At 71.9% G+C, this 56981-nt stretch carries 54 protein-coding genes (2 of these 54 running past the window's edge); 25 read left to right on the top strand and 29 right to left on the bottom strand.

Annotation, left to right across the window (positions count from 1 at the left end):
* On the top strand, positions 1-72 hold the 3' end of the coding sequence (locus BU52_RS07565) for an NIPSNAP family protein (protein WP_037930178.1). The gene continues 669 nt to the left of window position 1, outside the view; 72 of the gene's 741 nt are visible here — the last part of the coding sequence; its start codon lies off the left edge, out of view; its stop codon occupies positions 70-72.
* A gap of 97 nt (positions 73-169) precedes the next feature.
* On the opposite strand, the gene BU52_RS07560 is transcribed toward BU52_RS07565, so the two are convergent.
* The 5 genes from BU52_RS07560 to BU52_RS07540 all read right to left on the bottom strand — a co-directional run bounded on the left by BU52_RS07560 (position 170) and on the right by BU52_RS07540 (position 4040).
* Positions 170-1321 (bottom strand): P1 family peptidase, encoded by a 1152-nt coding sequence (locus BU52_RS07560; protein WP_078903147.1) that lies wholly within the window; start codon positions 1319-1321, stop codon positions 170-172.
* A 157-nt stretch (positions 1322-1478) separates the two neighbouring features.
* Positions 1479-2057: a PspA-associated protein PspAB gene (gene pspAB, locus BU52_RS07555; RefSeq protein WP_037930175.1), complete on the bottom strand. Its 579-nt coding sequence runs from the start codon at positions 2055-2057 to the stop codon at positions 1479-1481.
* 15 nt (positions 2058-2072) lie between these two features.
* Positions 2073-2984, bottom strand: a complete 912-nt coding sequence (gene htpX, locus BU52_RS07550) for a zinc metalloprotease HtpX (protein WP_037930172.1) — start codon at positions 2982-2984, stop codon at positions 2073-2075.
* A 13-nt stretch (positions 2985-2997) separates the two neighbouring features.
* Positions 2998-3276, bottom strand: coding sequence for a PspA-associated protein PspAA (gene pspAA / locus BU52_RS07545; protein ID WP_037930168.1), 279 nt, complete (start codon positions 3274-3276; stop codon positions 2998-3000).
* On the bottom strand, positions 3273-4040 hold the full coding sequence (locus BU52_RS07540; protein ID WP_037930166.1) for a PspA/IM30 family protein: 768 nt from the start codon (positions 4038-4040) through the stop codon (positions 3273-3275). Before BU52_RS07540 ends, pspAA begins: the two co-directional genes overlap by 4 nt.
* A 347-nt stretch (positions 4041-4387) precedes the next feature.
* On the opposite strand from BU52_RS07540, the gene BU52_RS34640 reads away from it, so the two are divergent.
* The 10 genes from BU52_RS34640 to BU52_RS07490 all read left to right on the top strand — a co-directional run bounded on the left by BU52_RS34640 (position 4388) and on the right by BU52_RS07490 (position 14643).
* On the top strand, positions 4388-4648 hold the full coding sequence (locus tag BU52_RS34640; RefSeq protein ID WP_327148744.1) for a sensor histidine kinase: 261 nt from the start codon (positions 4388-4390) through the stop codon (positions 4646-4648).
* 68 nt (positions 4649-4716) lie between these two features.
* Positions 4717-5043 (top strand): rhodanese-like domain-containing protein, encoded by a 327-nt coding sequence (locus BU52_RS07530; RefSeq protein WP_037930163.1) that lies wholly within the window; start codon positions 4717-4719, stop codon positions 5041-5043.
* Positions 5044-5124: 81 nt separating this feature from the next.
* Positions 5125-6354 carry an NAD(P)/FAD-dependent oxidoreductase gene (locus BU52_RS07525; protein ID WP_037930160.1) on the top strand — a complete coding sequence of 410 codons (1230 nt, stop codon included), beginning with the start codon at positions 5125-5127 and terminating at the stop codon, positions 6352-6354.
* Between the two features lie 128 nt (positions 6355-6482).
* On the top strand, positions 6483-7868 hold the full coding sequence (locus BU52_RS07520) for an MBL fold metallo-hydrolase (protein ID WP_037930158.1): 1386 nt from the start codon (positions 6483-6485) through the stop codon (positions 7866-7868).
* A 67-nt stretch (positions 7869-7935) separates the two neighbouring features.
* Positions 7936-8541 (top strand): class I SAM-dependent methyltransferase, encoded by a 606-nt coding sequence (locus BU52_RS07515; protein WP_037930376.1) that lies wholly within the window; start codon positions 7936-7938, stop codon positions 8539-8541.
* Between the two features lie 150 nt (positions 8542-8691).
* On the top strand, positions 8692-8979 hold the full coding sequence (locus BU52_RS07510; protein ID WP_235216277.1) for a hypothetical protein: 288 nt from the start codon (positions 8692-8694) through the stop codon (positions 8977-8979).
* Positions 8980-9161: 182 nt separating this feature from the next.
* On the top strand, positions 9162-9614 hold the full coding sequence (locus BU52_RS07505; RefSeq protein ID WP_078903146.1) for an OsmC family protein: 453 nt from the start codon (positions 9162-9164) through the stop codon (positions 9612-9614).
* 261 nt (positions 9615-9875) lie between these two features.
* Positions 9876-11720 carry a thiamine pyrophosphate-requiring protein gene (locus BU52_RS07500; RefSeq protein ID WP_037930155.1) on the top strand — a complete coding sequence of 615 codons (1845 nt, stop codon included), beginning with the start codon at positions 9876-9878 and terminating at the stop codon, positions 11718-11720.
* Positions 11717-12853, top strand: coding sequence for an enolase C-terminal domain-like protein (locus BU52_RS07495; protein WP_407702031.1), 1137 nt, complete (start codon positions 11717-11719; stop codon positions 12851-12853). The genes BU52_RS07500 and BU52_RS07495 overlap by 4 nt, the downstream gene beginning before the upstream one ends.
* The gene (locus BU52_RS07490) at positions 12850-14643 is read left to right on the top strand and encodes a glycoside hydrolase family 15 protein (protein ID WP_037930152.1); all 1794 of its coding nucleotides are present in this window, start codon (positions 12850-12852) and stop codon (positions 14641-14643) included. The genes BU52_RS07495 and BU52_RS07490 overlap by 4 nt, the downstream gene beginning before the upstream one ends.
* A gap of 56 nt (positions 14644-14699) precedes the next feature.
* Here BU52_RS07490 and BU52_RS07485 read toward each other — a convergent pair whose 3' ends face one another.
* From BU52_RS07485 to BU52_RS07470, 4 genes are all read right to left on the bottom strand, one after another.
* Positions 14700-17750 (bottom strand): FAD-binding and (Fe-S)-binding domain-containing protein, encoded by a 3051-nt coding sequence (locus BU52_RS07485; protein WP_037930149.1) that lies wholly within the window; start codon positions 17748-17750, stop codon positions 14700-14702.
* Between the two features lie 167 nt (positions 17751-17917).
* Complete coding sequence (locus tag BU52_RS07480; protein WP_037930146.1) at positions 17918-18931, bottom strand: SDR family oxidoreductase; 1014 nt, start codon at positions 18929-18931, stop codon at positions 17918-17920.
* A gap of 238 nt (positions 18932-19169) precedes the next feature.
* Positions 19170-20075 carry a PaaX family transcriptional regulator C-terminal domain-containing protein gene (locus BU52_RS07475; RefSeq protein WP_037930143.1) on the bottom strand — a complete coding sequence of 302 codons (906 nt, stop codon included), beginning with the start codon at positions 20073-20075 and terminating at the stop codon, positions 19170-19172.
* A complete protein-coding gene (locus tag BU52_RS07470) occupies positions 20072-20731 on the bottom strand; it encodes a GNAT family N-acetyltransferase (protein WP_037930140.1) in 660 nt (219 codons plus the stop codon). Before BU52_RS07470 ends, BU52_RS07475 begins: the two co-directional genes overlap by 4 nt.
* Positions 20732-20890: 159 nt before the next feature.
* Here BU52_RS07470 and BU52_RS07465 point away from each other — a divergent pair, with 159 nt between their 5' ends.
* Positions 20891-21913: an alpha/beta hydrolase family protein gene (locus BU52_RS07465; protein WP_235216276.1), complete on the top strand. Its 1023-nt coding sequence runs from the start codon at positions 20891-20893 to the stop codon at positions 21911-21913.
* A 504-nt stretch (positions 21914-22417) separates the two neighbouring features.
* Here BU52_RS07465 and dps read toward each other — a convergent pair.
* Complete coding sequence (gene dps / locus BU52_RS07460) at positions 22418-22981, bottom strand: DNA starvation/stationary phase protection protein Dps (protein WP_037930136.1); 564 nt, start codon at positions 22979-22981, stop codon at positions 22418-22420.
* Between the two features lie 280 nt (positions 22982-23261).
* Positions 23262-26108, bottom strand: a complete 2847-nt coding sequence (locus BU52_RS07455; protein WP_078903144.1) for a helix-turn-helix transcriptional regulator — start codon at positions 26106-26108, stop codon at positions 23262-23264.
* A 39-nt stretch (positions 26109-26147) separates the two neighbouring features.
* On the opposite strand from BU52_RS07455, the gene BU52_RS07450 reads away from it, so the two are divergent.
* From BU52_RS07450 to BU52_RS07435, 4 genes are all read left to right on the top strand, one after another.
* Positions 26148-26402, top strand: coding sequence for a hypothetical protein (locus tag BU52_RS07450; protein ID WP_037930130.1), 255 nt, complete (start codon positions 26148-26150; stop codon positions 26400-26402).
* Positions 26399-27052, top strand: a complete 654-nt coding sequence (locus tag BU52_RS07445; protein ID WP_037930127.1) for a CatB-related O-acetyltransferase — start codon at positions 26399-26401, stop codon at positions 27050-27052. The genes BU52_RS07450 and BU52_RS07445 overlap by 4 nt, the downstream gene beginning before the upstream one ends.
* Complete coding sequence (locus tag BU52_RS07440; protein WP_037930123.1) at positions 27049-27933, top strand: Vgb family protein; 885 nt, start codon at positions 27049-27051, stop codon at positions 27931-27933. The genes BU52_RS07445 and BU52_RS07440 overlap by 4 nt, the downstream gene beginning before the upstream one ends.
* A 219-nt stretch (positions 27934-28152) precedes the next feature.
* On the top strand, positions 28153-28821 hold the full coding sequence (locus tag BU52_RS07435; RefSeq protein WP_037930120.1) for a DUF5701 family protein: 669 nt from the start codon (positions 28153-28155) through the stop codon (positions 28819-28821).
* Positions 28822-29158: 337 nt separating this feature from the next.
* Here the strand turns inward: BU52_RS07435 and BU52_RS07430 are convergent, their stop codons facing one another.
* Positions 29159-29848, bottom strand: a complete 690-nt coding sequence (locus BU52_RS07430; RefSeq protein WP_037930117.1) for a response regulator — start codon at positions 29846-29848, stop codon at positions 29159-29161.
* Positions 29845-31143, bottom strand: coding sequence for a sensor histidine kinase (locus BU52_RS07425; protein ID WP_037930115.1), 1299 nt, complete (start codon positions 31141-31143; stop codon positions 29845-29847). Before BU52_RS07425 ends, BU52_RS07430 begins: the two co-directional genes overlap by 4 nt.
* Before the next feature lie 208 nt (positions 31144-31351).
* Between BU52_RS07425 and BU52_RS07420 the strand changes: the two genes are divergently transcribed.
* Both BU52_RS07420 and BU52_RS07415 read left to right on the top strand, forming a co-directional pair.
* Positions 31352-32044, top strand: coding sequence for an ABC transporter ATP-binding protein (locus BU52_RS07420; RefSeq protein WP_037930112.1), 693 nt, complete (start codon positions 31352-31354; stop codon positions 32042-32044).
* Positions 32041-34491: an ABC transporter permease gene (locus BU52_RS07415; protein ID WP_037930109.1), complete on the top strand. Its 2451-nt coding sequence runs from the start codon at positions 32041-32043 to the stop codon at positions 34489-34491. The genes BU52_RS07420 and BU52_RS07415 overlap by 4 nt, the downstream gene beginning before the upstream one ends.
* A 568-nt stretch (positions 34492-35059) precedes the next feature.
* On the opposite strand, the gene BU52_RS07410 is transcribed toward BU52_RS07415, so the two are convergent.
* From BU52_RS07410 to BU52_RS07400, 3 genes are all read right to left on the bottom strand, one after another.
* Positions 35060-36388, bottom strand: a complete 1329-nt coding sequence (locus BU52_RS07410) for a class I SAM-dependent RNA methyltransferase (RefSeq protein ID WP_037930106.1) — start codon at positions 36386-36388, stop codon at positions 35060-35062.
* Positions 36389-36457: 69 nt separating this feature from the next.
* The gene (locus tag BU52_RS07405) at positions 36458-38503 is read right to left on the bottom strand and encodes an APC family permease (protein WP_037930103.1); all 2046 of its coding nucleotides are present in this window, start codon (positions 38501-38503) and stop codon (positions 36458-36460) included.
* A gap of 270 nt (positions 38504-38773) precedes the next feature.
* Positions 38774-39700, bottom strand: a complete 927-nt coding sequence (locus BU52_RS07400) for a PfkB family carbohydrate kinase (protein WP_037930100.1) — start codon at positions 39698-39700, stop codon at positions 38774-38776.
* A 238-nt stretch (positions 39701-39938) separates the two neighbouring features.
* Between BU52_RS07400 and BU52_RS07395 the strand changes: the two genes are divergently transcribed.
* Both BU52_RS07395 and BU52_RS07390 read left to right on the top strand, forming a co-directional pair.
* A complete protein-coding gene (locus BU52_RS07395) occupies positions 39939-40610 on the top strand; it encodes a potassium channel family protein (protein WP_037930097.1) in 672 nt (223 codons plus the stop codon).
* On the top strand, positions 40610-41278 hold the full coding sequence (locus BU52_RS07390) for a potassium channel family protein (RefSeq protein WP_037930094.1): 669 nt from the start codon (positions 40610-40612) through the stop codon (positions 41276-41278). Before BU52_RS07395 ends, BU52_RS07390 begins: the two co-directional genes overlap by 1 nt.
* Before the next feature lie 122 nt (positions 41279-41400).
* Here BU52_RS07390 and BU52_RS07385 read toward each other — a convergent pair whose 3' ends face one another.
* From BU52_RS07385 to BU52_RS07355, 7 genes are all read right to left on the bottom strand, one after another.
* Complete coding sequence (locus BU52_RS07385; RefSeq protein WP_037930091.1) at positions 41401-42108, bottom strand: DUF3159 domain-containing protein; 708 nt, start codon at positions 42106-42108, stop codon at positions 41401-41403.
* 3 nt (positions 42109-42111) lie between these two features.
* Positions 42112-42510 carry an OB-fold nucleic acid binding domain-containing protein gene (locus BU52_RS07380; protein ID WP_078903143.1) on the bottom strand — a complete coding sequence of 133 codons (399 nt, stop codon included), beginning with the start codon at positions 42508-42510 and terminating at the stop codon, positions 42112-42114.
* 99 nt (positions 42511-42609) lie between these two features.
* Positions 42610-43290, bottom strand: a complete 681-nt coding sequence (locus tag BU52_RS07375) for a response regulator (protein WP_037930085.1) — start codon at positions 43288-43290, stop codon at positions 42610-42612.
* A gap of 184 nt (positions 43291-43474) precedes the next feature.
* Positions 43475-44167 carry an ABC transporter ATP-binding protein gene (locus tag BU52_RS07370; RefSeq protein WP_037930082.1) on the bottom strand — a complete coding sequence of 231 codons (693 nt, stop codon included), beginning with the start codon at positions 44165-44167 and terminating at the stop codon, positions 43475-43477.
* 155 nt (positions 44168-44322) lie between these two features.
* On the bottom strand, positions 44323-45078 hold the full coding sequence (locus BU52_RS07365) for a DUF3710 domain-containing protein (RefSeq protein WP_037930079.1): 756 nt from the start codon (positions 45076-45078) through the stop codon (positions 44323-44325).
* A gap of 1 nt (position 45079) precedes the next feature.
* Positions 45080-45643, bottom strand: coding sequence for a dUTP diphosphatase (dut, locus tag BU52_RS07360; protein ID WP_037930076.1), 564 nt, complete (start codon positions 45641-45643; stop codon positions 45080-45082).
* A complete protein-coding gene (locus BU52_RS07355; RefSeq protein ID WP_037930073.1) occupies positions 45640-46224 on the bottom strand; it encodes a PaaI family thioesterase in 585 nt (194 codons plus the stop codon). The genes dut and BU52_RS07355 overlap by 4 nt, the downstream gene beginning before the upstream one ends.
* A gap of 58 nt (positions 46225-46282) precedes the next feature.
* On the opposite strand from BU52_RS07355, the gene BU52_RS07350 reads away from it, so the two are divergent.
* Positions 46283-46753, top strand: a complete 471-nt coding sequence (locus BU52_RS07350) for a DUF3093 domain-containing protein (protein WP_037930070.1) — start codon at positions 46283-46285, stop codon at positions 46751-46753.
* A 67-nt stretch (positions 46754-46820) separates the two neighbouring features.
* Here BU52_RS07350 and BU52_RS07345 read toward each other — a convergent pair whose 3' ends face one another.
* From BU52_RS07345 to BU52_RS07330, 4 genes are all read right to left on the bottom strand, one after another.
* Positions 46821-47765, bottom strand: a complete 945-nt coding sequence (locus BU52_RS07345; RefSeq protein WP_037930067.1) for a hypothetical protein — start codon at positions 47763-47765, stop codon at positions 46821-46823.
* 13 nt (positions 47766-47778) lie between these two features.
* Positions 47779-48075: a DUF4193 domain-containing protein gene (locus BU52_RS07340; RefSeq protein WP_003993510.1), complete on the bottom strand. Its 297-nt coding sequence runs from the start codon at positions 48073-48075 to the stop codon at positions 47779-47781.
* Between the two features lie 393 nt (positions 48076-48468).
* Positions 48469-49710 (bottom strand): sensor histidine kinase, encoded by a 1242-nt coding sequence (locus tag BU52_RS07335; protein ID WP_037930064.1) that lies wholly within the window; start codon positions 49708-49710, stop codon positions 48469-48471.
* A gap of 5 nt (positions 49711-49715) precedes the next feature.
* On the bottom strand, positions 49716-50369 hold the full coding sequence (locus BU52_RS07330) for a response regulator transcription factor (protein ID WP_007387794.1): 654 nt from the start codon (positions 50367-50369) through the stop codon (positions 49716-49718).
* A 437-nt stretch (positions 50370-50806) separates the two neighbouring features.
* Between BU52_RS07330 and BU52_RS35570 the strand changes: the two genes are divergently transcribed.
* Complete coding sequence (locus BU52_RS35570; protein WP_167343504.1) at positions 50807-50980, top strand: hypothetical protein; 174 nt, start codon at positions 50807-50809, stop codon at positions 50978-50980.
* 79 nt (positions 50981-51059) lie between these two features.
* Here BU52_RS35570 and BU52_RS07325 read toward each other — a convergent pair whose 3' ends face one another.
* Together BU52_RS07325 and BU52_RS07320 are read right to left on the bottom strand one after the other, a co-directional pair.
* Positions 51060-51884, bottom strand: a complete 825-nt coding sequence (locus tag BU52_RS07325) for an inositol monophosphatase family protein (RefSeq protein WP_107061102.1) — start codon at positions 51882-51884, stop codon at positions 51060-51062.
* Between the two features lie 8 nt (positions 51885-51892).
* Positions 51893-53020, bottom strand: coding sequence for a ferrochelatase (locus BU52_RS07320; RefSeq protein ID WP_037930057.1), 1128 nt, complete (start codon positions 53018-53020; stop codon positions 51893-51895).
* A 148-nt stretch (positions 53021-53168) separates the two neighbouring features.
* On the opposite strand from BU52_RS07320, the gene BU52_RS07315 reads away from it, so the two are divergent.
* The 3 genes from BU52_RS07315 to sepH all read left to right on the top strand — a co-directional run.
* Positions 53169-54407, top strand: coding sequence for an MFS transporter (locus BU52_RS07315; RefSeq protein WP_037930054.1), 1239 nt, complete (start codon positions 53169-53171; stop codon positions 54405-54407).
* Positions 54367-55686 carry a D-arabinono-1,4-lactone oxidase gene (locus BU52_RS07310; protein ID WP_037930050.1) on the top strand — a complete coding sequence of 440 codons (1320 nt, stop codon included), beginning with the start codon at positions 54367-54369 and terminating at the stop codon, positions 55684-55686. The genes BU52_RS07315 and BU52_RS07310 overlap by 41 nt, the downstream gene beginning before the upstream one ends.
* Positions 55687-56000: 314 nt before the next feature.
* A protein-coding gene (gene sepH / locus BU52_RS07305; RefSeq protein WP_037930363.1) for a septation protein SepH crosses the window boundary here: on the top strand, positions 56001-56981 show its 5' portion. It continues 69 nt past the right edge of the window; the window shows 981 of its 1050 coding nt (coding positions 1-981); its start codon is at positions 56001-56003; its stop codon lies off the right edge, out of view.

The following is a 56981-nucleotide window of genomic DNA, read 5'->3' as shown; positions in this document are numbered from 1 at the left end:
GTCGAGGGGGCACGGACGGCCGCCCCCCTGACCCTCCGGCTGGCTCCCACGGGCCGCTCGCTGATCCGCTGACGGGTGCCCGCCGCGAGGATCTCGTCGACGTCCCGGATCTGCTCGGCGCACGCGCCTCAGGAGCCTCCCCCCGCGGGCGGTCCAGTGCCTCCCGGTGTCAGGCGCCTCCCCGGCCGGACCGGTGGCGCTGGAGGTTCGCGCAGGCCGACGGGTAGGTGTCGCAGTAGCTCTCGTACTGACGCGCGGAGGTGGCCGCGAGCATGGCGTGGGCGACCGCACGGGTGAGGGTGTCGGCCGCCGCGGCGCCGATCCGGGCGAGGGCCGGGGCGTCGTCCGGATCGTTGTTGGCCAGTTTCCGGCCGGTTCCGGTGGCCACCGCGAAGACGGTGTCGCCGTCGTAGAGCGTGTGGGCGGGGTTCATCGCCCTGGCCAGACCGTCCTGTGCCGCCGCGGCCATCCTGGTCGCCGCCGCGTTCTCCATGCTCGCGCTGGTGGCCACGACCGCGATCGTGGTGTTGCGGTTCGGGGCCGTTCCCTCGAGCGGCGCGCACTCGGCGGGTGAGGGCTTGCGCAGCCCGGCGAACTCCTGGCCGAGGCCCAGTTCGGCGGCGTACAGGGTGCAGTCCTTCGGATTCACCGTGGAGCCCAGGGCGTTGACCACGACCAGCGCTCCGACGACGGTCCCGTCGTCCAGCACGACGCTGGCCGTGCCCACGCCTCCCTTCAGGGTCCCGTTCCCGGTGACGGCTCCCGTCCCGGCGCCCACGGTGCCCTGACGGACCGGTCCGTCCTTGGCCGCGTCCATCGCCCGGTAGCCCCAGTCGGCCGTGGGACGGGCCCTGTCGTCCCCGCCCCGGCCGATGTCGTAGATCACCGCTCCGGGCACGATGGGGATGTCGACGTTCTTGTGGTCCTCCAGCCAGTGCATGGCACCGACGCCGACGTCCATGCCCCAGGCGCTGCCCCCGGTGAGGACGATGGCGTCCGTCCCCGGATTGGCGTTGGCGGGGCTGAGCATGTCCGTCATCCATGTGCCCGGGGAACCGCCCCGCACATCGACACCGGCGACCGGCTCGTCCGGGGTGTACACCACGGTCGAGCCGGTGAGATAGGGCGGTTCGGTCGACTGCACCTGCCCGACCAGGACGCCCGGGACGTCGGTGATGGCGTTGAACCGGCCCGGCACGCCGTCGTCACCCCGCTTGGGTGCGGCGTCCGCGGCGGCTCGGGTGCCCCCCAGGGCGAGGCAGGTCCAGGCCGAGGCGAGGACCAGCCCGGATGCCAGCAGGCGAATGGATCGAGACGTCATGGAACCTCTTCCCTGCGACGCGCTGACGGGTCCGCCGTTTCGGCCCGGCGGCAGCCGGTCGGACGCTATCGACAGGGACGGCGCATCCCGGGGCGACAGGCGGGACGCTGCTCCGAACGAGGGTCACCGGGTGCGACGGCGATCCGGTCGTGCCGAGTCACAGCCCCGGGGCGCCCCAGAGCGGGAACCAGCGGCTCAGGTCCCGTTCGATGCGCAGGTCGTCCTTGAGCACGGCTTTGACCTGGAGCTCCAGCGGGTTGTCGCGTGTGTCGCCGGGCAGTGGGGCGAACGGGTAGAAGGTGCCGCGCTTGTAGAGGTAGACCAGCGCGAGGGGCCGCCGGCCGACGGTGCGGAAGGCGACCAGGGAGCAGAGGAGGTGCGGGCCGAAGCCGGCGTCCTGCAGAGCGGTGTTGACCGCGTGGAGATCGCTCACGAGGGCGGGCAGGCTGTCCGGGGGGCGGCGGGAGAGCAGCCACGTGTAGCCGTAGGTGTCGCGGCTGAACTCCACAGGGGCGTCGCCGCGTTCCGTGTCGGCCTCCAGAAGGGCCCCCGCCTCCCGCCGGACCTGCTCGAAGGCGCCGCCTTCGATCGCGGCGAAGCAGACCGAGCCCGCTCCGGTCGGGGTGATGCCGACGGCGGCCTGGAGGGTGATCGCCGCCGAGGGCAGGGCGAAGAGCTGGTCCAGGTCGGGCCGGACGGGTCTGCTCCGGCCCAGCAGGGCGTCCCAGAAGCCCACGGTCCGGCTCCTTCCTCACGGCCCGCCCGGTTCGCCGAGTTCCGCGGAGAGGTCCGCGAGCGCTTCCAGGCGGCGTTCCAGGGAGGGGTGCGTGGAGAACAGGTTCGCCATCGCCGTGCCGGGCCCGAGGGCGGGGGTGAAGAAGAAGGCGTTGAACGCCTGGGCCGTACGCAGATCCCTCGTGGGGATGCGGGCGATGTCACCGCTGACCTTGGTCAGCGCCGAGGCCAGGGCGGACGGTTTGGCGGTCAGCATGGCCGCCGCCCGGTCGGCGGCCAGCTCACGGTAGCGGGACAGGGCCCGTATCAGCAGGAAACTGATCGCGTAGACGAGGGCCGAGACGCCCATCACCGCCAGGAACACGACGGCGGTGTTCTGGTCCCGCTGGCCGCGCCCGCCGAACAGCTGGGAGTAGAAGGCGAAGCGGACGACCAGGCCGGCGATCACGCCCAGGAACGAGGCGACGGTGATCACCGCCACGTCGCGGTGGGCGACATGGGAGAGCTCGTGCGCCAGGACGCCCTCCAGCTCCTCGGTCTCCAGACGCCGGACGAGTCCGGTGGTCACGCAGACCACGGCGTGGTCGGCGTTGCGGCCGGTGGCGAACGCGTTGGGCAGATCCATGTCGGAGACGGCGACCTGCGGCTTCGGCATGTCCGCGGTGGCGCACAGGCGGTCGACGACTCCGTGCAGCCGGGGCTGTTCCCCGGGCGTGACGACGCGGCCGTGCATGGCGTAGAGCGCGATCCGGTCGGAGTACCAGTACTGGGCCCAGAGCAGTGCGGCGGCGATGACGATCACCAGCACGACGGACTGGAGCAGCGCGATCAGTGCGGCGACGAACCCCACGTACAGCAGGCCGAGGAGGAACATCGTGACGGCCATGCGGGCGGTCAGCTGCCGGTCGGGCTCGAAACGGCTGCGCATCGTGGTCCTCCCGTCAGCCCGGGATCAGGCCCTCGTCGGACAGCATCTCCTGAACCTGCGGGAGGCCGTTCGTCTCGTCGGGCAGCACCAGGTCCGACGGCGTGATCCGCTCGGCCGGCAGCGGTGTGCCAAGGCTGCGCACGGCGTCCAGCAGGGCCGACAGGGCGGCGGCGAACGCCGTCTCGTCGTCCGCGTCGGCGGCATTCTGCAGGGCGGAGTCGAGCTGGTTGAGCTGGTCGAGGTACGCGTCGGCGACGTCGTACTGGCCTTCGCCGAGAATCCGCATGATCATGACTTCTTCTCCTGTTCCGGGCGGGCCTGGCCGGTGTCCACCGCCCGCGGAGCGGGCTCCGCGGGGAGTTCCTCCTTCATCCGGGCCAGTTCGAGCTCCACGTCCTGGCCCGAGGTGACGCGTTCGAGTTCGGCCTGGATGTCGTCCCGGCCGGCCGGCAGGGTGGCGTCGTCCAGCGCGCCGGAGTCGATGAGTTCGTCCAGCGCGCCGGCGCGCGCCTGCAACTGCTCGGTCCTGTCCTGGGCGCGCCGCACGGCCAGACCCACATCGCCCATCTCCTCACCGATGCCGGTCACGGCCTCGGTGATGCGGGTCTGGGCCTCGGCCGCGGTGTACCCGGCCTTGAGGGTCTCCTTGCGCGTCCGGAAGGCGTCCACCTTCCCTTCCAGGCGCTGGGCGGCAAGCGTGAGCTTGTCCTCCTGGTCCTTCAGGGAGGTGTGCTGGGCCCGCAGGTCGGTGATCTGTGCCGCCACGGCCGTACGGCGGGTGAGCGCCTCGCGGGCCAGGTCCTCGCGCCCGGCGGCCAGCGCCCGCTCCGCCTGGCCCTGCAGCGTGCCGGTGGACTGCTGGAGCCGGCTGAGCTGCAGTTCGACCCGCTTGCGGCTGGTCGCCACGTCAGCCACCCCGCGCCGCACCCGCTGGAGCAGGTGCTGCTGTTGCTCGTAGGAGTGGTCCAGGACCTCGCGCGGGTCCTCGGCCCTGTCGAGTGCCTTGTCCGCCTTGATCCGGAACAGGGTGGTGACGCGTTGGGTGATGCTGGTCATGGTGACCTCCTCGCTCGCGTGGCCGCCGTCGGGAGGACGCGGCCACGCCGTGCCGCCGGGCGGCCGACCACCTCTTCCATTGTCCCGGTGGGCTCCGTACTCGGCAGTTCGATCGTGCCGCGTACGAGACGGCGCCCGCGGCGACTGCCGTCGCGATCCTGGTGTTGCGCCTCATGACGCACCTCCTCGGCTGGGCGGGAGCGTCCTGGCGTCCCCGCACCGTCACCGTCCCGCCGGACCCCGCAGTCGCCGTGCGCCGGGTGTGGAGGCGGTACGGAGACGGCCGACGGGCGGCGGGGGCCGTTCGGCCCTCGCCGGCACACCTTCCGGGCGGGTATGTGTGGGACATGGCCGCCGAGGAGCTGCCGCAGGTCTTCGACCGACTGTGGCGTGGGGCGCGCGCCCGCGCGGGTGGTGGCAGCGGCATCGGCCTGGCCGTCGTCAAGGAGCTGGTCACCGCCCACGGGGGCACGGTCACCGCGGCCTCCGGGCCGGGGGGCGTGACGCGGATGATCATCCGGCTGCCCAGGACCGCGACGCGCGGGGGCCGGCCCGGCCCGGGCGCCGGGGCCCTCGCCTCGGCACCAGATACCCCGGGGGGTATTTGACGTCCATCGTGCGGCGGCCGTACTCTCACCACATGAATACCCCCAGGGGTAATTGAGGAGGCAACGACATGGCCCGTGAAGTGACTCAGGACGTGTTCGCCGCCGCCTGGGCCGAGGGCGCGTTGGCGGTCGACGTACGGGAGCCGGACGAGTACGCGGCCGGGCACGTCCCCGGCGCGCGGCTGATGCCCCTGCGTACCGTGCCCGCCCGGTGCGCCGAACTGCCCGCGGGCCGGCCGGTGTACGTGATCTGCGCCAGCGGCAACCGCAGCAGGACGGCCGCCGACTGGATGAACTCCCGTGGCCTCGACGCCTGCTCCGTGACCGGCGGTACCCGCGGGTGGGCCCGCGGCGGACGCCCCGTCACGACCGGTTCACCCGGACGCTCCGCCTGATCCCGGCCCCTCTCCACGCATCACCGTCCGTCGCGCCCTGGAACCGGCCTCCGCACCCCACCCGTTGGAAAGGACTCCGCCGTGGCAGCCACCCCCTCCCCCGACGACGCCCCACTCTCCGGCCGTCACAGAGTCGCCGTCGTCGGCGGCGGCAGCGCAGGCATCAGCGTCGCGGCCCGCCTGCGCCGCGCCGGCGTCAGCGACATCACCCTGATCGAGCCGTCCGACACCCACTGGTACCAGCCGCTGTGGACCCTGGTCGGCGGCGGCCAGGCACCCCTGCGCATCACCCGCCGGCCCGAGGCGTCGGTCGTACCGGACGGCGTGCGCTGGATCCGTCGCCGGGCCGTGGCCGTCGACCCGGAGGCCCGCACCGTGGCCCTGTCCGGCGGCGCCGAGCTCACCTACGACCACCTCGTGATGGCGCCCGGCATCCAGCTCGACTGGGACGGCGTGCCGGGACTGGCCGAGGCCGTCGGGCACGACCGGGTGAGCAGCAACTACGCGCCCGAGTTCGCCCCGCGCACCTGGGAGCTGATCCGGCGGACGCGTTCCGGCACGGCCGTCTTCACCCACCCGGCGTCCCCGCTGAAGTGCGGCGGCGCCCCGCAGAAGATCGCCTACCTCGCCGCCGACCACTGGCGCCGGCAGGGGGTTCTCGACGACATCCGGATCATTCTGGTCGTCCCCGATCCGGCACTGTTCAAGGTGCCCGCCTGGTCGCGGGTGCTGGAGCAGGTGGCCGCCCGGTACGGCATCGAGGTGCGGCTGCGTTCCGAGATGACCGCCGTCGACGGCGACGCGCGGCAGGTCACCCTCACCGACCACGCGAACGGCACGAAGGAGACCATCGGCTACGACCTCCTGCACGCCGTGCCGCCGCAGAGCGCGCCCGACTGGGTCAAGGCGAGCCCGCTCGCCGGCCCGGCCAGTCCGCAGGGGTTCGTCGCCGCCGACAAGTACACCCTGCAGCACCCCTCCCACGAGACCGTCTTCGCGCTGGGCGACGTGGCCGACCTGCCCACCTCGAAGACCGGGGCGGCCGTCCGCAAGCAGGCCCCCGTGGTCGCGGCGAACCTGCTGGACGTGATGAACGGACGCCCGCCGTCGCACCGTTACGACGGCTACACGTCCTGCCCGCTGGTGACCGCGCGCGACCGGATGCTGCTCGCCGAGTTCGACTACGACCTCAAGCCCACCCCCTCCTTCCCGCTGATCGACCCCTTCAAGGAGCGGCGCACGATGTGGGCGTTCAAGCGGTACGGGCTGCCGCCGGTGTACTGGCACGGCATGCTCACCGGCCGCCTCTGACCGGTCGGCCCGGGCATCCCCCGGCCCGGGCCGGCCTCCCCCCTCCCGCCCCGGCAAGGGCGGACCCGACCCTTCCAGATACCCCCGGGGGTAAAATGCCCCGCTTCCGACATGGAGGTCGACCGACCATGTTCTTCGCCCAGTACTACCTGGGCTGCCTCTCCCAGGCGTCCTACATGATCGCCGACGAGACCACCGGCAAGGCCGTCGTGGTGGACCCGCGCCGCGACGTCTCCGAGTACCTCACCGACGCCGAAGCCCACGGCTTCACCATCGAGGGTGTCATCAACACCCACTTCCACGCCGACTTCCTCGCCGGCCACCTGGAGCTCGCGGACCGCACCGGAGCCTGGATCGGCTACGGGCGGCGGGCCGAGGCGGAGTACCCCATCCGCAAGCTGACCGACGGCGAGCGGATCGGCCTCGGCGACGTGCAGCTGCAGATCCTCGAGACGCCCGGCCACACGCCGGAGTCGATCAGCATCCTGGTGCGTGAGCACGCGCAGGACGCCGTCCCGTACGGCGTCCTGACCGGTGACGCGCTGTTCATCGGCGACGTGGGCCGCCCCGACCTGCTGGCCTCGATCGGCGTGACCGCCGACGAACTCGGCAGGATGCTGTACGACACCGTCCAGCGCAAGCTGATGGCGCTCCCCGACGCCGTCCGGGTCTTCCCCGCCCACGGGGCCGGCTCCGCCTGCGGCAAGAACCTCTCCACCCGGCGGCAGTCCACCATCGGCGAGCAGCGCGCCACCAACTACGCCTGCCGGCCCATGAGCGAGGAACGGTTCGTGGAGCTGGTGACCGCGGGACAGCCCTCCGCGCCCGCCTACTTCGTGTACGACGCCATCCTCAACCGCAAGGAGCACGGCCTGTTCGACGCCGCCGCCGCTCCCCGGCCGCTGTCGGCCGATGAGTTCATGGAGCGGCGCGCGGCGGGAGCGGTCGTGATCGACGCCCGCTCTCCGCAGGACTTCGCGCCGGGCCATCTGCGCGGCGCGGTCAACGTGCCCGCGGACGGCCGGTTCGCCGAGCAGGCCGGTACGGTCGTCGGCCCCGAGCAGGAGGTGCTCGTGGTCGCACCGCAGGACCGCGAGGAGGAGATCGTCACCCGGCTCGCCCGGATCGGCTTCGACAAGGTCGGCGGCTACCTGCGCGAGCCCGAGGGCGCCTTCCCGTTGCTGGCCGACGAGATGGAGCAGGCCGGCCGGCTGACCGCCGACGAGCTGCGCCGGCTGCTGGACGGCGACGAGCCGCCGCTGGTCGTGGACGTGCGCGGCACCGCCGAGCGGGAAGAGGGCTTCATCGAGGGCTCGCTGCACATCCCGCTGGCCGAACTCGCCGGCCGCGCGGACGAGATCGCCGCCGGCCGGTCGGTGGTCGTGCACTGCGCGGGCGGTCACCGCTCCTCCATCGCCGCCAGCCTGCTGCGCCACAGGGGCCACGCGGACGTCTCCGACCTGCTCGGCGGTTACGGCGCCTGGCTCACCCTGCCCGCTTCCGCCGACGTCTGAGCCCGCCCCGGTGCGCTTCGATGGGAAGGGGGACTCCGACCGGACGTGAGGAAACGAGGTGCGCACGATGGACGCAGCGGACTGGGACGAGCGATACCGCGGCGGCGAACTGGTCTGGAGGGCCGAACCCAACCGCTTCGTCGAACAGGAGCTCGCCGGTCTTGAGCCACCCGGGCGGGCGGTGGACATCGCCGCCGGCGAGGGCCGCAACGCGGTCTGGCTCGCGGAACGGGGCTGGGAGGTGGACGCCGTCGACTTCTCCGCCGTCGCCCTGGAGAAGGCCGCGCGGCTGGCCGCCGGACGGGGCGTGCGTGTGCGCACCGTCCAGGCCGACCTCATGGACTGGGCGCCCCCGGCCGCGTCGTACGACCTGGCGCTGATCGCGTATCTGCAGGTCCCGTGGCCGCGGTTGGCCGAGGTGCTGTCCCGGGCCGCCACCGCCGTGCGCACGGGCGGGACGCTGTTGCTCGTCGGCCACGACGCCGCCAACCTCGAGCACGGCCACGGCGGCCCGCGGGACCCGGACGTGCTGCACACCCCCGCCCGGGTCGCCGGCGCCTGGCGGCCGTACGCCGACGTCGTGCGGGCCGAGACGGTCACCCGGCCGGTGCTCGACACCGAGGGCCGCGGCCGCACCGCTCTGGACACGCTCGTCCGTGCCGTACGGCGCTGACGCACGGTCTTCGGCGCCGGCTGCGGAGGACCGTGCGCGGCGGGGAACAACGCGGCCGCGCGAGGTGCTGTTCCTGGTGCCCCGTCGGGCAGGGAAGCCACGGCGAGACCCGCCGGGGACCGAGACCGACCCGCAAGGAGCGTGAGAGCGATGAGGACGGCAGGACCCGACCACCGGCCCCCCACCAACGGCGGCATCGTGACGACCTGTGGACGCAGGATCGCCGTACGGCGCCTGCGGCTCGCGACCGCGGACCGGCCCATCAGCCGGATCGCACTGGACGTGGGCCCGGACCGGGGCGGTGAACCGGGTACGTGGGCTGCGCTCACCGCGGGCGAGGCGCGTGACCTGGCGGACCTGCTCCTCCGGCACGCGGGCCTGGCCGAGCGGGGTGCCGAGCCGGCCGGGCCGTCCCGTGAGGCCTCCTCGGCACCCTGAGCGGGAGCCGGCGGCCGTCCGCACCGATCAGGCACCCCGCGTACACCGGAGGGGTACCGGGCCGCGACGGCGTGCACGAGAGCCGAACGGCCCCCGTCGTGCCCCGTCGGCCCCTCCCGGCACACCGCCCCCGGTGGTCGACTGGCAGCCGGGGGACCGACACCAGCGAAGGGGGACCGGCCATGACCGGCAGCACACCACAGACCCTCGGCACGAACCGCCCGCAGCCCGTGGACGTGCACCGTCTCGAGGTCACCCACGTCGAGCAGGACGCCTACACGGTGGATGTCCGCGGACACCGCCTCCGGGTCGACCAGCCGCTGGAGGCGGGAGGCACGGACACCGCGCCGACTCCCACCGAGTTCTTCGCGGCCTCCCTGGCCACCTGCGTGGCCTTCTACGCGGGCCGTTACCTCCACCGGCACGGCCTGCCCCGCACCGGACTGCGGGTCCGCACCGAGTTCACCATGGCCACCGACCGGCCGGCCCGGGTGTCGGCCCTGCGCCTCGTGATCGACCCGCCACCGGAGCTGCCCGAGCAGCGCCGCGCGGGCCTGCTGGCCGTGGCCTCGCACTGCACGGTCCACAACACCCTGCACCAGCCGCCCGAGATCGCCATCGAACTGGCCCCCTGACGGGTACCGGCTGCCGTCCGGTCCGCAGGAGGCGACGCCGATGCGCCCGTACGCGTGGATCGCGGGCGCGTCGACGTCGGCGACCTGCAGCCATGGCGCGTCCGTACCCGTCCGTCCGCCGGGCGTCGTCGCAGCGTGGCACCCGGCCTCGCCGGGGCGACGTTTCCCGCGTAGCCGCACGGTTACCCAGGGGGTGTGGTTTCCCACGCGCACCGGCGCCGGGGACGGTCGTCCACCAGCGGGATCGGGAAGGGAGTTCGCATGGCCAGCACGAAGGTGTCCGACTACGTTCTTCAGCGGCTGCGTGAGTGGGACGTGGACCATGTCTTCGCCTACGCGGGTGACGGCATCAACGGGCTGCTGGCCGCCTGGGGGCGCGCCGACAACCGGCCGAAGTTCGTCCAGGCCCGGCACGAGGAGATGGCCGCGTTCCAGGCCGTCGGCTACGCCAAGTTCTCCGGCAAGGTGGGCGTGTGCGCGGCGACCTCCGGACCGGGCGCGATCCACCTGCTGAACGGGCTGTACGACGCGAAGCTCGACCATGTACCGGTGGTGGCGCTGGTCGGGCAGACCGACCGCAGCGCCATGGGCGGCTCCTACCAGCAGGAAGTGGATCTGGCGAGCCTGTTCAAGGACGTCGCCTCGGACTTCTGCGAGACGGCCATGGTCCCGGAGCAGCTGCCGAACCTGATCGACCGGGCCTTGCGCACCGCGTACGCGAAGCGGACAGTCACCGCGATCATCCTGCCCGGCGATGTGCAGGAGCTGGACTACAGCCCGCCCACGCACGCCTTCAAGATGGTGCCCTCCAGCCTCGGGCTGGGACGGTACGCGCCGGTCCCCGCCGACGAGGACCTCCAGCGGGCCGCCGACGTGCTGAACTCCGGCGAGAGGGTCGCGGTCCTGATCGGACAGGGCGCCCGCGGCGCCCGCGAGGAGGTCGAACGGCTGGCGGACGTGCTCGGTGCCGGGGTGGCCAAGGCCCTGCTCGGCAAGGACGCCCTGCCCGACGACCTGCCCTTCGTCACCGGCTCCATCGGACTGCTGGGCACCCGCCCCTCCTACGAACTGATGCAGGAGTGCGACACCCTGCTGATGATCGGTTCCAGCTTCCCGTACACGCAGTTCATGCCGGAGCTGGACCAGGCGCGGGCCGTGCAGATCGACATCGACCCGCACATGATCGGCCTGCGCTACCCGAACGAGGTCAATCTCGTCGGCGACGCCCGCGAGACCCTGCGGCGGCTGCTGCCCCGGCTGCACCGCAAGGAGGACCGCGCCTGGCGGGAGAAGATCGAGAAGAACGTCGCCCGCTGGTGGGAGGTCATGCAGCGCCGCGCCGCCGTCAGCGCGGACCCCGTCAACCCGGAGTACGTCGTCCACGCCCTGGACGGCAAGCTGCCCGACGACGTGATCCTGAGCGCCGACTCCGGCTCCGCCGCCAACTGGTACGCCCGCCACCTGCGGCTGCGTGGCCGGATGCGCGGCTCCCTGTCCGGCACCCTGGCCACGATGGGCCCCGGCGTGCCGTACGCCATCGGGGCGAAGTTCGCCCATCCCGACCGTCCCGCCATCGCCCTGGTCGGGGACGGCGCCATGCAGATGAACGGCATGATGGAGCTGGTCACCGCCGCGAAGTACTACCGCGAGTGGTCCGACCCGCGGCTGATCGTCGCCGTGCTGAACAACGGCGACCTCAACCAGGTCACCTGGGAGATGCGCGCCATGTCCGGCGCCCCCCAGTTCGAGGAGTCGCAAGCCATCCCCGACCTCCCCTACGCCGACATCGCCCAGCGCATCGGCCTGGACGGTGTGCGGGTGGAGAAGCCCAAGCAGGTCGAGGCCGCCTGGGACCGGGCCCTCGCCGCCGACCGGCCGTTCGTCATCGACTTCCGCACCGACCCGGCCGTGCCGCCGATCCCGCCGCACGCCTCGCTGGACCAGATCGAGGCCGCGGCCACCGCGATCCTCAAGGGCGACAGCGACCGCGGCTCCATGGTGAAACAGGGACTCAAGGCCAAGGTGCAGGAGATGCTGCCCGGCAGCCGCCATCGCGACGACCGCCCCGGCGCCGGCCGCCACGACAGCGCCGAAGAGAACAAGTGACCCAGGCGGCGCCGCAGTTCCAGGCGTTCCGAGACGGACCCGTCGTGGAGCGCCTGGACGTCTCGGTGTACCGGATCCCCACGGACCTGCCGGGCGGTGACGCCACGCTGACCTGGGACGCGACGACCCTGGTGCTGGTCGAGGCCACCGCGGCGGACCGGACGGGCCTCGGCTTCACCTACGGCTCGCCCGCCACCGCGCCCGTCGTCGGGCACGAGCTGGCCGGCCTCGTCGTCGGACACGACGCCTTCGACGTGCCCGCCGCCAACGACCGCGTGAGCCGGGCCCTGCGCAACACGGGCAGGCCGGGCATCGCCGCCGGCGCCGTGTCCGCCGTCGACACCGCGCTGTGGGACCTCAAGGCCCGCCTGCTGGGCCTGCCGCTCGTGCGTCTGCTGGGCGCGGCCCGTGACGAGGTCCCGGTGTACGGCAGCGGCGGCCTCACCACCTACGACGACACCCAGCTCGAGCGGCAACTGCGCGGCTGGACCGACCAGGGCATCGACCGCGTGAAGATCAAGGTCGCCGAGTCCTGGGGCCGTCACGAGGCCCGCGACCTGCACCGCACGGCGCTGGCCAGCCGTACCGTGGGGGACACCGCCGGACTGTTCGTGGACGCGAACGGCGGCTACACCCGCAAGCAGGCCGTACGCATGGCCGCCGCCATGGCCGGCCTCGGTGTCACCTGGCTGGAGGAGCCCGTCTCCTCCGACGACCTGTCCGGCCTGCGGGAGGTGCGCGACGCCGTCACCGCCGACGTCGCGGCCGGCGAGTACGGCTACGGCCTGCCGTACTTCGCCCGGATGGCGGCCTCGGGGGCCGTCGACTGCCTCCAGGCCGACGTCACGCGCTGCGGCGGCGTCACGGTCTGGCTCCGCGCCGCTGCCGTGGCCGAGGGGCTCGGGCTGCACATCTCGGGCCACTGCGCCCCGCACCTGCACGCGCACGTCGCCGCGGCCGTGCCCAACACCCGTCACCTGGAGTGGTTCCACGACCACGTCCGCATCGAGAACATGCTGTTCCACGGCACACTCGACCCGCGGGGCGGCACCGTCACGCCGGGCGCCTCCGGCGAACCGGGCCACGGCCTCACCCTGAACCGGCCGGCCGCCGACCTCCATCGCATCGCATGACCCGGCCCGGCACGACCGACGATGCGGCGCCGACCCCGGCGGACAGCCCGTGGACACTGCGCGACTACGCCCTGATCGCCGACGGAGAGCGCGGGGCGCTCATCGATCCGCGCGGGGGGATCGCCTGGCTGTGCGCGCCCGCCTGGCACGACGGGGCCGTCTTCAGCGGACTCCTCGGCGGGCCCGGCCGCTACAGCGTCCGCCCCGCCGACCGGTGGAACGTGTGGGGTGGCTACTACGAGGACGGCACGCTCATCCGCGTCAGCCGGTGGGTCACCGCCGGCGGGATCGTCTCCTGCCGTGAGGCCCTGGCGGTCCCCACCGACCCCCGGCGCGTGGTGCTGCTGCGGCAGATCCGCGCCGTACGCGGCGACGCCCTCGTCGACGTCGAGCTCGACGCGCGCGCCGGCTACGGGCAGTGCCCCATGACGCGGGTCCGGCACGACGGCGGCACCTGGCGGGCGCTCACCGGCTCCCTGCAGGTGAGGCTCACCGGAGCGCAGGACGCCCGTCCCGGCCCCGACGGCGGCCTGCACGCCAGGCTGCGCCTGCCGGAGGGCGGTACCCACGACCTGGTCCTGGAACTGGCCACGGAACCGCAGAACGCTCCTCTCGACCCGCGCTCCCTGTGGAACGCCACCGAACGGTGGTGGAAGCAGGTCGTGCCGGACTGCTCGGACACCGCCGCCCCGCGCGACACCCGCATGGCGTACGCGGTGCTGAACGGACTGACCAGTACCGCGGGGGGCATGGTCGCAGCGGCCACGACCTCGCTGCCCGAACGCGCCGACACCGGACGCGACTACGACTACCGGTTCGCCTGGGTCCGCGACCAGTGCTATGCCGGCATCGCGGTCGCCGCACACGGCCCGCACCCGTTGCTGGACCGGGCGGTCCGCTTCGTCGCGGACCGCGTCCTGGAGGACGGCATCGCACTGCGTCCCGCCTACACGGTGGACGGGGGCCCGCTGCCACCGGAACGCCGCCTGCCGTTCGTCGGCTACCCGGGCGGCGGCGACCGGACCGGCAACCGCGCGGGCCGCCAGTTCCAGCTCGACGTCTTCGGGGAGGCACTCCAGCTGTTCGCCGCAGCCGCCCGCCACGGCGTCCTGGACACCCGGGCGGCCGAAGCCGCCGCCCTGGCCGCCGAAGCCGTCGCGGACCGTTGGACGCGGCCCGATGCAGGACTGTGGGAGCTGGAGGACCGCTGGTGGACCCACTCCCGTCTCTGCTGTGTCGTCGGCCTGCGCGACCTGTCACGGGAGCTGCGCACACCCGCGTCGGCGGACTGGTCACGCCTGGCCGATCGCATCCTGGACGCCACCAGGTCGCGTTGCGTCCATCCCGGCGGTCACTGGCAGCGCGCCGACGACGACACCGGGCCGGAGGCGGCCCTTCTGCTGCCGTTGGCCCGCGGGGCGGTGCCGCGCACCGATCCCAGCCTCTCCCTCACCCGCTCACAGGTGGTGCGCCGACTGGCGGCGGACGGTTACGTCTACCGTTTCCGGCACGGGGACGAGCCACTGGGCGATGCCGAGGGCGCGTTCCTGCTGTGCGGCTTCACGATGGCGCTGGCCGCCCACGCGCAGGGCCTGCACACCGAGGCGGCGCGGTGGTTCGAGCGGACCCGCTCGGCGTGCGGTCCCACCGGACTGTTCGCCGAGGAGTACGACGTGGCGCAGCGTCAGCTGCGGGGCAACGTGCCCCAGGGGTTCGTCCACGCCCTGCTGTTGGAGTGCTCCGCGCGGTTCGGCAGTGCTCCGGACGCGTTCCCGTCCACCGGCTGGTGAACGTCGCGGCGTATCCGCCGACGTCGCGCGCCCCGCCGGGAGGGGGTGAGGCACACTCATCGCCGGAGACGGCGCGCACGGCGCGAGCACCACACCGCCAGCGCCCCCGCGGCCGCACCGGCGACGCCCGGTGGCAGCAGAGCACGGGCCCCCGGGGCCCCGGGCCGGTCGGGCACGGCCTCCCGGCCCGTCAGCCCGGCCGCCAGCACTTCCGCCAGGTGCAGGGGACTGCGTCCGGTGCCGGCCTGGTCGACCTGGGTGCGGCAGCTGAAGCCGTCCGCGAGCACCAGCGTCGCGTCGTCCGCGTCGCGCACGGCGGGCAGCAGTCCCGCCTCCGCGCACGCCATGGAGACGTCGTAGTGGCCCTTCTCGAAACCGAAGTTGCCGGCGAGTCCGCAGCAGCCGGCGTCCAGGACGTCGGCGTCCACCCCGGCGCGTTCCAGGATCTTTCGGTCGGCGTCGAAACCCATGACGGCGTACTGGTGGCAGTGGCGCTGGACCACGGCGCGTGCGTCGACGCGGGGCGGCTGCCAGTCCCCGGCCCGCTCGACGAGGAGTTCGGCCAGCGTGCGGGTCTGCTCGCGCAACCGTTCGACGTCAGGGTCCTTGGGCAGGAGCTCGGCCGCGTCCGCGCGGAAGACGGCCGTGCAGCTCGGCTCCAGGCCGACCACGGGCGTGCCGCGGCGCAGGTCCTCGCGCAGCACGTCGATCGTGTGCCCGAGGACCCGCCCGGCGACGTTCAGCTGCCCGGTGGAGATCCAGGTCAGCCCGCAGCACACGGCCGCCTCGGGCACCTTGACCCGGAAGCCGGCCGCTTCCAGGACCTCGACGGCGGCCCTGCCGACCGCCGGGTGGAAGTGGTCGGTGAACGTGTCGGGCCAGACGACGACCTCGCCCCGGTGTCCCGCACCGCGCGTCCCTCCCCGCTCACGCCACCAGTCCGTGAAGCGCTGTTCGGCGAAGAGGGGCACGTCGCGCTCCGGGGCGACGCCGCCGAGTGCCTTGACCACGCGGGCCACCCAGGGCACCGACGTCAACGCGTTCACGGTGCGCGGTGCGAGAGCTGCTCCTCGCGCGAGCGCGGGCAGCCAGCCCATGGAGTAGTGCGCGAGGGGCCGCAGCCGTCCCTTGTAGTGGTGGTGCAGGAACTCCGCCTTGTAGGTGGCCATGTCCACGTTGACCGGGCAGTCCGTCTTGCAGCCCTTGCAAGCCAGGCACAGGTCGAGCGCGTCGTTCACCTCGTCGGACCGCCAGCCGTCGGTGACCGGTGAGTCGCTGTCGTTGTTGACCATCTCGAAGAGCAGGCGGGCGCGGCCGCGGGTGGAGTGTTCCTCCTCGCGGGTGGCCCGGTAGCTGGGGCACATGACGCCGCCCTCGGAGGAGCGGCACTTGCCCACTCCGACGCAGCGGGCGGCGGCCCGGCTGAACCTGCCTCCGTCGTGCGGGAAGGAGAAGACGGTCTCCGGTTCCCAGGGGAGATGGTCCGCACCCAGTCGCAGGTCCTCGTCGAGACGGTGGGGCAGGACGATCTTGCCGGGGTTCATGCGGTTCCCCGGGTCGAACAGGCCCTTCAGCCGCTCGAAGCCCTCGATCAGCTCCGGCCCGAACATCTTCACCAGCAGCTCGCCCCGGGACTGGCCGTCGCCGTGCTCGCCGGACAGCGATCCGCCGTAGGACACGACCAGATCGGCGGCCTTCTCCACGAAGGCCCGCATCCGGGCGATGCCCTCTTCGGACTCCAGGTCGAAGGGGATGCGGGTGTGGACGCAGCCGTGGCCGAAATGCCCGTACACGGACGGGTGACCGTAGCCGAACTCCTCGTAGAGCCGCTTGAGGTCGCGCAGGTAGTCGCCGAGGCGGTCGACCGGGACCGCCGAGTCCTCCCAGCCCTCCCAGGTGTCCGGTTCGCCGGGCACGTGCGCGGTGGCTCCGAGACCGGACTCGCGGACCAGCCACAGCTCGTGCACGTGCTGCTCGTCCTCGTACCAGGTGTGGTCGACGTCGTCCGGCTTGGCGTCGATCAGCGCCCGTGCCTTGTCCTCGACCTCCTCGCGCGTGTCACCGACGAGCTGCACCATCAGGTAGGCCCGGCCCCCGGGCAGCTCCTTGAGGGCGTCCGGGTTGAGGTGTTTGACCTGCTGGAAGTGGACCAGTTGGTGGTCCACGCCCTCCAGGGCGGCCGGCTCGTGTTCGAGGACCGCCGGCACATGGTCGGCCGCCCGGCAGATGTCCTCGTAGCCGAGCACGACCAGAGAGGTGTGCTCCGGTACGGGTACGAGTTCCAGTTCCGCGCGCAGGACGGTCACCAGCGTGGACTCGGAGCCGGTCAGCAGGCCGGCGACGTCGAACCCGTGCTCGGGCAGCAGCGAGTCGAGGTTGTAGCCGGACACCCGGCGCGGGATGTCGGGATAGCGCTCGCGCACCAGCCCCGCGTACCGGTCCCGCAGGGCCACCAGGCCCCGGTAGAGCTCCGCCTGACGCCCCTCTGCGGCGGTCAGCCGCTCGAGTTCGGCGTCGCCGGTCCGTCCCACCCACATCCGCACCCCGTCATAGGTGAGGACCTCAAGGCGGTGCAGGTTGTCGACGACCTTGCCGTAGGCCTGGGCCGTCGACCCGCAGGAGTTGTTGCCGATCATCCCGCCGAGGGTGCAGTTCGGGTGGGTGGCCGGTTTGGGCCCGTACATGAGCCCGTACCCGGCGAGCTGCCGGTTCAGGTCGTCCAGGACGATGCCCGGCTCGACCACGCAGCGCCGGTTCTCCGGGTCCACCGACAGCAGCCGGTTGCCGTACTTGCTCCAGTCCACCACCACCGCGGTGTTGCAGCACTCGCCGGCCAGGCTGGTGCCGCCGCCGCGGGACAGCAGCGGTGCCCCGTGCTCCCGGCAGACCGCCACCGCCTCGACGGCCGCTTCCACCGTCCGCGGCACGACCACCCCGATCGGCACCTGCCGGTAGTTGGAGCCGTCCGTCGAGTACGCCGCACGCGTACCCGCGTCGAACCGGACCTCCCCGTCGACGCGGGCGCGCAGGTCACGCTCCAGAGAACCCACGTCCGCCGGCGGCCGCGGGCGCCTGACGACGGGAAGGGGCAGATCGACCGGTTGCATGGACGACACTCTCTTCGACCTCCCGGTGGTCGATGGTCAGCGCCGCGATGACATCCCCACCGCGCCCGCCGCGTCCCGTGGGCGTCTTTGTCCTCACCGCCGCGCCGTCCGGGATGCGTCGACCGTGTATCCACGGCGCCGCTCCCGCAAACCGGTCTCCGGGCCGCTCACCCCGCCGCACGGCGACGCAGCAGCGCGTACCCCGCGCCGACGAGGCCCGCGGCGGCCACCGCCTTGCCCGCGTGATGACGGCTCGCCCACACCTGCGGGTCGAAGGCGTGCGCCTGGTCGTCGAACACGCCGTGTGCGCCGTAGTCCTCCTTCTCGTCCGACGGTGCGAAGAGGTTGCCGTGCCCTCCGGGCTGCGGATGGGCGTCGGTCTGCTGCGAGCCGAAGCCGGTGCGCGCCAGATAGCGGTCGAGCACCCCGGGTACGACGGCATTGGCCAGCAGGGTCAGCGCCGTGGACGTCCCCACCCAGTACTCACGTCGCTGCGGGTGGTCCGCGGCGCGCAGCACGGCCCGGGCGGCGAGCTCGGGCTGGTAGATCGGCGGCACCGGCCGGGCGTGGCGCGGCAGGTGGGTGCGCAGCCAGGTGAACTGCGGAGTGTTGACAGCCGGCATCTGCACCATGGTGACGCGTACCGCCGACTCGTCGTGCAGCAGTTCGCAGCGCACCGATTCGGTGAAGCCCTGGATGGCGTGCTTGGCTCCGCAGTACGCGCTCTGCAGCGGAATGCCGCGGTAGGCGAGCGCGGAGCCGACCTGCACGACGGCGCCGTGGTCCCGGGGCACCATGCGGTCCAGCGCCGCCCGGGTGCCGTGCACGTAGCCGAGGTACGTCGACCTCGTGGCCTGCAGGAATTCCTCGGGGGGAACGTCGGTGAACCTGCCGAAGGCCGCGCTGAAGGCGTTGTTCACCCAGACGTCGACCGGACCGAACTCCTCCTCGACGCGGCGGGCGGCTTCCTCCACCTGGTCCCACTCCGCCATGTCCGTGACGAGAGGCAGCGCCTGTCCCCCGGCCGCCCGGACGTCGGCCGCGGCCGCGTCGAGTCCGGCCCGGCCCCGGGCCAGCAGCGCCACCCTGTCACCGCGTGCGGCGAACATCGTGGCGGTCGCCCGCCCGATCCCCGCGCTCGCCCCGGTCACCACGACCGTCCGCCGTGTCGTCCCGTTCATCGATCCTCCTCACCAGCCGTGCGGGTGCGTCGGTACCGGGCGGCCCCCGTACGGTGCCGTGGAACCGGCGCCGCGTCGGACTCCCGCACCGGCGTCCCGCCGATGCGACCTCGTGAGCCGTCGCGGAAGAGTGGAGTACCCGGCGAGCGGGCTTCCGCGCCTGCCGATCGGGCGGGCGCCACCGTGCTCCTGCGGGGAGCTCTCCGGTGCGGCACTCGCCGCGCTGGAGCAGCCGTGATCACTTCGCGCGCGGCCGGCCGTCCGCGGGGCGCAGCGCGTCGGAGTAGAGAGCGAAGAGGCGGAGGGCGGGAGTGCCGTCTGCGCGGGCACCTTGCCGCAGTCGCTTCCAGCAGTCTGCGGCGAGGTGACGGGCGCGGATCCCGGGCCAGGGTTGTGGCAGCAGTTCCGGTGGCAGGAGGGGATCGGATCGCATCGCTGCGGCGAAACGGGCGGCGAGTTCGACGGCAGCGGTGAGCCGCCGGGCGTCCGACGGGTCGGGCTCCTCGGTGAGCCCGGCCAGGCAGCCCTCGGCGAAGGCGGCAAGGTGGTCGTACCGCCCGGCGATCCCGGTGAGTGGCCACAGTGCGGCGGCCAGGGCCCGCGGATCGGTGATGTCGCCGATCCGCAGGTCGGTGGTGGTGAAACGGGTGAGGGTACCGAGGACGCCGAGGTGCCGCGCCTGTGCGTCGACGAACTCGGCGATGGGGTTGGCGCTGGCGTACAGGCCGCTTTGGACGGGTGCGGCGCCGAGATGGAGGAGGTGCTCCCGCAGGGCGTCGCGGGCGGTGCGGCGCGACTCGGGAACGGCGAAGGCGAACAGGTGCCATGTGCCGTCCCACGAGGCGAGTCCGGCGTCCTGCCGGTAGGCATGGCGGACGTAGGCGGCGTCGGGTGCCAGGGATCCCGTCACGTCGGCCACGGCGTGCAGCGTGGCCTTGCGGCCGCGGCCTTCCTGCGTGAACCGGCCTTCGGCGACCAACCGTTTGACGCAGAGCCGGACCTGCTGGTCACTCATGCCGAGCAGGCCGGCGACGTCGTAGAGTTCGCCGGCGTCGACGGTGCCGTCCTCGCGGACCAGGGCGTGGACGACCAACCGGGTCGGGATCTCGGGCCGGTCGACCCTGTCGGGGGCGGTGGTGTTCATCGCGCCTCCCGCCCCCTCGTCGCGTCCGTGTCCGCGTCGGTGACAGGGCGGTACATGGTGGTGACCGCCCCGAAACCCATCAGACTGCGCAGGTAGGGGGTCTGCTCGGTGCGGTGGGAGGTGAAGCCGTGCCGCTCGTACAGCGCCCTGGCCCGGGGGTTGGTGTCGATGACGTCCAGGCGGATGCGTCGGCAGCCGTGGCCGGCGGCGACGGCGACGATCTCCCGCAGGAGGAGGCTGCCGACACCTTGGCCCCGGTGCGCCGCGTCGACGGCGATGCCGTCCATGACCAGCTCCCCCGCCGCGGGCGTGCGTTCGAACAGGGCGAGGAGCGCGAGCCGGGGAAGGCCGCGGAAGAAGCCGTAGGCGGACAGGACGTCCCTGACACCGCCACCGGTCAGCGCCCGGTCCCCGAGCCGGTAACCGGCCACGCCGACCACCCGGCCCGCGGCGAGCGCGACGACACCCCGGTCGCGGTGGAGGTGGGCCGCGATGAACGACCGCCCGGCACAGGGCGGGTCGAGCGCCGGGGCGAGCTTGCGGCCGAAGGCCTCCCAGTACAGGGCCGCCACCCGTTCCTCGCTGCCCTCGGGCACCCCCCTGTGCACCACCGGGCGGTTGTCCGCGCCTTGGGTCCTGCTGGTCGTTGACTCCACGCCACTCCCTCGTCCGGCGACGAACCGCCTTGCACTATCAAGAGTAATACGTTCATTCTGTCTACGACCGTTTTTCAAGCGATAGTTCTGGGGGTCGTGGTGTTCCGGACACGGGGAACGCCCACGCGGCGCGGGCGGCGGTGGGTGGTGTGGACGGTTGTGGGACTGCTGCTGGCGGCCTGCGGCCTCGCCGGGGTGGCGGCGTGGCAGAACACCTACGCCTTGCGCGAGGAAAAGGTGTCGCTGCGGCACGACGGAAAACTGCTGGAAGGGGTACTCGCCCGGCCCGCGGAGGGTGAGGGACCGTTCGGCCTGGTGGTGTTCGTCCATGGCGACGGGCCGGTCGACGCGACGCACGAGACGTTCTACCGGCCGCTGTGGGAGTCCTTCGCCCGCGCCGGGTACGCCTCGCTGTCGTTCAGCAAGCCCGGGATCGGGGGATCACAGGGCAACTGGCTCGACCAGAGTATGAGCGACCGGGCCGACGAGACGCTGGCCGCCGTGGCCTGGGCGCGCAACCGCCCCGACGTCGACGGCCGCCGCGTCGGCCTGTGGGGGGCGAGCCAGGCAGGCTGGGTCCTGCCCAAGGCCGCCGCACGGGACCGGCGGTTGCACTTCGTCATCGCCGTCTCGCCGGCCGTCAACTGGCTCCGGCAGGGCCGCTACAACCTCCTCGCCGAACTCGACCGGGACGGTGCGACCAGCCAGGAGAGGGCCGCGGCGCTGCGCCGGCGGGAGACGACCCTGCGCCTGCTGAAGCGGGGGGCGTCCTTCGACGAGTACCGGACCGCGGTCGGTGACGTGGGCGGCATGACAGCGGCCCGATGGGGGTTCATCACCAAGAACCACCGCTCGGACGCGACCGCCGATCTGCGCGCGATGCGCGGCACGCCGCTCCTTCTGGTGCTGGCCGGCCATGACGTCAACGTGGACGTGGGAGAGACCGAGGCCGTCTACCGGTCGCTCCTTCCCGCGGCGTCCCTGAGCGTCGCGCACTACCCCGGCGCCACCCACTCCTTGGTCGATCACGACATCGAGCGTTCGGACTGGCGCCTGACGATGACCGCGGTCTTCGCGCCCCGACAGCTCTACGCCAAGGGGTTCCCCGCGGACCAGGCCCGCTTCCTCAAGCAGCTCGACTCCCGCACGAGGGCCCGGTGCTCGGCGCCGGAACGACGGTGAACGCGGTGCGGGCTACCGCCCGTGTCGCACGCCGATCCGCGGGGGATCGAGCAGGGCGGGCGCCCGGGACACCGTGTCCGTGGCCCGTCTGGGCAGGTCGGGATGAGTGTGGAACGGGCGCCCGGATCACCCCCGGGCGCCATTGCTTTCGCTCTCCGTGGTGTCGTCCTCGGCAAGAAGGGCGTGGACACGTCGAGGTGGGCGCGGTTGTAGCACTCGACCAGCGCGCGCACGACGAGCGACTCGGCGACCGCCGTTCCCGATGCGAGGACCACCCGGCCCGGCGCACTTCACTCTCTCAGCGACCACCGGCACCGAGAGGCACGGAGGCGGTGTCCTTTCTCATCGACACGCACCCACACAGTGCTCGACTGCCGCTGCGGGAACAAGCGGGACGCCGGTGCCGGCGCGGCCACCGCGGGGGGCTGGTTCCTGCCGGGACCGTCCGTGCGCGCGCCGTCCCACTGATCTCTCGCCTCCGCCTGGGAGACGCGCTGCCGCGGGTCAGGCGATCCGGTCACCGCGAGCAGCCGCCTCCTCCTCGGTGCGCGCTCCCGCCGTCGCGAGTGTGCCGCCGGCGCTCTCCAGGTGGGCGCGCACGAACCACTGGAACTGCTCCAGGTCCCGCAACTGCTCGATGAGGAGGTCCTCGGTCGCGGCGTCGATGTCGCCCGCCACCTTGATGGCGGCGCGTACGTCCTCGATCACCCCGGTGTACACCAGGTCCAGGGCGCCGAGGTGGGCGATGGCGTCGGCGCGGCCGATGGAATAGTCCTCCCACGTGCGCTCCGTCACCAGCACGCCGGGCGTGCCCTGGGCGACGCCTCCGAGCGCGGCGATGCGCTCGGCCGTGTCGTCGGCCATGTCGCGCACCCGGTCCACCTGGGGGTCGATCATCTCGTGCACGGCGATGAAATGGGGCCCCACCACGTTCCAGTGCACGTGCTTGAGCGTCAGGTGCAGATCGTTCAGCGCGTGCAGCCGTGTGCGCAGCAGGCCGATCAGCCGGCCTGCCGCCTCACGTTCGATTCCCGGCACGGTGTAGGCGGGGGTGAAGTCCTCAGGCATGGGACAAATCCTTCCATATGGTCTCTTCGTATGGCGATCCGTACCACCGAATGCCCTGGATCGGCCCTCGTAGACGCGTGGATCGGCGGTATGGATCGCGCCAGGTCAGCTGCGCCGCAGGGCGCGTGGTCCGGGATCGGGACCTCACACCGGCTCCTGGAACACTTCGGGTTTGCCGGCCGAGCTGCGATCACGCACACCGGCGGACCGTGTGCTCACCGACGGGCCCGATCTCACCGGCGCCGACGGGGCCGAAGCCGGCCTGGGCCACGGAATGGGGTCATGGTGCGGCATCTGTGAGTTCGAGGGCGGCGAGTTCAGTTCGTGCGGTGACGCCGAGTTTGGGGAACGCTTTGTAGAGGTGATATCCGATGGTGCGCGGACTGAGGAACAGCTGGGCGGCGATGTCCCGATTGGACAGGCCGCGCGCTGCCAGCCTGATGATCTTCCGTTCTTGCGAGGTGAGCACGGCCAGTGGTCCGCCCTGGCCGGCCTCGGGTTTCCGTACGACTTCCCCGGTCGCGTCGAGCTCGGCGCGGGCTCGCTCCGCCCAAGGCGTGGCGCCGAGTCGCCGGAAGGTCTCGAAGGCGTCGCGGAGTTGGGTCCTGGCCTCGGTCTTGCGGCGCATGCGGCGCAGCCATTCGCCGTAGAGCAGAGCGGTTCGCGCGCGTTCGAACTGCCGGTCGTCGGGGTGCAGCCGCAATGCGGCCTGGTACAGCTCTGCAGCGTCTGCTTCCGGCGCGAGCAGTGCGCGGCAGCGTTGGACGTGCGCGTCGATCCACGGTTGCGTGGCATCGTGTGCCCAGTCCGTGAGCCGTGCGAGCGGCTTGTGGGCGTCGGCCGGCCGGCCGAGTCGCACCGCTGCCTCGACCAGGTCAGGAATGCTGCGCAAGCCGGGAAGCTGATGCCGCACCGGTCCGGTGTGAAGAGCGGCCAGGCGGGTGCGGGCGGACTCCCATCGAGCGTGACCGAGGTCGAGCAGGGCCAGCGCCCAGTGTGCCCAGGACATGCCGGGTGGGGGCGCGCCAGGCTCTGGCGCGGCCAGCGCGTCGTCGGCGAAGGCGTAGCAGCGTCGCTCGTCGCCCGCCACCGCGGACAGGTAGGCCAGCACGCCACTGATTTCGGCGGTCCACTGCCGGTGTCCGAGCTCCTCTGCAATGTGCAGCGCTTCGGTCGCCTCGTCCCAAGCTTCAGTGTGACGGCCGAGGAACAGTGAGGCTCGGGCCGCACACGCCAGCACCGGCGGCGTGCGGCCGATCCACCCACGGCCGCGGCACTGGGCGAGGAGCTCGCCGGCCACCCGGTGTGCCTCGGTGTCCTGGCCGGCGGCCTGAAGGCTGGTGGCTCCGACCAGGATCGTGTCGTGCGGGCCGCCGAATCCCGTCCGTTCGGCGGCTGCGATCCGTCGTGTGAGAGTCTCGGGATCCCGGTCCCCTTGTCCGATCGCGGACCGCACCACCCAGGTCAGCAGGCGGGCGACGTGGGTGAGCGGGTCGTCGGGCGGCAACGGTAAGGCATCCAGCCGGTTCGCGGAGTCTGCGATCTCGTGCTTCCCGAGATACCAGGCGGCGTGCACCGCGTCGAGCATCATGTGGGCGGCCGACTCCGGATCGCCGGCCCGGGTGAGCTCGGCTGCCTCCATCAGCAACTGGCGGGCCGTGCGGAGCAAGCCGTGATGGAACGCCGCGGCGGCGCGCACTCGGATGACGCGGACAGTCAAGTCCGGGTCGTCGGTGGCGGCGGCGCCGTGACGGGCGAGCTCGGTCATGCGTTCGATGTCACCCTCCTCTGCGATGGCTTCTGCGGCCAGCACGAATCGGCGGGCCCGGTCCGTGCCGGACTCCGTCAGCTGTGCTGCCCGTTCGTAGGCCGCCGCGGCGGCGGCGTATCCGCTTCGCTCGGTGGCCCGTTGGGCGGTGTTCTCCAGTTCCGCGGCCACATGCTCGTCGGGGCCGGCGGCCACCACGGCGTGGTGCCAGGCGCGCCGGTCGGCGTCTTCCGGCCGGTGCAGGACTTCGGCGAGGGCTGTGTGCACCACGAGGCGGAGGCTGATCGGCGCCGCCTGGTAGACGGCTGACCGCACGAGGGGGTGGCGGAAGCGCACGGTGTGGTTGTCCACCCGGAGCAGCCCCGCCGTTTCCGCCGGCACCAGATCCGTGGGGCGGCAGCCGAGAGGGCCGGCCGCGCGCAGGACGACGTCGCGGTCACCGGTGTCCTCAGTTGCCGCGACGAGCAGCAGGTGTTGGCTCGGCTCGGGTAGCCGCCGCACCTGGTCGAGAAAGGCCGCCTGGACCGCGTCGGTCATGGGCAGGGCCTGACCGGTGGTGACCGGCCGGTCCGCGGCGAGGGCGACCGGCAGTTCGAGGAGGGCGAGAGGGTTGCCTTGTGCTTCGGCCAGTACCCGGTACCGGTCGGAGGGGGTCAGCGTGGCGGCGTGCTCGGCCAGTAGTCCGGCGGCGGCAGGCGCATCAAGCCCCGTCAGGGGCATATGGGCGAGTCCAGAGGCGTCGAAGCCGGTCCGGGCGGCGATGATCAACGCGATGCCCTCGGCGTCGAGCCGCCGTGCGGCGAACAGCAGAGCCTCGGCCGACGCCCGGTCCAGCCACTGCGCGTCGTCGACGAGACACAGAACGGAACCACCGGCGGCGAATTCGGCGAGGAGGGAGAGGACAGCGAGGCCGACGAGCATGCGGTCGCCCGGTTCGGCCGGGGCGAGACCGAAGGCCCCACGCAAGGCACGCGCCTGGGGTGCAGGGAGGGCGTCCGTGCGGTCGAGAGCGGGTCGCAGCAGCAGGTGCAAGCCGGCGAACGGCAGGTGTGCCTCGGACTCGATCGCGGTGCTGCGCACGACCCGCACCCCGTCGGCCGCGGACGCCGCGTGCTCCAGCAGTGCGGTCTTGCCTATCCCCGGCTCCCCGGTGATGAGCAGGCAACCGCTGAGCCCGGTCCGGCAGTCCGCCAGCAACCGGTCGATGACTGATATCTCGTCACTCCGTCCGTGCAACACCTGGCGAGGGTACTTAAACCGTCCGGAAATCCCAGGCCGGATTGCCGGGACGTAACAGATTCCGCACCCCGTCAACGGCCGTAGCTTGACGGAGCAGCGCGGCGGAGGGAGATCGACCATGTCCGGCACCGATGAGCCGGCCAGGCGGTACCTGGCGAGTTGGTACGAGCGCGCCCGGCCAGGCTCCGGGCGCTCGTCGATGAGCTCTGGACCGACGACGTCGGCTACCTCGTTCCGATCGTGGCTGCCGAGGGCCGCGACGCCACCGAGGACGTGGTGGCCACGGCCCAGCGTCAGTTCCCCGTGGTCATCGGCCTGGTCGTCATGGTCTACGAACGCACCCGACTACGCCGCGTTCACGGCTTCCTCGACCCCGTCCCCGCACACATCCCCTCACCAGGAGCTGGAAGTTGACACCTGATCCGACGGTCCTTCACCCGCTGCCGGCACATGACCGGGTGGTGTTCCTCAAACCACTGGTCAGCTCACCGAAGATCGTCGTGGGTGAGTACGCCTACTACGACGACCCGGACGGCGCCACCGGTTTCGAGCACCACAACGTGCTCTATGCCTACGGCCCGGAACGGCTGGTCATCGGCAAGTACTGCGCCATCGCCGCGGGCACCCGGTTCCTGATGGCCGGCGCCGAGCACCCGACGATGGGCGTGTCCACCTTCCCGTTCACCATGTTCGGCGGTGAGTGGGCCAAGCGGACCCTCGACATCGTCACCGGCATGCCCAGCCGGGGCGACACAGTGGTCGGCAACGACGTCTGGTTCGGCCACCGGTCCACCGTCATGCCCGGCGTACGAATCGGCGACGGCGCCATCATCGCCGCGGGAGCGGTCGTCACTGCGGACGTACCTCCGTACACCATCGTCGGCGGCAACCCGGCCCGCCTGATCCGGCAACGGTTCGACGACGTCGACATCGACCGGCTCCTTCATGCCGCCTGGTGGGACTGGCCGGCCGAGCTGGTCACCGAGCACGCCCACACCATCATGGCCGGCATCCCGGCCGACATCGCCCGTATCGCCACCGACCACGGACTGGAGGCCGTGTGACAGACGTGTCGATCGAGGAACATCCCGTGGCCGGCAGCGGACCGTACGCGATCACCACCGGTCCGGACGGCGCACTGTGGTACACGCTGGTCCACAGTGGCCAGATCGGCCGGCTCGTGCCCGGCGACGAACCGGAGAGCTGGCGGCTCGACCCGGGCTGCGGACCGACGATCATCACCACCGGGCCGGACGGCGCCTTGTGGTTCACCGAATATCAAGCACACCGCATCGGCCGGATCACCGTCGACGGCGCCGTCGCGGAGTTCGCGTTGCCCACCCCGGAAAGCGGGCCGTTCGGCATCGCGGCCGGATCCGACGGGGCGCTGTGGTTCACCGAGACCACAGGCGACCGCATCGGTCGCATCACCACCAACGGTGAAGTGACCGAGTTCCCGCTCCCGGCCACCGGCGCGTTCCCGTCCGCGATCACCGCAGGCGCGGACGGCGCGATGTGGTTCACCATGAACCAGGCCAACGCGATCGGCCGGATCGGCACCGACGGCACGGTCACCGTGCACCCGCTGCCCACCGCGGCCGCCGCACCGGTGGGCATCACACTCGGTCCCGACGACGCCGTCTGGTACGTCGCGATCGCCGCCGGTCACATCGGCCGCGTCACCACCGAGGGCGAGATCACGGAGTTCCCGCTGCCCGACCGCACAGGCCGGCCGCACGCCATCGCTCCGGGCGCAGACGGCGCCCTGTGGTTCACGGAGTGGGGCGGCAACCGCGTCGGCTCCATCACCACCGACGGCGTGATCAAGGTGCACGACCTGCCCACATCCGGCTCTGAGCCGCACGGCATCGCCCTCGGCCCTGACGGTGCCCTGTGGACGGCGCTGGAAACCGGCGCCCGCATCAACAGAGAACCGTTGCCGTAGCCCAGGAGACAACGATGCCGGTGACGTTCGCCCACACCGTCATCCCCGCCAGGAACCGCGGTGAGTCGGCCGGGTTCTTCCGCACGTTGTTCGAACTGCCCGAGGCACCGTCGTGGGGCCCGTTCGCCACCGTTCAGCTCGACGAAGGCGTGCTGCTGCAATTCGCCGAGCTGCCCGACGTCGACGCGCCTTGTCAACCGCACCACCCGAAAGGATTCCATGACACACACCGCCATCGATTCCGGCGCCGAATTCGACCGGCAGGTCCGCCGGCTCATCGAACGGGACTACCCGACGACGGCCGGCCTGACCCCGCAACAGTTCACCGCCCTGGTCGCACCCCTACGCAACCTCACCGCCGACATCGGACACGGCGTGGGGGAACCGGGCACCGGACACATCCCCTTCCTGCTCGTGGTCACTCGCAATGTCGTCGCAATCGAGCAGATGATGCCCCGCACCACCCTCCACGGAAAGGCCAAGCCCGGCTTCGTCGACCGGTCCTTCGAGCCCGGCGCCCTTGAGCGATTCGTCACCATCAAGGAGATCGGCCTCCCCGGCCAGCGCGCCTACCTGTTGCTGGACATCGAGCGCGGAGAGCAGTTCTGCGGCGCCGTACCCAACGACGCCATGGACGCCATCACCGCGAAGGGACGGAGCCTGCTCACCATCGAGGAAGGAATCGCGATGATCACCCACTTCCCCGGGATTCTGGTCAAGAACAAGTGCTTCTCTCTCGGCGGTTCACGTTCCGGCGACCGCCGCGTCCCAGCGATCTGGATCAGCCGGCACGCTCCCAAACTCGGCTGGTGCTGGGAAGGTAACCCCCACACATGGCTCGGCATGGCCTCGGCCGGCTCCCGCAGGTCTCTACGATCCTCGGTGTAGCTCCCGATCATGGTGCCGGCGAGCAGTGCGGGCAGTTGGTCGACCGGGCCCGTGCGAGTGGCAAGAACGGCAGAGGCTGCCGACCGCCGTCGACGAGATGGTCCTGTCGCTGCCAGCTCTCCCTGCCCGAGCCCGCCTGCGCACACCGGCTCGGACATCATGACCCGCATTACTTCTCCGGCCGCCATGATGGAGTCATGTCCGGCAGCCCACAGCACCCTGCACCTGCGCCGATGAACCTGACGGGCACGGTCGCCGAGGACCTCGCGCTGTACTGGGAGAAGTTCCGGCGGCCGTCTGGTCACCGGGGGCGTACGACCACTGACCTCGGAATCAATCATCTGGGTGTCCCACCCGGGGCGACAAGCCCTGCCTCGTAGGCGAAGACGACGGCCTGGACGCGGTCGCGCAGGTCCAGCTTCGACAGGATGCGGCCGACGTGGCTTTTGACCGTGGTCGGGCTGAGGAACAGCCGGGAGGCGAGTTCGGCATTACTGAGGCCCGTCGCGAGTAGGCGGAGCACCTCGAGCTCGCGCGGGGTCAGGCCGGACAGATCGCGGTGCGGGGCGATGGTCTGCGGTTCGTCGTGACGGGCGAAGCGCTCGATCAGCCGACGAGTGATCGTGGGCGCGAGGAGAGCGTCGCCGGTCTGCACCAGGCGTAAGGCGGAGACCAGATGTTCGGGGGTGACGTCCTTGAGTAGAAAGCCGCTGGCGCCGGCTGTGAGCGCGGCGTAGACGTAGTGGTCGAGGTCGTATGTGGTGAGGATGATGACCCGCGTTTCGGCCGGACCGGCGTCGCCGATGATGCGCCTGGTGGCCTCGATGCCGTCCATCTGCGGCATCCGGATGTCCATGAGGACGACGTCGGGTCGCGTACGGCGGACCGCTGCGACAGCCTCGGCCCCGTCGGCGGCCTCGGCCGTCACTTCGATGCCGTCCGCGGCCAGGATCATTCTGAAACCGGTGCGTACGAGGGCTTGGTCGTCGGCGATGACGGCGCGCAGCGGTGGCTGGTCCTTGTTCATACGGTGCTCCGCGGGATGCGGGCCGTGACCCGGTAGCCGCCGGCGTTTGTCCGTCCGGCCGTCAGCTCGCCCTTGTAGACGGCCAACCGTTCGCGCAGCCCCAGGTGGCCACGGCCGTTGCTCTGCGTCGGCGGGGACTCCTTGGTGCCGCCGGTGTCCGTGATCTCGATCTCCAGACAGGCGTCACTGTAACCGATGGCGACGGACGCCTGCGCGCCGCGCGCATGCTTGATCGTGTTGGTCAGTGCCTCCTGTACGACGCGGTACGCGGCGAGGTCCACCCCCGGCGGCAGCGGATCCGGCGGCAGCGACACCCCGACGCTCACGGGCGTACCGGCGGCGCGTACTCGTGCGACGAGCGCGTCGAGCTGTGCGAGCCCGGGCTGGGGCTCCAGGCTGTCGGGCCTCTCGTGGTCCGGGGCGGCCAGCAGGCCCATCACATGGCGGAGTTCGGCCATGGCGGCCCGACCGCCCGCCTCGACGGCCAGTAGTGCCTCCTTCGACTGCTCGGGCGCCATGTCCATCACTTTGCGGGCCGCGCCGGCCTGGATCACCATCACGCTCACATTGTGGGTCACGACGTCGTGCAGTTCGGCGGCGATACGGGCACGCTCCTCCTCGACGGCGCGGCGCGTGGCCTCCTCCTGAGCGGCCTGCAGTTCTGTCATCCGGTCCCGGCTGGACGCCAGCCGCAGTTGCAGGAAGCGGACGAGGCTGGCCAGCATCCCGGCCACCAGGAGCACGAAGCCCGGGCTGGACCATGCGGGGAGCACGGGGTCCGCGTTGCGGAATGCGAAACCGGACAGCGCGGCGGCGATCACCAGGACGGCGATCGCCGTTATCCGGTAACGGCTGTATACGACGGCACTGTAGGCGCCGATGACACAGGCCAGGACGGTGATCCAGGAGGCGGAGCTGCCGATGGCCAGTGCCGCGCCGAGCACCACCACGAATAGGGTCAGCGGATACCGGCGCCGGGCTGCCAGCGGCAGCGTCGACAGCACTACCAGGGCCCAGGGCACGGAGGAGGGTTCTTCCTCCACGGGCGCCTGACCAGGGTCGGGGGGCGAGGGCGGGGCCGGGACCCCGGTCCCGGCGTCCACCGTAGGGGGGTTGCTGTTCACCGGTCCGTCGCCGGGATAGCGCACCGCCACGAACAGGGCAATGACGGTCAGTACGACCGCCAGCACCACATCGGCGCGCACCGCTCGCCGGGACAACGCAGCGGCCTTCGCCTCCGGGCGTAGCGCGTCGATGAGTTGCCGATGCCAGCTGCGCCGGTCTTCCGTCTCCATCCGTGCATTGTGCTGCGCTCTCCGCTCGGCCCGCGTCCGCCTGTCCGGCCAGGGCATTGCCCCAGAGGCCTACTTCTCAGGGATGACTCCGCGGCCGAATCCTCCGCGGGTTGGTTCCGCGGCCGAGGCGCCCCGTACGCGGCACCTCTAGGTTCGCAGGACCGGCAACGGCATGTGCCTCTCGCGACCGCAAGGACGGACAACTCGTATGCATCAAGTGATCGAACTGGAGGGTGTGGCGAAGCGCTACGACAGCGCTGGCGCGCCGGCGCTCGGACCGCTCACACTCAGCGTCGCCAAAGGTGAGGCCCTTGCCGTTACGGGTCCTTCCGGCAGCGGCAAGTCCACGCTGCTGAACCTCGTCGCCGGCCTGGACAAACCGACCGATGGCGCTGTGGTCGTGGCTGGGCGACGGATCGACCAGTTGAGCGAGCACGCCCTCGCCAAGTTCCGTCGCGAACACGTCGGCATGGCCTTCCAGTTCTTCAACCTTCTCGACGACCTCACCGTCACCGACAACATCCAACTCCCGGCCCAGCTGACCGGGACCAGCCGGCGTAAGGCCGCGGCCCGCGCGGGTGAGCTCATGGAGATGCTGGGCATCCAGAAGCACGCCCGCGCCTACCCGGGCCGACTGTCCGGAGGTGAACGCCAGCGGGTCGGTGTCGCCAGGGCGTTGGTCAACCGGCCCGCGCTGCTGCTCGCCGACGAGCCGACCGGTGCGCTCGACACCGCATCGGGCCACGACGTCCGCACCCTGCTCCTTGATCTGCACCGCGCAGGACAGACGATCGTCCTGGTGACGCACGACCTGTCCCTTGCGGAGGCGTGCGCGAGCCGCACGATCCACCTGGTCGACGGTCACCTCGCCCTCGACACGTACGCGCGGGCCGTCCGATGAGCCTGTTCGGTACCGGCGCGCTGGGCCGGGTCGTACGCTCCGGCGTCGGCAGGCGGCGGGTGCAGACCGTGGTGATCGCCGTGGCCACGATGATGGCCGTGGCCACGGCCGTCGTCGCAGGGGCGCTGATGGTCGCCGCGACCGCTCCTTTCGACAACGCCTTCAAGAAGCAGCGGGGCTCGCACATCACCGCGCAGTTCGATCCGGCCAAGGCGAGTGCGGCGGAGCTGGCGAAGACCGGGAAGCTGCCCGGCGTCGCCGCGAGCGCGGGACCGTACCCGTCCACGTCGGTCCGTCCGGTGGACCGGGCGGGCTTCCAACTGCCGACGCTGACCCTGGTCGGGCGGCCCGGCCCTGACGGCGCCGTGGACCGGGTGGATCTGAAGTCGGGCCGGTGGACGCAGAAGCCGGGCGAGATCGTGCTCGACGCGTCGTTCGAAGGGCCCACCGTCGGGATCGGCACCCCCATGAGGACGTCGGACGCCAAGGACGCCCCGACCCTTACGATCGTCGGCTTCGCCGTCTCCGCCAGCAAGACCGCCGACTCCTGGGCGGCTCCCGCGCAGGTCGACGCGCTGGCGTCGAAGGGCTACCCGGTCGTGAGTCAGATGCTCTACCGCTTCGACTCCGCGAGCACGAAGCAGCAGATACTCGCCGACCGGAAGAAGCTCGCCGAGTCCGTGGGGCCCGCAGCGCTCCTTGGGACCCAGTCCTGGCTGGACACCAAGCGCGCCGCCGATCAGGGTGCGGCGGCGACCGTCCCGTTTGTGATGGCTTTCGGCGCGCTCGGCATCGTGATGTCGGTGATCATCGTCAGCAGTGTGATCAGTGGCGCGGTCGGCACCAGCCTGCGCAGGATCGGCATCCTCAAGGCCATCGGCTTCACTCCGCGCGAGGTCGTACGCGCCTACGTGGCCCAGGCGCTGATCCCGGCCGTCGTCGGCATCGGCCTGGGCGTCGCCCTGGGCAACTTCCTGGCAGTGCCACTGCTGTCCGACACCGAGTCGGTGTACGGCGGAGTCTCGCTCTCGGTGGCCTGGTGGGTGGATGTCACCGTGCCGGCCGCAGCCCTGGTCGTCGTGGGGCTCGCGGCGCTGATTCCCGCGCTGCGGGCCGGAAGGCTGCGGACGGTCGAGGCCATCGCGGTCGGCCGGGCGCCGCGCACGGGGCGTGGCCGGTGGGCGCACCGGGCGATGGGGATGCTGCCGCTGCCGCGGCCGGTGACCTACGGTCTCGCCACCCCCTTCACGCATCCGGTACGTACCCTCGCGATGCTGCTCGCGGTGGCCTTCGGCACGGCCGCAGCGACGTTCACGGTGGGTCTTACCTCGTCCCTGAACGCGATCGGCACCTCGCAGGACCCCGAGAACCGTGCCGCGGTCACGGTCACGACGACCAAGGCGATCGAGGTCGCTCCCCCGCCGCCTCCTTCTGTAGGGGGCGGCGGGGGAGATCCACCTCCCCCCGGCGGCAGCGAGTCGGGCCCGCCTCCCGTGGAGAACAGCGCGGCGAGCACGTCCAAGAAGCCCAAGGTCGCCGACCCTGCGAAGGTGCGGTCCATGGTCACGTCGCAGCCGGGCACGGAGTCGTACTACGGCAAGGCCCGGACCGAGGTCGCAGTGGCCGGGGTCTCCGGCTCGATCCAGGCCAGCCTCTACGAGGGTGATTCGCGCTCCGGCAGCTACGAGATGCTCTCCGGGCACTGGATCACCGGTAAGGGGCAGGTCGTGGTGCCCTCGCGCTTCCTGGAGAGGACCAGCACCAAGATCGGTGACACGGTGCGGGTGACATACGAGAAGGAGACCGCGAACCTGCGGATCGTGGGCGAGTCCTTCGACACGTCGGGCAGCCAGCTGGAGATCCACGCGGACATGGCCGACTTCAAGTCGGCCGAGCCCAGTACCTTCCTCGTCGAAACGAAGTCCGGCGTCTCCGCCGACGAGTACGCCCGGAAGGTCGCCGCGGTCGTGCAGCCGCTGGGCGGCGACGCCACGACCAGCACCGAAGAGGGCCAGGACGGCGTCATCCTCATCATGGCCGCAATGGCGGCGGTGCTCACCCTCATGCTGATCACCGTGGCCGGCCTCGGCGTACTCAACTCCGTGGTCCTCGACACCCGGGAACGCATCCACGACCTGGGCGTCTGCAAGGCGATCGGCATGACGCCGCGGCAGACCATGAGCCTCGTGCTCGCCTCGGTGGCGGTGATCGGCGTGATCGGCGGGCTGATCGGCGTGCCGGCGGGGTACGCGCTGCACAGCGTCGTCGTGCCGGTGATGGGGAGTGCCGTGGGCACCGGTCTGCCGTCGCTTGTCCTCGATGTGTACGGGCCTTTCCAGCTGCTCCTGCTGGGCCTCGGCGGCGTCGTGATCGCGATGCTGGGCGCGCTGATCCCGGCCGGCTGGGCCGCCAGGGCACATACGGCCACGGCACTGCGCACCGAGTAGCGTCCGGCAGAGCGCGAGCCGCTGGGACAGACCGCCAGGCCCCGGGGCCGGGCTGCCCGTACCGGCACAGGCGACGAGGTCCCCGTCCAGTACTCCAGCAGCGGTTCGTGTCCTGAGCTGCGTTCGGTAGTGGCAGCTGCGGGCGATGGCTTGGCGATGGCTTCTCCAGGCCGACCACTTCAGTGCGTGGGTGACGGGATCGCGATCGGCTCGTGGGTGGGGCAGGAGGGTGTCCAGGAGCCGATGGCTTCCAAAACCCTCACCTGCCCCTAGACACCACACGGGCCGTGGACGCCGACGGCAGCGTGTCCAGCGGATGCACGGAAGGCGCCGTCCACGACAGTGCCGACAGGTACTCAAGCCGGGCGATCCCCCAACCCGGGCACCGTTCGGCTACTCCGACGACGCCTTGGCCGTGGGCCTGACTTGCGGCGGCGAACTCGGCATCACGCGACGACCCTTACTGCTCGGTGGGTTCGAGGCTCACCTGACGCGCCATCAGAACGAGCGTCAGGTCTGTACGGAAGGAAACAGGTCGAGCAACCCACCCGGACCACAAAACGGCAGGTCAGGCGCCCTTCTCAGCAGGCTCCAGAATAGCCACGCACTCCACGTGCGACGTCATCGGGAACAGGTCGAACACCCGCAGCGTCCGCACCCGGTACCCCCCGTCCCTGAAGTACGCCAGGTCGCGCGCCAGCGCCGCCGGATCGCAGGCGACGTACGCGATCCTGCGGGCGCCCAGGGACGACAGGTGCTCCACCGTCCTGCGGCCGGCGCCGGCCCGCGGCGGGTCGAGGACGACGAGGTCGACCTCCGTGATGCCCGTGCGGGGCAGGACCGCCTCGACCTTGCCCTGCTCGATGCGGACGCGGGGGAAGTCCGCGAGGTTGTGGCGGGCGTCCTCCACCGCGCGCTTGCCGGACTCGATGCCGAGGACCGCGCCCGCCTCGCCGACCCGGTCGGCCAGGGCGCCCGCGAACAGGCCGACGCCGCAGTAGAGGTCGAGGGCCATGTCGCCCTTGCGCGGCAGCAGGCCCTGCATGACCGCGGTGACGAGGGTGTCGGCGGCCTTCGGGTGAACCTGCCAGAAGCCGCCGTTGCCGACGCGGTACGTGCGGCCGTCGGCGCGTTCGCGGACGAAGGGGCGGCCGTGGACGCGGTGGACCTGACCGGAGCGTTCGTCGATGCGCAGGACCGAGACGGGGCGGTCGAGTTCGACCAGCGGGAGACGGGCGCCGGGCTTCGGGGTGAGGACGACCTGGCGGTCCTGGGAGCCCGTCGCGGCGATCGCCTCGACGGAGTCCATGCCGGTCCAGTCCCGCTTCTCGATGCCCAGCTCGCTGACGCCCTCCGCGGCGATCATGCAGTGGTCGACCGGCTCGACCTCGTGCGAACGGTGCCGGCGCAGTCCCGCGCGGCCGTCCGCGGTCACCGCGTACTGCACACGCGTGCGCCACGCCGGGACCTGGCCGGCGGGGACCTTGTCGCCCTCGGCCGGCATCACGGTGCCGTCCCAGCCGGCCTCCTCGGGGGTGAGCCCGGCCAGGCGCCGCAGCTGCTCGGCGACGACCTCGCCCTTCAGGCGCCGCTGCGCGCCGGGCTTGGCGTGCTGCCAGTCGCAGCCGCCGCAGCGGCCGGGCCCGGCGAACGGGCAAGGGGCGTCGATCCGGTCCTTGGAGGCGTCCAGCACCCGCACCGCGTCGGCGCGCAGGAAGCGGGCCCCCTCCTCGCCCTCCGTGACCTGCGCGACGACCCGCTCGCCGGGCAGGGCGTGCCGGACGAAGAGGACCTGGCCCTCGGACGTACGGGCGATGCAGTGGCCGCCGTGGGCGACGGGGCCGACCTCGACCTCGTACTCCTCCCCCACCAGTGATTTCCTCGGTTCTGCCTGCATGGCGGGGTGACTCCACAACATCGGGAACGGGCGGACGGGCGCTGCGACCCGTGACAACAGCCCACCAGTCTACGTGCGCGGGGAGGTGTCCTTCGCCCGCTCCTTCGGGCCGCGGCGCACCGAGCCGGGGGCGGCCCAGTCCTGCCGCCTGCGGGCCCGCCGTTTGGCGGCCTCCGAGGACTCCAGCTGGTAGGGCACCGAGGTCACCATGACACCGGGGGTGAACAGCAGCCGGCCCTTGAGCCGCAGCGCGCTCTGGTTGTGGAGCAGGTGCTCGTACCAGTGGCCGACGACGTACTCCGGGATGATCACGGACACCACGTCGCGCGGCGCCTGGTTGCGCAGGCCCTTGACGTACTCGATGACCGGCCGCGTGACCTCCCGGTAGGGGGAGTCGAGCACCTTGAGGGGTACGTCGATGCCGCGCCGCTCCCACTCCTCGCGCAGGGCCCTGGTCTCCTCCGGGTCCACGTTGACGCTGAGCGCCTCCAGGGTGTCGGAGCGCATCAGCCTGGCGTAGGCGAGGGCGCGCAGGGTGGGGCGGTGGATCTTGGAGATCAGGACGACGGAGTGGACGCGGGAGGGCCGCACGCTGTCGTCGGTCGGGGTCTCCGGCGCCGCGATCTCCTCGGCGACCCGGTCGTAGTGCCCGCGGATCGCCGTCATGGTCGCGTAGAAGATGCACATGCCGAGCAGCGCGACCCAGGCACCGTGGGTGAACTTGGTGACGAGCACGACGACCAGGACCAGGCCCGTGAAGAAGGCACCGAAGGTGTTGATGGCCCGCGAGCGGATCATGTGGCGGCGCTTGGCCTGGTCCCTCTCGGTGGCCAGCAGCCGGTTCCAGTGCCGCACCATGCCCGTCTGGCTGAGCGTGAAGGACACGAACACGCCGACGATGTAGAGCTGGATCAGCCGTGTGGAGTCGGCGCCGTAGATCCCGACCAGCAGCCCGGCGGCGCCCGCGAGCAGCAGGATGCCGTTGGAGAAGGCGAGGCGGTCGCCGCGCGTGTGGAGCTGGCGGGGGAGGTAGCGGTCCTGGGCGAGGATCGAGCCGAGCAGCGGGAAGCCGTTGTAGGCGGTGTTCGCGGCGAGGAACAGCACCAGCGCGGTGGCGGCGGCGAGAATCATGAACAGCACGCTGCCGTGGCCGAAGACGGCCTCGGCGACCTGGGAGATCACCGGATGCTGGACGTAGTCGGGACCGAGGGGGGCGCCGTCGCGGATCAGGTCCCTGGCCGGGTTCTCGGCCATGCGGACGTCGGTGGCGGCGGCCAGCGCGATGATGCCGCAGAACATGGTGACGGCGAGCAGGCCCATCATGGCGAGCGTGGTCGCCGCGTTCCTTGACTTGGGCTTGCGGAAGGCCGGTACGCCGTTGGAGATCGCCTCGACACCGGTGAGCGCGGCGCAGCCGGAGGAGAAGGCGCGCAGCAGCAGGAAGACCAGGGCGAAGCCGGCGAGGCCGGGGTGTTCGGGCTTGATCTCGAAGTCCGCGGTCGGTGCCCGCATGTCGTCGCCGAGCACGATCCCGCGGAAGGCCCCCCAGGCGATCATGGTGAAGACGCCGGCGACGAAGACGTACGTGGGGATCGCGAAGAGCGTGCCCGACTCCCTGACCCCCCGGAGGTTCATCAGCGTCAGCAGCACGATCACGCCGATCGCGCACGCCACCTTGTTCTCGACGACGAACGGGACCGCGGAGCCCAGGTTCTCGATGCCGGAGGAGATCGACACGGCGACGGTGAGGACGTAGTCGACGAGCAGGGCGCTCGCGACGGTCAGCCCGGCCCTGGGGCCGAGGTTCGTGGTGGCCACCTCGTAGTCGCCGCCGCCGCTCGGGTACTCACGGACGTTCTGGCGGTAGGAGGCGACCACGGTGAACATCAGCACGACGACCGCGGCGGCGATCCAGGGGCTGAAGTGGTACGCCGACAGGCCCGCGACGGACAGGACCAGCAGGACCTCGCCGGGGGCGTACGCCACGGAGGACAGCGGGTCGGAGGCGAACACGGGGAGTGCGACGCGCTTCGGCAGAAGCGTTTCCCCGAGCCGGTCGCTGCGCAGTGCGCGCCCGATCAGGATGCGTTTGGGCACGTCGGTCAGTTTGGACACAACAGTGGATCGTAAGCCGTCGGACGAAGGGGGGCCCACCCGCCACCCCACATCCATACGGCATCCATACGCCTCTGCTCTCCGGGTGAAATCACAGGGCGCCGGGGCGCGGATTCCGCAGGCCGCGGAGGTTCCATGCCTATATGACTGACCACCCGGCCGTCGTCGCCACGCCACGCGGAGGTCCCATGCACACGACCGCAGAACTGATCGGCGCCGCGGCCTCCCTCGTCGGCCTCGGCATCCTCACCGTGGCGAGCGTGCGCAGCATCACGCGTCGCTGACCGACCCGGGTGCGGGCTCGGCGGCTCCGGCGAGCAGGGCCCGGGGCCCGATGGCCGCCACCCGCGTCGAGGGCACCGTGCAGGCGTGGGCGCCGGCCACCGCTCCGAGCCGGGCGCAGCGACGGGGCGGCTCGCCGCCGAGCCAGCCGTGGAGGAACGCGGCCGCGAAGGCGTCGCCGGCCCCGTTGGAGTCCACGACCGGCGCCGGGGGCTCGGCCGCGGGGACACGGGTCAGCTCGCCGTCGGCGAGCAGGAGGGCTCCCTCGGCCCCCGCGGTGGCGACGACGATCCGGGCCCGGCCGCGCCCGGCGATCCGGCGCATCGTGGCCTCCGGGTCGGTCAGGGCGGCCGCGGAGAGGAAGACGACGTCCGCGGCGAACGCGAAGGGCTCGTGGTACGGGTTGGCGCCGTCCCAGTCGTGCAGGTCCGTCGAGACCGTCACGCCCGCCTGCCGCAGCAGGGGCAGGGCCTGCGCGCAGGGCTGGGTGATGACGACGTGCGCGTGCCGGCTGACGGCGGCGAGGGACCGTACGGTCTCCTCGGGCAGCCGGTCCGTCTCGGCCCAGCGGGTCGCGTCGTACAGGGAGAGCCGCCGGCCGTCGGGGCCGACCAGGTTGACCGCGCGCTTGGTGCCGCACGGCTGCGGTACGGCGGTGAGCGCGATGCCGTGGTCCCGGTGCAGCGCCCTGACGAGGTCGCCCTCATGGTCGTCGCCGATCAGGTCGAGGTGGTGGGTGCGCAGGCCGAGCGCGCTGGTGCCGAGGGCGAGGAAGTCGCCGCTCTGCCCCGCACGGGTGACGATGCCCGGCCGGATCATGTGGCTGTCGGCGAGCGGCACCGGCAGTTCGGGCACGTGCACGATCGTGTCCACGCCCGCGCCGCCCAGGACGAGGACGTCGATCTCGGCTGTCATGGCTGGTTCTCTCCTTGCCCGGGGCTTCCGGTGTTCCCCGGTGGTGCGGATACGTTGGACGCGGTACGCGGACGCGGCGGCCTGGCCCCGGAGGGCGTCTGGACCGCGATCCCCCGGCATGATGTTGCCTGCGGCCCCGATCCCAGGGCCGCGATGTCGTGCCTGGCGAGCCGAAAGAGAGACATGAGCACGAAGGTCATGAAGGTCGAAGGGCCTGCAGGAAGCGCGGTGTGACGCGATGCATATTGTCATCATGGGCTGCGGAAGGGTGGGTTCCGCACTGGCCCAGGCCCTGGAGGAGCAGGGGCACACGGTCGCCGTGATCGACCGGGACCCCACCGCCTTCCGCCGGCTGGGCTCCTCGTTCGGCGGCCGCCGGGTCACCGGGATCGGCTTCGACCAGGACACCCTGCGTGAGGCGGGCATCGAGGACGCGGGCGCCTTCGCCGCCGTCTCCAGCGGCGACAACTCCAACATCATCGCCGCGCGGGTGGCACGGGAGATGTTCGGCGTCGAGAACGTCGCCGCCCGCATCTACGACCCCCGCCGCGCCGAGGTCTACCAGCGTCTCGGCATCCCCACGGTGGCGACCGTGCGCTGGACGGCCGACCAGATGCTGCGCCGGCTGCTCCCCTCGGGCGCCGAGCCGCTGTGGCGCGACCCCACCGGCGGGGTCCAGCTCGCCGAGGTGCACGCCTCCACGGCCTGGGTGGGTCACCGGATCAGCAGGCTGCAGGACGCGACGGGCGTACGCGTGGCGTTCCTGACCCGGCTCGGCGAGGCGATGCTGCCCAGCTCGCAGACGGTGCTGCAGGAGGGGGACCTGGTGCACGTGATGATGCGCACCGACGAGATCGACCGGGTCGAGGCGGCGTTCGCCAAGGGTCCCGAAGAGGAGGGCGGTCACTGATGAGGGTCGCCATTGCCGGAGCCGGCGCGGTCGGCCGCTCGATCGCGGGCGAGCTGCTGGAGAACGGCCACGAGGTGCTGCTGATCGACAAGGCGCCGACCGCCATCTCGGTGGAGCGCGTGCCGCAGGCGGAGTGGCTGCTCGCCGACGCCTGCGAGATCACCTCCCTGGACGAGGCCGCGCTGCAGCGCTGCAACGTCGTCATCGCCGCGACCGGCGACGACAAGGTCAACCTGGTCGTCTCGCTGCTGGCCAAGACCGAGTACGGCGTTCCGCGCGTCGTCGCCCGGGTGAACAACCCGAAGAACGAGTGGCTGTTCAACGAGTCGTGGGGCGTGGACGTCGCCGTCTCCACGCCGCGCCTGATGTCGGCGCTGGTGGAGGAGGCGGTCAGCGTCGGCGACCTGGTCCGGCTGCTGCGCTTCAGCCACGGTGACGCCAACCTGGTCGAGCTGACCCTGCCCGAGGAGTCGGCGCTGGCCGGCACACAGGTCGGGGACGTCGAGTGGCCGCAGGACACCTCGCTGGTGACCATCATCCGCGGCACGCGCGTATTGACGCCGACGCGGGAGGACTCCCTGGAAGCCGGTGACGAACTCCTCTTCGTGGCGGCCCAGGCCCGCGAGGAGCAACTTGAGGACCTGCTCTCGGTCCGCAAGGAGTCATGAGGAAGGGGGCGCCCGGAAGACTCCGGGCGCCCCCCTTCAGCCCGTCCGGCGTTCGGGGACGAGACCCGTTCAAGGCCGGTGCGGGGGCCTGGGGGCGGCGGCCCCCGGAAGGCGCGGCGCGCCTACTCGGAGGCAGCGGCCTTGCGTTCCTCCTCCGCCTCCATCTCGGCGAACACGTCGATCGGCGGCGGCGCCTTCGCCAGGAACACCCAGGTCAGATAGACCGCGAGCAGGAACGGCGGGATCTTCAGCGCGACCAGCACCCAGCCCAGCTGCGTGGTGTCCGCCCACCAGTACAGCGGGAAGAGGATCGCGCTCTTGCCGAGCAGGATCAGCCCCCAGGCCCAGCTCGCCTTGGTGTAGGCCTTCTTCCGGCCGGGGTTGCGGGTGCGCCAGGAGAGGTTCTCCCGGAAGACCGGGCCCAGCATCAGGCCGATCAGCGGGACCCCCGCCATCGCCGTGACGATGTAGGCCAGGGCCAGGCCCAGCGTGTACAGCATGCCCGGCAGGTAGAAGTCTTTGGCGTTGCCCGTCATCATCGCGAAGACCACACCGAAGGCGACGCCGAAGACGCCGCTGAAGGCGTGCTTGACGGTGTCCTTCCTCGCCAGCCGGACGACGACCATCACCAGCGACACGGCGAGCGCCGCGATCGCCGACATGTGCAGGTCCTTGTTGAGCGTGTAGATGCTGACGAAGAGGAGCCCGGGCAGCACCGTCTCGACCATGCCCCGCACCCCGCCGAACGCCTCGAACAGGGCGGCCTCCGTCACCGCCCGGGCGTCGTCCGCGGATGTGTCTTCGGTTGTCGGCTTGTCGAGCGACGTCACCGGCTACTCCCGTCCGAGGGGTCTCAGTTCGTATTTCGGATTGAACAGCACCCGGCGGCCCCGGCTCATGGAGATCCGGCCCGATGCGATCAACCTGCGTCCCGGTTCTATGCCCACGATGGAACGCCGGCCGAGCCACACCACGTCCAGGGCGGCGGAACCGTCGAACAGCTCGGCCTCCAGGGCCGGGACTCCCGCGCGCGGCCGCAGCGTGACCGTGCGCAAGGTACCAGTAACCGTCACGATCTGCCGGTCCTGGCAGTCGCCTATCCGCGTACAGCCGGCGGTCTCGGCGTCCTCACGCAGCTCCTCGGACTCCAGGTCCTCCTGAGACGAGGAGAGCCGGTCGAGCATGCGCCGGAACCGGCCTGCCGGCTTCTCGGGACGAGGAACAGCACTCATATCTGAAGCGTACCGGGGTGCACCGACGGTTCCGTACCCGCTGCGGCCCCGGTCCGAACCGGCCACCGCCGAGCCCGGTCGCGACCATGCCCGTGGCCTCTACTTCTCGAAGCGGTAGCCCATGCCCGGCTCGGTGATGAGGTGCCGGGGACGTGACGGATCCGCCTCCAGCTTCCGCCGCAACTGCGCCATGTACACGCGCAGGTAGTTGGTCTCCGTCCCGTACGACGGCCCCCACACCTCGCGCAGCAGCTGCCTCTGCGCCACCAGCCGCCCGCCGGCCCGCACCAGCACCTCGAGCAGGTGCCATTCCGTGGGGGTCAGCCGTACGTCCTTGCCGCCCCGGTTGACCTTCTTGGCGGCCAGGTCGACGGTGAACCCGTCGGTCTCCACCACCGCGTCGCCCCCGTCGCCGGCGGGCTCCGCGCGGCGTACGGCGGCGCGCAGCCGGGCCAGCAGTTCGTCCATGCCGAAGGGCTTGGTGACGTAGTCGTCGGCGCCCGCGTCGAGCGCCTGGACCTTCTCGCCGGAGGCGTGCCGCGCGCTCAGCACCAGGATCGGTACCCGGCTCCAGCCGCGCAGTCCCCTGATCACCTCGACGCCGTCCATGTCGGGCAGGCCGAGGTCCAGGACGACGACGTCGGGATGGCGCGCGGCGGCCGAACGAAGCGCGCCGGCGCCGTCGTGGGCGGAATCCACCTCGTAGGAACGGGCCTTGAGGTTGAGCACGAGGGCGCGCACGATGGCCGGATCGTCGTCGACCACCAGCACACGGGTCATGAGGGCTGCCTTCCGGTTCTGCGGGCTCCCCGGGCCGGACCGAGCCCGTACGCCCGCCCGCGCGGTGCGTCACCGTGCGGCTGGAACGGTTCCACGATACGGTCCCGGGCCTGGTGGGAGCCGCCGGGCCGGCGTGCGGCGCCCCGCCCGCCGCGGCCGGTGAGGCCCACCGGGACGACCCGGGTCAGTGTTCGGCGATCTCGCCGTCGCTCAGCTCCAGCACGCGGTCGGCGAGGCCGAGGAGCGCGGCGTCGTGCGTGGCGACGAGCGCGGTCACGTGCTCGCTGCGGACGACCGCGCGCAGCAGCTCCATGACGGCCTGCCCGGTCTCGGCGTCGAGCTGGCCGGTCGGCTCGTCTGCGATGAGGAGGGAGGGGCTGTTGGCGAGGGCGCGGGCGATGGCGACCCGCTGCTGCTGGCCGCCGGACAGCTCGCCGGGCCGCTGGGCCGCGTGGTCGGCGAGCCCGACCAGGGACAGCAGCAGGTCGACGCGTTCCTCGCGCTCGCGCGGGTCCGCCCGGCGCAGCCGCAGCGGGACGCCGACGTTCTCCGCGGCGGTGAGGATGGGGATGAGGCCGAAGGACTGGAAGACGAACCCGACGTGGTCCCGGCGCAGGGCGAGCAGCCCGTTCTCGTCGAGCCCGGCGAGGTCGCTGCCGTCGACGTGGACCCGCCCCCGGTCGGGGGTGTCGAGGCCGCCGACGATGTTCAGCAGCGTGGTCTTGCCGGATCCCGAGCGTCCCTTGAGGGCGACCAGTTCGCCGCGCGGGACCTCGAAGGAGACGCCGCGCAGTGCGTGGACCGCGGCGGCTCCGGTGCCGTACGACTTGTGGACGTCCTCGACGCGCACCATGGCCTCGGTGACCACCTGACTCATGCGGCTGCCCTCCCCCGTGGACCGGACGCCAGTATCCCCGCCCGGACCCCGGTCGATCAACGGTCCGTCCCGGCCGGGTTGTCCTGAAGTCCGCGCACGGGACGGGGCCGCGTCCCCGGGGGACGCGGCCCCGGGGACCGGCTGTCGTCGCCGGGCTAGCGCACCTCGGTGATCTCCGGTCCGCGCTGGAGCTGGCCCATACCGCCGGCGAAGCGGGAGCCCTCCTCCTGCTGCACGTTCTCCGGGACCATCTGGGCGTCGTTCGGCAGCTTCAGCACGATCGGGTCGCGCGGCGCCATCGGACCCTCCCCGCGCACGACGACCGTGTCGCGGAAGATCTGCTCGAGGAGCCCGGCGGCCTGCGGCTGCACCGCGCCCTGACCCGAGATCACCCCGCGCAGGAACCAGCGGGGGCCGTCCACCCCGACGAACCGCACGACCTGGAAGCCGCCGGTCCCGTCCGGCAGCTGCACCGGCACCTGGGCGCGCAGCTCCCAGCCCAGCGGACCCTCGGCCTCGTCGATGATGCCGCCCTGCTGGGTGATGCCCGTGGCGATCTCCTCGCGCACCTCGCTCCAGATGCCCTCGCGCTTGGGGGCGGCGAAGGCCTGCAGCTGGATGGCGCTGTCGCGCAGCACGACGGTGGCGGCGACGATCGCGTCGCCCGCGACCTCCACCCGCAGCTCCATGCCGTCGACTCCGGGCACGAACAGCCCGCCCAGATCGACCCGGCCCTCGCCCGGCTCACGGACCTCGGTGCTGTCCCAGGGCCCGTCGGGCCGCGGCGCCGGCTCGAGCCTCAGCCGCTCGGCCTCCTCGTCGCCCGCCTCAGCGTCGACACCGTCGACGACCTGCTCGGCCTCGCCGGCCGCACCGTCGGCGGCATCCTTCTTCTTGCGACGTCCGAACACGTCACTGTCCTTCCCGGTCGGATACGACCGAAGCGTATCGATTCCCACCCGCTGTACCGCCCACGGCGGCCTGAACGCTTGTGCCGCTCTTACCTTCGTCCACCGCGGCATGGCCGCCGGTGGACCCGAAGCCCCCCTCGGCCCGGACCGAGGGGGGCAGCTCCGCTACGGACACGAAGCGGACCCTCTCGACCTGCTGCACGACCAGTTGGGCAATCCGGTCGAAGCGCTCGAACCGCACGGTCCCGCGCGGGTCGAGATTCACCACGATCACCTTGATCTCCCCACGGTACCCGGCATCGACCGTCCCGGGGGCATTCACCAGGGCGACGCCACAGCGGGCGGCGAGACCGGATCGCGGGTGCACGAAGGCCGCGTACCCCTCAGGCAGCGCCACAGACACCCCGGTGGGCAGTACGGCGCGTTCGCCGGGCGCCAGTTCGCAGGCCTCGGTGGTCCGCAGATCGGCCCCCGCGTCGCCCGGGTGCTCGTAGGCCGGAAGCGGCACGTCGGGGTCGACACGCCTGATCAGGACCTCGAGTGCGCCGGGGCGGGGCGCGCTCACGGGTTCACCTCGAAGGCACGCGCGCGCCGCACCTGGTCGGGGTCGCTCATGGCCGCCTGGATCTCCTCCTCGCGGCCGTGGTCGATGAAGTGGTCGACCTTGACCTCGATGAACAGGGCGTCGGCGCGGACCGCGACGGGCCCTTCGGGGCCGCCGATGCGACCGGTGGCGGTGCAGTAGATCTTCCGTCCCGCCACCGCCGTCACCTCCGCCTCCAGATGCAGCGCGGTGCCGACCGGCACGGGCCGGACGAAGTCCGTCTCCAGCCTGCCGGTCACCGCGATGGTGCGCAGGAGCCAGTTGAGGGAGCCGAGTGCCTCGTCCAGGGCGGTGGCGAGCACGCCGCCGTGCGCGAGTCCCGGGGCGCCCTGGTGGGCGGCCTGCACGGTGAACTCGGCGGTGATCGAGACGTGTTCGCCGGCGCGCGCCTGGAGGTGCAGCCCGTGCGGCTGCTCCTCGCCACAGCCGAAACACTGGCCGTAGTGCGCGCCGAGGAGTTCGCCGGGTGCGGGGGCGTCCGGATGGCGCACGGGCCGCACGGCGTCGGCGGGAGGCTGAAGAGCTGCGGAAGTACCACTCACAGGCGCAGACCTTACCCGCGCGTGAGTCCGGGACGGACACCGTGCCAAGCTTGGATTCATGCAGCTCTCCGCCGCCCCGTACGAAGAACGCCTCACCGCCCCGCGCTCCTGGTGGCTGATCTCCCTCCTGGCGGGAATCTCCCTGGCGCTGATCCTGCTTCCGTTCGGCACGCTGCCGATGCTCGGCGGCCTGGCGGGCGGCACCGCCGCGGCGGCGGTCGTGGTCAGTTCGTACGGCTCGGTGCGCATCCGGGTCGTGGGCGGTCATCTGATCGCGGGCGAGGCGAGGATCCCGGTGTCGGCGCTGGGCGAGGCGGAGGTCCTGGACGCCGGGGAGGCGCGCGCATGGCGCTCCCACAAGGCCGATCCGCGCTGCTTCATGCTGCTGCGGGCGTACGTTCCCGGTGCTCTGCGCGTGGACGTCACCGACCCCGAGGACCCGACTCCCTACGTCTTCCTGTCGACGCGCGAGCCGGAGCGCCTGGCGCAGGCGCTCCGGGCGGCGAAGGACGCGGCGGACGCCGCGTAGGGCGTACGGGGAGCACGCGGGCGGCGCCGGACCACCGGGGCGGGCGGTACGGCCCGTCGGCCGGCTCTCACGGGGCCCGGTGCCCGCGGCCGGTCCCGGGGTGGCCGCCGAGCTCCTTGAGGGCGTCCTCGGGGAGGGCGTCCTCGGGGCGCTCCAGGGCGGGCAGGCCGGTCAGCGCGTCCCAGGGCACCTGGATCCTGCGCAGGTCGTCCCGGATGTGCGCGGCGAGCTTTCTGGTGTCCCGGCGGTTCATGACCGCTCCCACGGCGGCTCCCACCATGAACGGCATCAGGTTCGGCAGGTTGCGGACCGTGCGCTTCATGATCCGCTGGCGCAGTTCCCGCTTCATGCGGCTGTTCACGGCCGCGTTCAGGGTCGAGGGTCTGGTGGCCTCGACGCCGCGCTCCTCCGACCAGGAGTTCAGGTACACGGTGCTGCGCTGGGTGAGGCCGCCGGGCGGCCGTACGCCGTAGACCTCATGGAGTTCGGCGATCAGCTTGAGCTCGATCGCGGCGACGCCGGTGATCTCGGCGGCCAGTTCCGTCGGCATCGCGGGCGGTACGGGCATCATCGCGGCCGCGCCGACGCCGGCCCCGACCGTCGCGGTGGCCTTCGCGGCGCCCGCGACGAGCCGGTCCGCGAGTTCCTCGGGGCCGAGCCCCGGGAACTGCCGGCGCAGCGTCTCGAGATCGCGCACGGGCACCCGCGGGGCGATCTCGATGATCAGGTCCGCGAGGTGCGCCAGTCCCGCGCGGGCGCGGGCACCGCCCTTGCGGGCGCCTTCCCTGGCCTTCTCGCGGAACACGGCGGCCCGCCGGTGCGCCACGGGCGCGGTGACCTCCGGGGACGCCGGGAGGTCACCCCGGCCGGGCGTTGCTTCGAGCGAGGCCGCCCCGGTACCGGTTGAGCCTCGCTCTTGGTCACGCGTTTCGTGCAGCGGGCCCTCCTGGGGCCCTTGGTCCGCTCCCCTCGTGAAGAAGCGGCGCTTCCGCGGTGGGGTCGAGCCAGTCACGGCCGACCCCGCCTCAGTCGCAGTCGCGGCAGATCGGCTGGCCGTTCTTCTCGCGGGCCAGCTGGCTGCGGTGGTGCACCAGGAAGCAGCTCATGCAGGTGAACTCGTCCTGCTGCTTCGGCAGGACCCGGACGGCCAGCTCCTCGTTCGAGAGGTCCGCTCCGGGCAGTTCGAGGCCCTCGGCGGCCTCGAACTCGTCGACATCCACGGCCGAGGCCGACTTGTCGTTGCGCCGGGCCTTCAGCTCTTCCAAGCTGTCCGAGTCGACGTCGTCATCGGTCTTGCGTGGAGTGTCGTAGTCGGTTGCCATGTCGCTCTCCCCCTCTGGGTGTATGCGGTGTCTCCAGCGCACGTAACGCGTGAGAGGCCGGACTTGTGCCCGACCTGAGGCGGAGATTTTGCCTCACATCAAGGTCTGTTATTCAATCGACACCCAACCGGACTCCTCATGAGTGATCGGCATGGATGGCGATGGGGACCGTACACGGTCCGAACGCCGCACATCAAAGGCGCCTCACCGTGTACTTCCCGTGATCAGGGCCCCTGAAAACCGGGACTTTCCCGACCTTTCGACCGCAGGCATGATCACGGAGAGTGGATGACGGGGAAATCGCGCTTGTGATCGATCACACACGGGAATACCGGAAAGGCGCCCCGAAAATTCCGCTCAAAGCGAACACCCCGTTGTGTCGAGGGCATGATCTCAGATCGGCAAGGTGACACGCATCACGAGCCCGCCTCCCTCCCGCGGCTGCGCGTAGATGTGCCCGCCGTGCGCCCTGGCGACCGACCGCACGATGGACAGACCGAGTCCCACGCCCTTGTCGCTGCCCGTGCGCTCGGTCCTCAGCCGGCGGAACGGCTCGAAGAGATTGTCGATCTCGTACGCCGGTACGACCGGGCCCGTGTTGGACACCACCAGGACCGCCTGGCCGTGCTGCACCTCCGTGGTGACCTCGACCCAGCCGTCCTCCGGCACGTTGTAGCGCACGGCGTTCTGCACCAGGTTCAGGGCGATCCGCTCCAGCAGCACACCGTTGCCCTGGACGACCGCGGGCGCGCGGGTGCCGCGGATCACCACGCCCTTGGCCTCCGCCTCGCCGTGCACCTGGTCGATGGCCTGGCCGGCGACCTCGGCGAGGTCCACGGGCCCCCGCTCGACGATCTGGTTGTCGCTGCGGGCGAGCAGCAGCAGGCCCTCCACGAGCTGCTCGCTGCGCTCGTTGGTGGCCAGCAGTGTCTTGCCGAGCTGCTGGAGCTCCACCGGCGCCTCGGGATCGGAGAGATGCACCTCCAGGAGCGTGCGGTTGATCGCCAGCGGGGTGCGCAGCTCGTGCGAGGCGTTGCCGACGAAGCGCTGCTGGGCCGTGAACGCCCGCTGGAGGCGCTCCAGCATGTCGTCGAACGTGTCGGCCAGCTCCTTCAGCTCGTCGTCCGGGCCGTCCAGCTCGATCCGGCGCGACAGGTCCGAGCCCGCCACCGCGCGGGCGGTGCGGGTGATCCGGCCCAGCGGCGACAGGACGCGGCCCGCCATGGCGTAGCCGAAGGCGAAGGCGATGATCGCGAGACCGAGCAGGGCCAGCAGCGAGCGGCTGAGCAGATCGTCCAGCGCGTGCTGGCGCTGCTCGTTGACGCACTGGTTCAGCGCCCGGTTGAGGTCGTCGGCGGGCAGCTCGGCGATGCGCAGGTTGCACTGGTCGCTGGAGACCTGCCCCGACTCGATCCGGAAGGGCAGGTCGCTGCCCACGTTGAGGGCGTTGGCGGCGAGCAGATAGATGATCGACAGCAGCATTATCCCGGCGATCAGGAACATGCCGCCGTAGAGCAGGGTCAGCCTTATCCGGATGGTGGGGCGCAGCCAGGGGAAGGGCGGCACCGGCCTGTGGGGGTCCCAGGTGGGCTTCGGCGGGGCCTGCGGCGACGCCGGCGTGGGGGTGGCGGCCACGGGGATCAGATCCGGTAGCCGGAGCCGGGCACGGTCACGATGACCGGCGGCTCGCCCAGCTTGCGGCGCAGGGTCATCACGGTCACCCGCACCACGTTGGTGAACGGGTCCGTGTTCTCGTCCCACGCCTTCTCCAGCAGCTGCTCCGCGGAGACCACCGCGCCCTCGCTGCGCATGAGCACCTCCAGCACGGCGAACTCCTTCGGCGCGAGCTGGACCTCCTTGCCGTCGCGGAAGACCTCACGGCGGTTGGGGTCGAGCTTGATCCCGGCGCGCTCCAGGACGGGCGGCAGGGGCACGCTCGTGCGCCGCCCGAGCGCACGCACGCGCGCGATGAGCTCGCTGAACGCGAACGGTTTGGGCAGGTAGTCGTCGGCGCCGATCTCCAGGCCCTCGACCCGGTCGCTGACGTCGCCGGAGGCGGTGAGCATCAGCACGCGCGTGGGCATGCCGAGCTCGACGATCCTGCGGCAGACGTCGTCGCCGTGCACCAGCGGGAGGTCGCGGTCGAGGACGACCACGTCGTAGTCGTTGACGCCGATGCGCTCCAGGGCGGCCGCACCGTCGTACACGACGTCGACGGCCATGGCCTCCCGGCGCAGTCCGGTGGCCACCGCATCGGCGAGCAGCTGCTCGTCCTCGACGACGAGTACGCGCACGTCGCTTGTCCTTCCTCAGGTCCCACCCGCGCGGCGCCTCAGGGCGCACGCGGGCAGGGGTGCGGGTGGGTGTGTTGCCTCCATCCTGCCCTTTTCGGCCGTAAGTCGGCTGTAAGGCGGAGGGCGGACGGCGACGCGGGGCGGGCGCCCGGGAACCCGCGGGCGAACGGGGCGGGAATACGAGATTTTCTCGGGCGGTTAGGTTTCCGCGGAAGACAGCTTGGGGAGGACGGGTTTTACATCCCGCGATCACGCTCCGCATGTACCGCACCACGATGCGGTGCGACGCAGTCCGCTTCCGCAGAGCGGGCGTGGGTGTCCGGCACCGTCGCCGCCCGGCCGGGTGGCGCCGGGCATCCGCCTCGGACGTGATCATCCCTTCCGAACGGCACACCCCCGTGCCACCGACCCACCGACCCAGGACGAGGGGGCGCAGCATGGACGCATTCACCGCAGGACTTCTGCAGCGCATAAGGGCGACCGAGTCCGATCTGACGCGGGCGCGCGACGAGGGCGACGAGTTCCTCGTCGACGTGGAACAGGGCGAACTCGACGACCTGCGCCGCCTCGCCGCCGAACACGGCGTGGAGGTCGGTCTCCACAGCGTCTGACCGACTCGCACCCGAACGGGCCCCGGCGAAACCAGCGCCGGGGCCCGTTCGTCTGTGTCGCCGTGCCGCGATGCCGGCGTCAGGGCGTCCCGTCGTGCCAGGCCCCCAGGTCCTCCAGAAGCCGCTGCAGGGGCCCGAAGACGCCCGGGGAGGCGGCGACGGTCAGCTCACGGGAGGGACCGTCCCCGGGGCGGCCACCGGTGAGCGCGCCCGCCTCCCGGGCGATCAGGTCCCCGGCGGCGAGGTCCCACGGGTGCAGCCCGCGTTCGTAGTAGCCGTCGAGACGTCCCGCGGCGACGTCGCACAGGTCGAGGGCGGCCGAGCCGCCGCGCCGTATGTCGCGCAACAGGGGGATCAGCCGCCGGACCACGTCGGCCTGGTGGGCGCGTACCTCGGTGACGTAGTTGAAGCCGGTCGAGACGAGGGCCTGGTCCAGGGGCGGTGAGGGCCGGCAGCTCAGCTCCCGCTCGCCCTCCCAGGCGCCGGTGGCCCGGGCCCCGCCGCCGCGGACCGCGTGGTACGCCTCGCCGCGCATGGGGGCCACCACGGCCCCGACGACGGTCTCGCCGTCCTGCTCGGCGGCGATGGATACGGCCCAGGTGGGCAGGCCGTACAGGTAGTTCACCGTGCCGTCGAGCGGGTCGATCACCCAGCGGATGCCGCTGCTGCCCTCGGTGGCCGCCCCCTCCTCGCCGAGGAAGCCGTCGTCCGGGCGGCGCTCGGCGATCATCGTGGTGATCAGCTTCTCCGCCGCGATGTCCATCTCGGTGACGACGTCGATCGGGCTCGACTTGGTCGCGGCGACGGCGAGGTCGGCCGGGCGGCCGTCCCGGAGCAGTTCGCCCGCGCGGAGGGCGGCCTCCCGGGCCAGGTCCAGCAGTTCCGCGAGCAGGGGGTCGGTCACGGGGCTCCTCATGCGTAGGGGCTGTCGACGCCCGCTGCGGCGGGACGCGGGGCACGGGGCGGGCAGCAGCCCACCGGGCACACGTTGTGACTCGCGCCGAGGGCGCCCAGGGCGCACGGTGTGACGTCCTGCCCGCGCTCGGTCGCGGCGCGCTCCACGATCAGCTCGCGGACGGCTGCGGCGAACCGGGGGTCGTCGCCGACGGTCGCCGAACGGCGCACAGGCAGCCCCAGCTCCTGCGCCCGGGCCGTGGCCTCCGTGTCGAGGTCGTAGAGGACCTCCATGTGGTCGGAGACGAAGCCGATGGGGGCCATCACCACGGCCGGGACCCCGGCGGCGTGCCGCTCCTCGAGGTGGTCGCAGATGTCGGGCTCCAGCCACGGGATGTGCGGGGCGCCCGAGCGCGACTGGTAGACGAGCTGCCAGGGGTGGTCGACGCCGGTGCGCTCCCGGACGGCGTCGGCGATCAGCCGCGCCACGTCCAGGTGCTGCGCGACGTACGCCCCGCCGTCACCGTGTCCCTCCACGGGGCCGGAGGTGTCCGCGGAGGCGTTCGGGATGGAGTGGGTGCAGAAGGCGATGTGCGCGCCGTCCCGGACGTCCTCGGGGAGGTCGGCGAGGGAGCGGACGACCCCGTCGATCATGGGCTCCAGGAAGCCGGGGTGGTTGAAGTAGTGGCGCAGCTTGTCGATCCTCGGCAGCTCCAGGCCCTCCGCCTCCAGGGCCGCGAGGGCGTCGGCGAGGTTCTCGCGGTACTGGCGGCAGCCGGAGTACGAGGCGTAGGCGCTGGTGGCCAGGACCAGGATGCGACGGCGGCCGTCGCGGACCATCTCGCGCAGGGTGTCGGTGAGGTAGGGCGCCCAGTTGCGGTTGCCCCAGTAGACCGGCAGGTCCAGGCCGTGCCCGGCGAAGTCCTCGCGCAGCGTGCGCAGCAGGGCACGGTTCTGGTCGTTGATGGGGCTGACCCCGCCGAACTGGAAGTAGTGCTGTCCGACCTCCTTGAGGCGTTCCTTGGGGATGCCGCGCCCGCGGGTCACGTTCTCCAGGAACGGGACCACGTCGTCCGGGCCTTCCGGGCCGCCGAAGGAGAGCAGGAGCAGAGCGTCATAGGGACTGGCGTCGAGCACGTCTGGCATGTCTCGATCCTGCCACTCGGCACCGGCGACCGGGACACGGTGGGGGTGTCACCGGCCGCTGACTCCGCGGTCCCTGGTGCATTCGGGTGACCGCGCGCGTAATCTGTATCGACTGCGGTCGCACCTTACTGAGACCTGTGGAGACCCCGTGCCCAGCCCTTATCGCGCCCTGTTCGCCGCGCCCGGCAGCAAGGCGTTCTCCGCCGCGGGGTTCCTCGGCCGGATGCCTTTGTCGATGATGGGCATCGGCGTGGTCACGATGGTCTCCCAGCTGACCGGGCGGTACGGACTGGCCGGCGCCCTGTCGGCCACGATCGCGCTCTCGGCGGCGGTGGCGGGTCCCCAGGTCTCACGGCTGGTGGACCAGTACGGGCAGCGGCGGGTGCTGCGCCCGGCGACCCTGCTCTCGCTCGGCGCGGCGGCGCTGCTGCTGTTCGCGGCGCACTACGCGTGGCCGGAGTGGGTGCTCTTCGTCGCGTGTGTCGGCATCGGCTGCGTGCCGAGCGTCGGCGCGATGATCCGCGCCCGGTGGGCGGCGCTGTACCGGGGCACCCCGCAGCTGCACACCGCGTACTCCTTCGAGTCCGTGATGGACGAGATCTGCTTCATCTTCGGGCCGATCGTCTCCATCGGGCTGTCGACGGCCTGGTTCCCGGAGGCCGGTCCCCTGCTCGCGGCCTGCTTCCTGGCGGCCGGTGTCTTCTGGCTGACCGCTCAGCACGCCACGGAGCCCGAGCCGCATCCGCGCGAGCACAAGGGCGGCGGAACCGCGCTGCGCTCCGCCGGCCTGCAGGTCCTGGTCGCGACGTTCGTGGCGACGGGGGCGATCTTCGGCGCGGTGGACGTGGTCACCGTGGCGTTCGCCGAGGAGGAGGGGCACAAGGCCGCGGCGAGTGTGGTGCTCGCCGTCTACGCGCTGGGCTCGTGCGTGGCGGGTGCCGTGTTCGGGCTGCTGCACTTCGCGGGGGCGCCGGAGCGCCGCTGGCTGCTGGGCGTGTGCGCCATGGCCGTGAGTATGATCCCACTCCTACTGGTCGGGAACCTGCCGTTTCTGGCCGTGGCGCTGTTCGTTGCGGGACTGTCCATCGCTCCGACGATGATCACGACGATGTCCCTCATCGAAGAGCACGTACCACGCGCGCAGCTCACCGAGGGCATGACCTGGGTGAGCACCGGGCTCGCGGTCGGGGTCGCGGTCGGCTCCTCCGCGGCCGGCTGGGTGATCGACGCGGCCGGGGCGCGTGCCGGGTACGGGGTTCCGGCGGTGTCCGGGGCCGTCGCGGTCGCGGTCGGTTTCCTCGGTTACCGCCGGCTCAAGCGGCCGGCTCCGGGTCGGGGAGGCTCCGTTGGGCAGCACAGCGAGCGCGAGGAACGGCACATGGCGTAACTGGGGCGGGACCGTCTCCGTCCGCCCCGCGCGGGAGGTCGCGCCCGCCTCCGTCGACGAGCTGGCCGCCGCCGTGCGCCGGGCCGCCGAGGACGGGCTGCCGGTGAAGGCGGTCGGCACCGGGCACTCCTTCACCTCCGTGGCCGCCACCGACGGCCTGTTGATCCGCCCTCACCTGCTGACGGGCATACGGGACGTCGACCGCGCGGCCGGTACGGTCACGGTCGAGGCCGGCACCCCGCTCGAGCGACTCAACGTGGCCCTCGCGCGGGAGGGGCTGTCGCTGACCAACATGGGCGACATCATGGAGCAGACGGTCGCCGGGGCCACGAGTACCGGCACCCACGGGACGGGCCGCGACTCCGCCTCACTCGCCACGCAGATCCGGGGTCTTGAGCTGGTCCTCGCGGACGGTTCGGTGCTCACCTGCTCCGAGAAGGAGAACCCGGACGTCTTCGCGGCCGCCCGTATCGGCCTCGGCGCCCTCGGCGTCATCACCGCGGTCACGTTCGCGGTGGAACCGGTCTTCCTGCTCACGGCCCGCGAGGAACCGATGCCCTTCGACCGGGTCTGTGCCGAGTTCGACCAACTTCACGCCGAGAATGAACACTTCGAGTTCTACTGGTTCCCGCACACCGGCAACACCAACACCAAGCGCAACAACCGCAGCGCGGGCCCGGAGCGGCCGGTGCCGCGGCTCAAGGGCTGGTTCGAGGACGAGTTCCTCTCCAACGGGGTCTTCCAGGTGGCCAACTGGGTCGGCCGCGCGGCGCCCGCGAGCGTCCCGGCCCTCGCGCGGGTCTCCAGCAGGGCACTCTCCGCGCGGACCTACACCGACATCCCGTACAAGGTCTTCACCTCGCCGCGCCGCGTGCGCTTCGTGGAGATGGAGTACGCCGTCCCGCGCGAGGCGCTCGTGGAGACGCTGCGGGAACTGAAGACCATGGTCGACCGCTCACCGCTGCGGGTCAGCTTCCCCGTCGAGGTGCGCACCGCGCCGGCTGACGACATCACCCTGTCGACGGCGTCCGGGCGGGACAGCGCGTACATCGCCGTCCACATGTTCAAGGGCACCCCCTATCAGCGGTACTTCACCGCGGCCGAGCGCATCTTCACGGCCCACGAGGGGCGTCCCCACTGGGGGAAGATCCACACGCGGGACGCCGAGTACCTCTCCCGGGTGTATCCGCGCTTCGAGGAGTTCACGGCACTGCGGGACCGGCTCGATCCGGAACGGCGCTTCCGGAACGCGTACTTGCGGAGGGTCCTGGGGGGATAGAGGATGCCTTGGGCGGCGCGCCAATCCACGCACGTGGCCCAAATGGAGTACTGTTGCGAGCCCTGGGACCGGTCTCCCGTCAGGGTGCCCGGGACCTTTGAGGACCGCCGGGAGGGGGCTAGTTGCACAGGGTGACGCAGTTGGTCACTTAGCGTTGCGAATAGGTAACCGTGCCATAACGGCGTTCCAGGGCCCGCGCCCGACACGCCGGGCAACTCGGCAAGGTTGTGGCAGGCTGCACCCGGGCAGGCCACACTCGACTAGCGGAAGCAGCGACGCACGTGACGTCGGCAGGCACCACCCGGGAGGTCCCCATGCCCGAACTGCGTGTCGTGGCCGTCTCGAATGACGGCACACGGCTGGTGCTGAAGGCTGCGGACAGCACGGAGTACACGCTTCCGATCGACGAACGGCTCCGCGCCGCCGTGCGCGGCGACCGTCCCCGCCTCGGCCAGATCGAGATCGAGGTGGAGAGCCATCTCCGCCCCCGCGACATCCAGGCGCGTATACGAGCCGGCGCGACCGCGGAAGAGGTCGCCCAGATGGCCGGCATCCCCGTGGACCGCGTGCGCCGCTTCGAGGGCCCGGTCCTCGCCGAGCGCGCCTTCATGGCCGAGCGCGCCCGCAAGACCCCGGTCCGCCGGCCCGGCGAGAACTCCGGTCCCCCGCTCGGCGAGGCCGTTCAGGAGCGGCTGCTGCTGCGCGGCGCGGACAAGGACAGCGTCCAGTGGGACTCGTGGCGCCGTGACGACGGCACCTGGGAAGTGCTGCTGGTCTACCGGGTCGCGGGTGAGCCGCACTCGGCGAGCTGGACGTACGACCCGCCCCGGCGGCTCGTCCAGGCCGTCGACGACGAGGCGCGCTCGCTGATCGGCGAGTCCGACGACCTGGCCGCGCCCGAGCCCAGCTTCCCGTTCGTCCCGCGCATCGCGCGGCTGCCGCGCGACCGTCCGCTGGACCGTCCCGGCGACCGCGAGCGGCCGGGCCTGCCCACGCAGGCGTCCGAGCCCGCCGAGGAGTCCACGGCGGCCACGGCCTCGGCCGAACGGGACTCGCTGACCAGCCTGCTGGAGGCGGTGCCGAGCTTCCGGGGCGACCTGGTGGTGCCGGAGCGCGCGCCCGAGAACACTCCGGAGGATCCCGATCCCGAGCCCGAGGCGGAGGAGCCGCCGGCCCCCGCGGCCTCGGCCGGTTCCGCGTACGCGGACGTCCTCATGCCGCGGTCCGTCGGCAGTCACCGGGACCGTCTCGTCGGCTCGACCGACCGTCAGGCCGAGGCGGACGGTGTCCGTCCG

Origin of the sequence: Streptomyces toyocaensis (genome assembly GCF_000725125.1) — a bacterium.
GTDB classification, from domain to species: Bacteria; Actinomycetota; Actinomycetes; order Streptomycetales; family Streptomycetaceae; genus Streptomyces; species Streptomyces toyocaensis.
The sequence above is the reverse complement of the archived record's forward strand: the minus strand, read 5'-3'. Positions and strand labels throughout refer to the sequence as shown.

Excerpts from the sequence above, each read along its gene's own strand:
- BU52_RS07560 (WP_078903147.1), bottom strand. The coding sequence starts at position 1,321 with ATGACGTCTCGATCCATTCGCCTGCTGGCATCCGGGCTGGTCCTCGCC.
- htpX (WP_037930172.1), bottom strand. The coding sequence starts at position 2,984 with ATGCGCAGCCGTTTCGAGCCCGACCGGCAGCTGACCGCCCGCATGGCC.
- pspAA (WP_037930168.1), bottom strand. The coding sequence starts at position 3,276 with ATGATCATGCGGATTCTCGGCGAAGGCCAGTACGACGTCGCCGACGCG.
- BU52_RS07540 (WP_037930166.1), bottom strand. The coding sequence starts at position 4,040 with ATGACCAGCATCACCCAACGCGTCACCACCCTGTTCCGGATCAAGGCG.
- BU52_RS34640 (WP_327148744.1), top strand. The coding sequence starts at position 4,388 with ATGGCCGCCGAGGAGCTGCCGCAGGTCTTCGACCGACTGTGGCGTGGG.
- BU52_RS07530 (WP_037930163.1), top strand. The coding sequence starts at position 4,717 with ATGGCCCGTGAAGTGACTCAGGACGTGTTCGCCGCCGCCTGGGCCGAG.
- BU52_RS07520 (WP_037930158.1), top strand. The coding sequence starts at position 6,483 with ATGTTCTTCGCCCAGTACTACCTGGGCTGCCTCTCCCAGGCGTCCTAC.
- BU52_RS07515 (WP_037930376.1), top strand. The coding sequence starts at position 7,936 with ATGGACGCAGCGGACTGGGACGAGCGATACCGCGGCGGCGAACTGGTC.
- BU52_RS07510 (WP_235216277.1), top strand. The coding sequence starts at position 8,692 with ATGAGGACGGCAGGACCCGACCACCGGCCCCCCACCAACGGCGGCATC.
- BU52_RS07505 (WP_078903146.1), top strand. The coding sequence starts at position 9,162 with ATGACCGGCAGCACACCACAGACCCTCGGCACGAACCGCCCGCAGCCC.
- BU52_RS07500 (WP_037930155.1), top strand. The coding sequence starts at position 9,876 with ATGGCCAGCACGAAGGTGTCCGACTACGTTCTTCAGCGGCTGCGTGAG.
- BU52_RS07490 (WP_037930152.1), top strand. The coding sequence starts at position 12,850 with ATGACCCGGCCCGGCACGACCGACGATGCGGCGCCGACCCCGGCGGAC.
- BU52_RS07485 (WP_037930149.1), bottom strand. The coding sequence starts at position 17,750 with ATGCAACCGGTCGATCTGCCCCTTCCCGTCGTCAGGCGCCCGCGGCCG.
- BU52_RS07480 (WP_037930146.1), bottom strand. The coding sequence starts at position 18,931 with ATGAACGGGACGACACGGCGGACGGTCGTGGTGACCGGGGCGAGCGCG.
- BU52_RS07475 (WP_037930143.1), bottom strand. The coding sequence starts at position 20,075 with ATGAACACCACCGCCCCCGACAGGGTCGACCGGCCCGAGATCCCGACC.
- dps (WP_037930136.1), bottom strand. The coding sequence starts at position 22,981 with ATGCCTGAGGACTTCACCCCCGCCTACACCGTGCCGGGAATCGAACGT.
- BU52_RS07455 (WP_078903144.1), bottom strand. The coding sequence starts at position 26,108 with ATGGTCGATCTCCCTCCGCCGCGCTGCTCCGTCAAGCTACGGCCGTTG.
- BU52_RS07435 (WP_037930120.1), top strand. The coding sequence starts at position 28,153 with ATGACACACACCGCCATCGATTCCGGCGCCGAATTCGACCGGCAGGTC.
- BU52_RS07430 (WP_037930117.1), bottom strand. The coding sequence starts at position 29,848 with ATGAACAAGGACCAGCCACCGCTGCGCGCCGTCATCGCCGACGACCAA.
- BU52_RS07425 (WP_037930115.1), bottom strand. The coding sequence starts at position 31,143 with ATGGAGACGGAAGACCGGCGCAGCTGGCATCGGCAACTCATCGACGCG.
- BU52_RS07420 (WP_037930112.1), top strand. The coding sequence starts at position 31,352 with ATGCATCAAGTGATCGAACTGGAGGGTGTGGCGAAGCGCTACGACAGC.
- BU52_RS07415 (WP_037930109.1), top strand. The coding sequence starts at position 32,041 with ATGAGCCTGTTCGGTACCGGCGCGCTGGGCCGGGTCGTACGCTCCGGC.
- BU52_RS07410 (WP_037930106.1), bottom strand. The coding sequence starts at position 36,388 with ATGCAGGCAGAACCGAGGAAATCACTGGTGGGGGAGGAGTACGAGGTC.
- BU52_RS07400 (WP_037930100.1), bottom strand. The coding sequence starts at position 39,700 with ATGACAGCCGAGATCGACGTCCTCGTCCTGGGCGGCGCGGGCGTGGAC.
- BU52_RS07395 (WP_037930097.1), top strand. The coding sequence starts at position 39,939 with ATGCATATTGTCATCATGGGCTGCGGAAGGGTGGGTTCCGCACTGGCC.
- BU52_RS07390 (WP_037930094.1), top strand. The coding sequence starts at position 40,610 with ATGAGGGTCGCCATTGCCGGAGCCGGCGCGGTCGGCCGCTCGATCGCG.
- BU52_RS07380 (WP_078903143.1), bottom strand. The coding sequence starts at position 42,510 with ATGAGTGCTGTTCCTCGTCCCGAGAAGCCGGCAGGCCGGTTCCGGCGC.
- BU52_RS07375 (WP_037930085.1), bottom strand. The coding sequence starts at position 43,290 with ATGACCCGTGTGCTGGTGGTCGACGACGATCCGGCCATCGTGCGCGCC.
- BU52_RS07370 (WP_037930082.1), bottom strand. The coding sequence starts at position 44,167 with ATGAGTCAGGTGGTCACCGAGGCCATGGTGCGCGTCGAGGACGTCCAC.
- BU52_RS07350 (WP_037930070.1), top strand. The coding sequence starts at position 46,283 with ATGCAGCTCTCCGCCGCCCCGTACGAAGAACGCCTCACCGCCCCGCGC.
- BU52_RS07340 (WP_003993510.1), bottom strand. The coding sequence starts at position 48,075 with ATGGCAACCGACTACGACACTCCACGCAAGACCGATGACGACGTCGAC.
- BU52_RS35570 (WP_167343504.1), top strand. The coding sequence starts at position 50,807 with ATGGACGCATTCACCGCAGGACTTCTGCAGCGCATAAGGGCGACCGAG.
- BU52_RS07320 (WP_037930057.1), bottom strand. The coding sequence starts at position 53,020 with ATGCCAGACGTGCTCGACGCCAGTCCCTATGACGCTCTGCTCCTGCTC.